The sequence below is a fragment of the Bacillus sp. FSL K6-3431 genome (assembly GCF_038002605.1).
Classification (GTDB): Bacteria; Bacillota; Bacilli; order Bacillales; family Bacillaceae_C; genus Lederbergia.
Window position 1 is genome coordinate 1,613,207 of sequence record NZ_JBBOCT010000001.1, and the last position, 56,795, is coordinate 1,670,001.

General features: G+C 39.0%; 71 protein-coding genes and 2 pseudogenes (2 of these 73 running past the window's edge). 9 read left to right on the forward strand and 64 right to left on the reverse strand.

The features are described 5' to 3' along the window. From addA to MHB53_RS08165, 4 genes are all read right to left on the reverse strand, one after another. Positions 1–1,629 carry the start of a helicase-exonuclease AddAB subunit AddA gene (gene addA, locus MHB53_RS08150; RefSeq protein WP_340917055.1) on the reverse strand. Its footprint begins 2,136 nt before the window's first position, so 1,629 of the gene's 3,765 nt are visible here — the first part of the coding sequence; the start codon lies at positions 1,627–1,629; its stop codon lies off the left edge, out of view. After that, on the reverse strand, positions 1,607–5,119 hold the full coding sequence (addB, locus tag MHB53_RS08155) for a helicase-exonuclease AddAB subunit AddB (protein WP_340917057.1): 3,513 nt from the start codon (positions 5,117–5,119) through the stop codon (positions 1,607–1,609). Before addB ends, addA begins: the two co-directional genes overlap by 23 nt. A gap of 134 nt (positions 5,120–5,253) precedes the next feature. Next, a complete protein-coding gene (locus MHB53_RS08160; RefSeq protein ID WP_340917059.1) occupies positions 5,254–5,868 on the reverse strand; it encodes a TVP38/TMEM64 family protein in 615 nt (204 codons plus the stop codon). 453 nt (positions 5,869–6,321) lie between these two features. Beyond that, complete coding sequence (locus MHB53_RS08165; protein ID WP_340917061.1) at positions 6,322–8,298, reverse strand: S9 family peptidase; 1,977 nt, start codon at positions 8,296–8,298, stop codon at positions 6,322–6,324. Between the two features lie 336 nt (positions 8,299–8,634). On the opposite strand from MHB53_RS08165, the gene MHB53_RS08170 reads away from it, so the two are divergent. Continuing rightward, positions 8,635–9,018, forward strand: a complete 384-nt coding sequence (locus tag MHB53_RS08170) for a hypothetical protein (protein WP_340917063.1) — start codon at positions 8,635–8,637, stop codon at positions 9,016–9,018. Between the two features lie 95 nt (positions 9,019–9,113). Here the strand turns inward: MHB53_RS08170 and MHB53_RS26300 are convergent, their stop codons facing one another. Then, a complete protein-coding gene (locus MHB53_RS26300; RefSeq protein ID WP_445661506.1) occupies positions 9,114–9,512 on the reverse strand; it encodes a competence protein ComK in 399 nt (132 codons plus the stop codon). Between the two features lie 158 nt (positions 9,513–9,670). Further along, positions 9,671–10,078, reverse strand: coding sequence for a hypothetical protein (locus MHB53_RS08175; RefSeq protein WP_340917065.1), 408 nt, complete (start codon positions 10,076–10,078; stop codon positions 9,671–9,673). 184 nt (positions 10,079–10,262) lie between these two features. On the opposite strand from MHB53_RS08175, the gene MHB53_RS08180 reads away from it, so the two are divergent. Further along, entirely contained in the window at positions 10,263–10,460 is a 198-nt protein-coding gene (locus MHB53_RS08180; protein ID WP_340917067.1) for a helix-turn-helix transcriptional regulator, read from the forward strand. Positions 10,461–10,483: 23 nt separating this feature from the next. Here the strand turns inward: MHB53_RS08180 and MHB53_RS08185 are convergent, their stop codons facing one another. The 3 genes from MHB53_RS08185 to MHB53_RS08190 are packed head-to-tail and all read right to left on the reverse strand — an operon-like array spanning position 10,484 to position 11,275. Beyond that, complete coding sequence (locus MHB53_RS08185) at positions 10,484–10,819, reverse strand: YolD-like family protein (RefSeq protein WP_340917069.1); 336 nt, start codon at positions 10,817–10,819, stop codon at positions 10,484–10,486. Positions 10,820–10,833: 14 nt separating this feature from the next. Beyond that, positions 10,834–11,064: a LexA family protein gene (locus tag MHB53_RS26305; protein WP_445661410.1), complete on the reverse strand. Its 231-nt coding sequence runs from the start codon at positions 11,062–11,064 to the stop codon at positions 10,834–10,836. Further along, on the reverse strand, positions 11,057–11,275 hold the full coding sequence (locus tag MHB53_RS08190; RefSeq protein ID WP_340917071.1) for a WYL domain-containing protein: 219 nt from the start codon (positions 11,273–11,275) through the stop codon (positions 11,057–11,059). The genes MHB53_RS26305 and MHB53_RS08190 overlap by 8 nt, the downstream gene beginning before the upstream one ends. A 109-nt stretch (positions 11,276–11,384) precedes the next feature. Between MHB53_RS08190 and MHB53_RS08195 the strand changes: the two genes are divergently transcribed. After that, positions 11,385–11,750, forward strand: a complete 366-nt coding sequence (locus tag MHB53_RS08195) for a hypothetical protein (RefSeq protein ID WP_340917074.1) — start codon at positions 11,385–11,387, stop codon at positions 11,748–11,750. 214 nt (positions 11,751–11,964) lie between these two features. On the opposite strand, the gene MHB53_RS08200 is transcribed toward MHB53_RS08195, so the two are convergent. The 47 genes from MHB53_RS08200 to MHB53_RS08435 all read right to left on the reverse strand — a co-directional run bounded on the left by MHB53_RS08200 (position 11,965) and on the right by MHB53_RS08435 (position 46,896). After that, complete coding sequence (locus MHB53_RS08200; protein ID WP_340917076.1) at positions 11,965–13,086, reverse strand: N-acetylmuramoyl-L-alanine amidase; 1,122 nt, start codon at positions 13,084–13,086, stop codon at positions 11,965–11,967. 41 nt (positions 13,087–13,127) lie between these two features. Continuing rightward, positions 13,128–13,349: a phage holin gene (locus MHB53_RS08205; protein ID WP_340917078.1), complete on the reverse strand. Its 222-nt coding sequence runs from the start codon at positions 13,347–13,349 to the stop codon at positions 13,128–13,130. Positions 13,350–13,355: 6 nt separating this feature from the next. Next, positions 13,356–13,634, reverse strand: a complete 279-nt coding sequence (locus MHB53_RS08210) for a hypothetical protein (RefSeq protein ID WP_340917080.1) — start codon at positions 13,632–13,634, stop codon at positions 13,356–13,358. A gap of 35 nt (positions 13,635–13,669) precedes the next feature. After that, a complete protein-coding gene (locus MHB53_RS08215; protein ID WP_340917082.1) occupies positions 13,670–13,894 on the reverse strand; it encodes a hypothetical protein in 225 nt (74 codons plus the stop codon). Next, the gene (locus MHB53_RS08220; RefSeq protein ID WP_340917085.1) at positions 13,881–14,333 is read right to left on the reverse strand and encodes a hypothetical protein; all 453 of its coding nucleotides are present in this window, start codon (positions 14,331–14,333) and stop codon (positions 13,881–13,883) included. Before MHB53_RS08220 ends, MHB53_RS08215 begins: the two co-directional genes overlap by 14 nt. Positions 14,334–14,335: 2 nt before the next feature. Next, positions 14,336–19,075, reverse strand: coding sequence for a phage tail spike protein (locus MHB53_RS08225; protein ID WP_340917087.1), 4,740 nt, complete (start codon positions 19,073–19,075; stop codon positions 14,336–14,338). A gap of 60 nt (positions 19,076–19,135) precedes the next feature. Continuing rightward, positions 19,136–19,396 (reverse strand): hypothetical protein, encoded by a 261-nt coding sequence (locus tag MHB53_RS08230; RefSeq protein ID WP_340917089.1) that lies wholly within the window; start codon positions 19,394–19,396, stop codon positions 19,136–19,138. Between the two features lie 12 nt (positions 19,397–19,408). Then, positions 19,409–20,107, reverse strand: a complete 699-nt coding sequence (locus MHB53_RS08235) for a distal tail protein Dit (protein WP_340917091.1) — start codon at positions 20,105–20,107, stop codon at positions 19,409–19,411. Then, positions 20,104–22,929, reverse strand: a complete 2,826-nt coding sequence (locus MHB53_RS08240) for a tape measure protein (RefSeq protein WP_340917092.1) — start codon at positions 22,927–22,929, stop codon at positions 20,104–20,106. The genes MHB53_RS08235 and MHB53_RS08240 overlap by 4 nt, the downstream gene beginning before the upstream one ends. A 4-nt stretch (positions 22,930–22,933) precedes the next feature. Next, the gene (locus tag MHB53_RS08245) at positions 22,934–23,311 is read right to left on the reverse strand and encodes a phenylalanine racemase (RefSeq protein WP_340917093.1); all 378 of its coding nucleotides are present in this window, start codon (positions 23,309–23,311) and stop codon (positions 22,934–22,936) included. 65 nt (positions 23,312–23,376) lie between these two features. Beyond that, a complete protein-coding gene (locus MHB53_RS08250) occupies positions 23,377–23,685 on the reverse strand; it encodes a segregation and condensation protein B (RefSeq protein WP_340917096.1) in 309 nt (102 codons plus the stop codon). 38 nt (positions 23,686–23,723) lie between these two features. Beyond that, positions 23,724–24,230, reverse strand: coding sequence for a phage major tail protein, TP901-1 family (locus MHB53_RS08255; RefSeq protein ID WP_340917098.1), 507 nt, complete (start codon positions 24,228–24,230; stop codon positions 23,724–23,726). Positions 24,231–24,241: 11 nt separating this feature from the next. Then, positions 24,242–24,655 (reverse strand): DUF5072 family protein, encoded by a 414-nt coding sequence (locus tag MHB53_RS08260; RefSeq protein WP_340917101.1) that lies wholly within the window; start codon positions 24,653–24,655, stop codon positions 24,242–24,244. Between the two features lie 4 nt (positions 24,656–24,659). After that, positions 24,660–25,019 (reverse strand): hypothetical protein, encoded by a 360-nt coding sequence (locus MHB53_RS08265; protein WP_340917104.1) that lies wholly within the window; start codon positions 25,017–25,019, stop codon positions 24,660–24,662. Beyond that, positions 25,016–25,324 (reverse strand): hypothetical protein, encoded by a 309-nt coding sequence (locus MHB53_RS08270; protein ID WP_340917105.1) that lies wholly within the window; start codon positions 25,322–25,324, stop codon positions 25,016–25,018. Before MHB53_RS08270 ends, MHB53_RS08265 begins: the two co-directional genes overlap by 4 nt. Further along, complete coding sequence (locus MHB53_RS08275) at positions 25,321–25,653, reverse strand: phage head-tail connector protein (protein WP_340917107.1); 333 nt, start codon at positions 25,651–25,653, stop codon at positions 25,321–25,323. Before MHB53_RS08275 ends, MHB53_RS08270 begins: the two co-directional genes overlap by 4 nt. Before the next feature lie 21 nt (positions 25,654–25,674). After that, the gene (locus MHB53_RS08280; RefSeq protein WP_340917109.1) at positions 25,675–26,019 is read right to left on the reverse strand and encodes a hypothetical protein; all 345 of its coding nucleotides are present in this window, start codon (positions 26,017–26,019) and stop codon (positions 25,675–25,677) included. Positions 26,020–26,037: 18 nt separating this feature from the next. Next, positions 26,038–26,955, reverse strand: coding sequence for a hypothetical protein (locus MHB53_RS08285; protein ID WP_340917112.1), 918 nt, complete (start codon positions 26,953–26,955; stop codon positions 26,038–26,040). A gap of 28 nt (positions 26,956–26,983) precedes the next feature. Further along, entirely contained in the window at positions 26,984–27,637 is a 654-nt protein-coding gene (locus tag MHB53_RS08290) for a DUF4355 domain-containing protein (protein ID WP_340917114.1), read from the reverse strand. A gap of 125 nt (positions 27,638–27,762) precedes the next feature. Continuing rightward, a complete protein-coding gene (locus tag MHB53_RS08295; protein WP_340917116.1) occupies positions 27,763–28,137 on the reverse strand; it encodes a hypothetical protein in 375 nt (124 codons plus the stop codon). Between the two features lie 9 nt (positions 28,138–28,146). Next, a complete protein-coding gene (locus tag MHB53_RS08300) occupies positions 28,147–28,302 on the reverse strand; it encodes a hypothetical protein (RefSeq protein ID WP_340917118.1) in 156 nt (51 codons plus the stop codon). A gap of 14 nt (positions 28,303–28,316) precedes the next feature. Further along, the gene (locus MHB53_RS08305) at positions 28,317–29,228 is read right to left on the reverse strand and encodes a minor capsid protein (RefSeq protein ID WP_340917120.1); all 912 of its coding nucleotides are present in this window, start codon (positions 29,226–29,228) and stop codon (positions 28,317–28,319) included. Beyond that, on the reverse strand, positions 29,212–30,561 hold the full coding sequence (locus tag MHB53_RS08310; RefSeq protein WP_340917122.1) for a phage portal protein: 1,350 nt from the start codon (positions 30,559–30,561) through the stop codon (positions 29,212–29,214). The genes MHB53_RS08305 and MHB53_RS08310 overlap by 17 nt, the downstream gene beginning before the upstream one ends. After that, entirely contained in the window at positions 30,562–31,848 is a 1,287-nt protein-coding gene (terL, locus tag MHB53_RS08315; RefSeq protein WP_340917124.1) for a phage terminase large subunit, read from the reverse strand. Positions 31,849–32,184: 336 nt separating this feature from the next. Next, a complete protein-coding gene (locus MHB53_RS08320) occupies positions 32,185–32,703 on the reverse strand; it encodes a helix-turn-helix domain-containing protein (RefSeq protein WP_340917126.1) in 519 nt (172 codons plus the stop codon). A gap of 69 nt (positions 32,704–32,772) precedes the next feature. Then, a complete protein-coding gene (locus tag MHB53_RS08325; protein ID WP_340917128.1) occupies positions 32,773–33,441 on the reverse strand; it encodes a DUF5067 domain-containing protein in 669 nt (222 codons plus the stop codon). Positions 33,442–33,600: 159 nt separating this feature from the next. Continuing rightward, complete coding sequence (locus MHB53_RS08330) at positions 33,601–34,134, reverse strand: hypothetical protein (RefSeq protein ID WP_340917130.1); 534 nt, start codon at positions 34,132–34,134, stop codon at positions 33,601–33,603. Beyond that, positions 34,128–35,492, reverse strand: a complete 1,365-nt coding sequence (locus MHB53_RS08335; RefSeq protein ID WP_340917132.1) for a DEAD/DEAH box helicase — start codon at positions 35,490–35,492, stop codon at positions 34,128–34,130. Before MHB53_RS08335 ends, MHB53_RS08330 begins: the two co-directional genes overlap by 7 nt. Then, the gene (locus MHB53_RS08340) at positions 35,440–35,754 is read right to left on the reverse strand and encodes a VRR-NUC domain-containing protein (RefSeq protein WP_340917134.1); all 315 of its coding nucleotides are present in this window, start codon (positions 35,752–35,754) and stop codon (positions 35,440–35,442) included. Before MHB53_RS08340 ends, MHB53_RS08335 begins: the two co-directional genes overlap by 53 nt. A 335-nt stretch (positions 35,755–36,089) precedes the next feature. Next, positions 36,090–38,570 carry a VapE domain-containing protein gene (locus tag MHB53_RS08345; protein ID WP_340917137.1) on the reverse strand — a complete coding sequence of 827 codons (2,481 nt, stop codon included), beginning with the start codon at positions 38,568–38,570 and terminating at the stop codon, positions 36,090–36,092. A 27-nt stretch (positions 38,571–38,597) separates the two neighbouring features. Next, positions 38,598–38,798: a hypothetical protein gene (locus tag MHB53_RS08350; protein WP_340917139.1), complete on the reverse strand. Its 201-nt coding sequence runs from the start codon at positions 38,796–38,798 to the stop codon at positions 38,598–38,600. Further along, positions 38,795–39,151 (reverse strand): hypothetical protein, encoded by a 357-nt coding sequence (locus tag MHB53_RS08355; protein ID WP_340917141.1) that lies wholly within the window; start codon positions 39,149–39,151, stop codon positions 38,795–38,797. The genes MHB53_RS08350 and MHB53_RS08355 overlap by 4 nt, the downstream gene beginning before the upstream one ends. Further along, positions 39,144–39,317: a hypothetical protein gene (locus MHB53_RS08360; protein WP_340917143.1), complete on the reverse strand. Its 174-nt coding sequence runs from the start codon at positions 39,315–39,317 to the stop codon at positions 39,144–39,146. The genes MHB53_RS08355 and MHB53_RS08360 overlap by 8 nt, the downstream gene beginning before the upstream one ends. A 235-nt stretch (positions 39,318–39,552) precedes the next feature. Further along, the gene (locus MHB53_RS08365) at positions 39,553–39,840 is read right to left on the reverse strand and encodes a hypothetical protein (RefSeq protein WP_340917145.1); all 288 of its coding nucleotides are present in this window, start codon (positions 39,838–39,840) and stop codon (positions 39,553–39,555) included. Positions 39,841–39,855: 15 nt separating this feature from the next. After that, positions 39,856–40,197: a hypothetical protein gene (locus MHB53_RS08370; RefSeq protein ID WP_340917147.1), complete on the reverse strand. Its 342-nt coding sequence runs from the start codon at positions 40,195–40,197 to the stop codon at positions 39,856–39,858. Continuing rightward, positions 40,187–40,603: a hypothetical protein gene (locus MHB53_RS08375; RefSeq protein ID WP_340917149.1), complete on the reverse strand. Its 417-nt coding sequence runs from the start codon at positions 40,601–40,603 to the stop codon at positions 40,187–40,189. The genes MHB53_RS08370 and MHB53_RS08375 overlap by 11 nt, the downstream gene beginning before the upstream one ends. An 11-nt stretch (positions 40,604–40,614) precedes the next feature. Beyond that, positions 40,615–42,561: a DNA polymerase gene (locus MHB53_RS08380; protein WP_340917151.1), complete on the reverse strand. Its 1,947-nt coding sequence runs from the start codon at positions 42,559–42,561 to the stop codon at positions 40,615–40,617. Between the two features lie 59 nt (positions 42,562–42,620). Beyond that, on the reverse strand, positions 42,621–43,199 hold the full coding sequence (locus MHB53_RS08385) for a DUF2815 family protein (RefSeq protein ID WP_340917153.1): 579 nt from the start codon (positions 43,197–43,199) through the stop codon (positions 42,621–42,623). 52 nt (positions 43,200–43,251) lie between these two features. Next, on the reverse strand, positions 43,252–43,515 hold the full coding sequence (locus tag MHB53_RS08390; protein WP_340917156.1) for a hypothetical protein: 264 nt from the start codon (positions 43,513–43,515) through the stop codon (positions 43,252–43,254). 16 nt (positions 43,516–43,531) lie between these two features. Continuing rightward, positions 43,532–44,722, reverse strand: a complete 1,191-nt coding sequence (locus tag MHB53_RS08395; RefSeq protein ID WP_340917159.1) for a DUF2800 domain-containing protein — start codon at positions 44,720–44,722, stop codon at positions 43,532–43,534. Next, positions 44,719–45,177: a hypothetical protein gene (locus MHB53_RS08400; RefSeq protein ID WP_340917161.1), complete on the reverse strand. Its 459-nt coding sequence runs from the start codon at positions 45,175–45,177 to the stop codon at positions 44,719–44,721. The genes MHB53_RS08395 and MHB53_RS08400 overlap by 4 nt, the downstream gene beginning before the upstream one ends. Positions 45,178–45,209: 32 nt before the next feature. Next, the gene (locus tag MHB53_RS08405) at positions 45,210–45,626 is read right to left on the reverse strand and encodes a hypothetical protein (protein WP_340917163.1); all 417 of its coding nucleotides are present in this window, start codon (positions 45,624–45,626) and stop codon (positions 45,210–45,212) included. A gap of 61 nt (positions 45,627–45,687) precedes the next feature. Next, complete coding sequence (locus tag MHB53_RS08410; protein WP_340917166.1) at positions 45,688–45,822, reverse strand: hypothetical protein; 135 nt, start codon at positions 45,820–45,822, stop codon at positions 45,688–45,690. Between the two features lie 161 nt (positions 45,823–45,983). Further along, positions 45,984–46,187, reverse strand: coding sequence for a YqaI family protein (locus MHB53_RS08420; RefSeq protein WP_340917169.1), 204 nt, complete (start codon positions 46,185–46,187; stop codon positions 45,984–45,986). Between the two features lie 5 nt (positions 46,188–46,192). After that, entirely contained in the window at positions 46,193–46,519 is a 327-nt protein-coding gene (locus MHB53_RS08425) for a hypothetical protein (protein WP_340917171.1), read from the reverse strand. Further along, positions 46,509–46,631 (reverse strand): hypothetical protein, encoded by a 123-nt coding sequence (locus tag MHB53_RS08430; protein WP_340917174.1) that lies wholly within the window; start codon positions 46,629–46,631, stop codon positions 46,509–46,511. The genes MHB53_RS08425 and MHB53_RS08430 overlap by 11 nt, the downstream gene beginning before the upstream one ends. 55 nt (positions 46,632–46,686) lie before the next feature. Next, positions 46,687–46,896: a helix-turn-helix domain-containing protein gene (locus MHB53_RS08435; RefSeq protein ID WP_340917177.1), complete on the reverse strand. Its 210-nt coding sequence runs from the start codon at positions 46,894–46,896 to the stop codon at positions 46,687–46,689. 147 nt (positions 46,897–47,043) lie between these two features. Here MHB53_RS08435 and MHB53_RS08440 point away from each other — a divergent pair, with 147 nt between their 5' ends. Both MHB53_RS08440 and MHB53_RS08445 read left to right on the forward strand, forming a co-directional pair. Further along, complete coding sequence (locus MHB53_RS08440; RefSeq protein WP_340917180.1) at positions 47,044–47,688, forward strand: LexA family protein; 645 nt, start codon at positions 47,044–47,046, stop codon at positions 47,686–47,688. 26 nt (positions 47,689–47,714) lie between these two features. Beyond that, the gene (locus MHB53_RS08445; RefSeq protein ID WP_340917184.1) at positions 47,715–49,175 is read left to right on the forward strand and encodes a recombinase family protein; all 1,461 of its coding nucleotides are present in this window, start codon (positions 47,715–47,717) and stop codon (positions 49,173–49,175) included. On the opposite strand, the gene MHB53_RS08450 is transcribed toward MHB53_RS08445, so the two are convergent. Further along, positions 49,168–49,395 carry a competence protein ComK gene (locus MHB53_RS08450; RefSeq protein WP_340917186.1) on the reverse strand — a complete coding sequence of 76 codons (228 nt, stop codon included), beginning with the start codon at positions 49,393–49,395 and terminating at the stop codon, positions 49,168–49,170. The genes MHB53_RS08445 and MHB53_RS08450 overlap by 8 nt on opposite strands. A 199-nt stretch (positions 49,396–49,594) precedes the next feature. Between MHB53_RS08450 and MHB53_RS08455 the strand changes: the two genes are divergently transcribed. Continuing rightward, positions 49,595–49,822: an IDEAL domain-containing protein gene (locus MHB53_RS08455; RefSeq protein ID WP_340917188.1), complete on the forward strand. Its 228-nt coding sequence runs from the start codon at positions 49,595–49,597 to the stop codon at positions 49,820–49,822. 80 nt (positions 49,823–49,902) lie between these two features. On the opposite strand, the gene MHB53_RS08460 is transcribed toward MHB53_RS08455, so the two are convergent. After that, a complete protein-coding gene (locus MHB53_RS08460) occupies positions 49,903–51,168 on the reverse strand; it encodes a M48 family metallopeptidase (RefSeq protein WP_340917190.1) in 1,266 nt (421 codons plus the stop codon). Between the two features lie 237 nt (positions 51,169–51,405). On the opposite strand from MHB53_RS08460, the gene mgrA reads away from it, so the two are divergent. Next, a complete protein-coding gene (gene mgrA, locus MHB53_RS08465; protein WP_340917192.1) occupies positions 51,406–52,410 on the forward strand; it encodes an L-glyceraldehyde 3-phosphate reductase in 1,005 nt (334 codons plus the stop codon). A 47-nt stretch (positions 52,411–52,457) separates the two neighbouring features. On the opposite strand, the pseudogene MHB53_RS08470 reads toward mgrA, so the two are convergent. From MHB53_RS08470 to MHB53_RS08495, 6 genes and pseudogenes are all read right to left on the reverse strand, one after another. Beyond that, positions 52,458–52,767, reverse strand: a pseudogene (locus MHB53_RS08470) (AzlD domain-containing protein). A gap of 98 nt (positions 52,768–52,865) precedes the next feature. Continuing rightward, entirely contained in the window at positions 52,866–53,048 is a 183-nt protein-coding gene (locus MHB53_RS08475) for a hypothetical protein (protein WP_340925019.1), read from the reverse strand. Between the two features lie 49 nt (positions 53,049–53,097). Continuing rightward, positions 53,098–53,214, reverse strand: a pseudogene (locus MHB53_RS08480) (AzlC family ABC transporter permease); the annotation flags it as partial. Then, a complete protein-coding gene (locus MHB53_RS08485; RefSeq protein WP_340925021.1) occupies positions 53,187–53,546 on the reverse strand; it encodes a hypothetical protein in 360 nt (119 codons plus the stop codon). The gene MHB53_RS08485 and the pseudogene MHB53_RS08480, both read right to left, overlap by 28 nt. Positions 53,547–53,849: 303 nt before the next feature. After that, positions 53,850–54,839, reverse strand: coding sequence for a lipoate--protein ligase (locus tag MHB53_RS08490; protein ID WP_340924557.1), 990 nt, complete (start codon positions 54,837–54,839; stop codon positions 53,850–53,852). Between the two features lie 19 nt (positions 54,840–54,858). Continuing rightward, entirely contained in the window at positions 54,859–55,593 is a 735-nt protein-coding gene (locus tag MHB53_RS08495; protein WP_340917194.1) for an MBL fold metallo-hydrolase, read from the reverse strand. Positions 55,594–55,845: 252 nt separating this feature from the next. Here MHB53_RS08495 and yhfH point away from each other — a divergent pair, with 252 nt between their 5' ends. Together yhfH and MHB53_RS26310 are read left to right on the forward strand one after the other, a co-directional pair. Continuing rightward, a complete protein-coding gene (gene yhfH / locus MHB53_RS08500) occupies positions 55,846–55,971 on the forward strand; it encodes a protein YhfH (RefSeq protein ID WP_340917195.1) in 126 nt (41 codons plus the stop codon). 547 nt (positions 55,972–56,518) lie between these two features. After that, positions 56,519–56,795, forward strand: the 5' portion of a protein-coding gene (locus tag MHB53_RS26310) for a DUF3231 family protein (RefSeq protein WP_445661411.1). 101 nt of this gene lie beyond the right edge of the window; only the first 277 of its 378 coding nucleotides appear in the window; its start codon is at positions 56,519–56,521; its stop codon lies off the right edge, out of view.

The window sequence follows — 56,795 nt, forward strand, 5'->3', positions numbered from 1 at the left end:
TGACTCATCGGATTGATCAATAATCGCGACTTCAACAGGAAATGTATTGGCATCAGGATATCCTGACCCTTTAACAAGTTCAGCGTCTTTGTTATACTCAATTTCTCCGACTGTTGTACCCATTATTTGTTTAAAAGTATAATTGACCGCATCTAGTACCTCGGTTCTACTACGAAAATTGCGGGATAAATCAATCTTCAAACCTGTATCTTCACCATTTGATGTAAATCGCAAATACTTACTAAGAAATAAATTCGGCTCGGCAAGGCGGAATCGATAAATAGATTGTTTAACGTCACCAACCATGAATAAATTGCCGTCATATTCTCCATCCAATGAAACAAGTCGAAGTATTGTTTCCTGCACCATATTGGTGTCCTGATATTCATCAACAAGTATTTCCTTGAATTGGTTTCGATAATTAAGTGCTATTTCCGAAGGGATAAGTTCTAATGGCTCAGCCTCTTTTGTAACAAGTACTTCAAGACAAAGATGCTCCAAATCCGAAAAATCCACCAGCCCTTTTTCTGCCTTTTTCAGGGCAAATTTATCGGTAAATACTTTTACAATTTCAGTTAAACTTAAAATAATCGGCTTCATTTCTTGCATATCCTTTAGAAAGCTTTCTGCCGATCGAGAAAATAGTTCTTTGGACAATTTTTCGAGCATGCTTTTCGCTGCTTTTCGAAAATCATCGGCCTCTTTAACAAGATTCTTATCATATTCGTCGCCTCTGCAAGCTTTCGCTCTCCCAAAACTCCAACCACCATTGATCAAGTAATATAGTTCATTCCATCCTTTTACCCCTGCCTCTTCCATTCGCTCAATCACTTGAAGGTCAGCTATATAATTTTCAGCTCGCGGCGCGGGACCACCTGGAAGTTTCGTAATAGCCAATGCTTCTTCCAATAAATCTTTAGCACCTGAAATTTGAAGATCAACATCAAACTTCAACGCCTCCATGAATGGTAAGCTTTCTATTTCCGTTGATTCTGTCACGTCATACATCGTAACCAGTTGTTCAAGCCACAAATAAGGATTAGGATGTGAACGAGAAAAATCAAATAATTTTAAAATAAGGCCCTGTAATGCATCATCATTTCGATCATTAGTAAATGTATCGACTAGCTGGAAAAAAGATTCATTATCTTCTTTTCCATACTCTTCTTCAAATAAATCATCGAGTACTTCATCACGCAGAAGATCCGCTTCCGTTTGATCAGCTATGCGAAAACCTGGATCGATATCAACCATATAATAATGCTTTTTCACAACTTCCAGGCAAAAAGAATGCAGGGTCGAAATGGATGCACTATTCAATAGGCTTAGCTGTCTGCGTAAATGGGTGGAAGTCGGTTCCACATCAATTGCTTTTTGAAGCGCCTCACCAATCCGATGGCGCATCTCTGCGGCAGAGGCATTAGTAAAAGTGACAACAAGCAACTGGTCAACATCTAGTGAATCCTGTTCAGACAAGACTTTTTGAATGATACGCTCCACAAGAACGGCTGTTTTCCCTGAGCCAGCGGCGGCTGCAACTAAAATATCTTGGTCTTTCGCTATGATCGCTTTCCACTGATCATCTGTCCAATTCACATGATCTGGTTTATTCGGAATAACTGTTTTCATCATTTTCCTCCTCTCTCATTTTTGCTAATGCTTCAGATGATTTTTGCGGATGAATGATTCGGAACTTATTATTCTCTAATGACTGGTCGAATTGACAAATAGAACGATACGAACAAAACTGACATGGTGTCCGGTCTTGTAGTTTGTATGGATCAATACCTACATCCCCTGAAACGATTCTGTTACCTGAGTCCTCATATAGTTTCCGTACATAACGCTTTATTATATTAAAATCTTCTGGACTAGCCGCCTCTTCTTTAGATCTAGAAGATAACCTGCCATCTTTGTTAATACTAGCGCTAATAATATCGGAGCTTCCCGTTTCTAAGGACGTATCCATTAGTCTCATTAAGTCGGGATCACCTACAAGTAATCCTTTCATTTTAAATTTCTTCAAAATTTCTTTTTCAATATCGTCAAGTGTTAATATTTTATTGCTATCAATGATTGGATTATGCAAATGGAAATATAGTACACCTGCTGGTGAAGCTTTTACCCCAATCAATGCTGCTGAATGTGTGATGATAATGTCTAAATATGTGAGCATTTGCAAGGCCAATCCATGGTATACTTCATTCAAATCAAGGCCTCTAGAACTAGACTTATAATCAATTACTCGCAAATATACGCCGTTTTCATCTTCTGCTTTATCTACCCTATCTATCCTGCCTTGTAGTTGCATTTTTGCACCATTTTTCAACGTAAAAGTAAATGGTGGCAATTCTTTATTTGGGCCAAAAGCAAGTTCAATTCCAACTGGTGCAAACCCACTTGATTTGGCATGGCTACTTAACACATATGAAGCTCTTCCAATAACCTGCTCTAACTTTCTTTTAATATAAAAATAACGATTAGAGCTTAATAGAATTTGATTTTGCAGTTTTGGTGCAAGATATGCGACAGCTTCCTGTGCCAACCAATCACATTGCTCCTTTGTCAAATTAGCCCATGATAAATTTCTATTATTCACTTCGTCTGCAATCCATTTCAATGCTCCATGAAATAAATCCCCAATATGTGGCGCTTCAAGCCGAAATATTTCACGTTCGCGAAGCTTTAAACCGTGAGAAATAAAATGGGAAAAAGAACACCCCTGAAATAGTTCCATCCTTGACACACTCGCCACGATCTCATTTCCATATAATTCTTCACTCGTTTGTTCAGTAAGCTCCTGCGTTTCGTTTTGAAAAAATAAACTAGAAAGAATTCGCTGTGTTTTTATTCTCCATTTAGGTGATTCCATGTAAAAATTGTACACATCCCACCAAAAATCAGCTATCGGGTAATTTCTTTTTCTCAACTGCATTTGGGTTGTTAAATAGGCAATCGCCGTGTTGGGATGTGAGATATAATCAAGTTGTTTCGCCTCGATAAGCTCTCCAGGTTCATTCTCATTTGTATTTTCCGATATTTTTGGAAACATACCTCTAATTCTCTTTAAATAAGGAGATTCAAGAAGCGCCTTACCTTCGTCATTTGCGATTGGCCAAGAAAAATACAACCTCTCAGCAGCTACCGTCATCGCTCTATAAGCAATAAATTCTTCATCAAGTAATCTCTTCTTTCCACCTGGAGCGATTTCGAGACCGCCTGTAATTAATTTGGAACGATCTTCATCAGAAAAAACTCCATCATTCCCTTGTTTCATTGGAATAACACCATCATTTAATCCAATAACAAAAGCTGCTTTAACATGAGAGAGTCGTGATAATTCCAAATCAGCAATGAATACTTGATCAATAGCAGGTGGAATCAAGGAAAACTTCATGGCTTCCAGCCCAGAATCGAGAATCGTAATAAACTTTTGCACAGTGATTTGTTCATCACCAAGAATTTCTACAAATTGATCCAATAGTTCTATCACTGCATTCCATGCTTGGTCATGTTGACGAGAAATAACTAGCTGCCCTTTCTCTTCAGCGACATTGCTCCGTTCTTCTAATTTCCGTGGAATATCAAGCTCCTCGAGCAAAAGATAGATGGCCTCGCAAAACTCCCGACCTGTTTGTGCTTTTTTCAAGCGTTTAGACAACTTTAACAATGGCGTTGCAATGATATTTCTCGCTTTATTAATATCTCCCTCTATCTCTCTTTCAACATTGGTTTGCACAGTACTAGTTAGTTCTAGCCCTTGATATCGACGATAGGTCCATGTTTGTGTGTCTGTCCATTTTTTTCCTTTTACACCATGTGCCAAAACATAGTTTTCGAGCCTGTCCATTTGTTCCCGCAAATGTTCTGGATTCGTTTCTGTAGGGAAGAGAAGATCTGTTTTCACCGCGCGAAAAACTGGTTCATACCTCCAATTACTGCTGATCGTTTCGAGAGAAGAGCGAACGAGTTCAATTAGTGGGTGATTAAGCATCGATTGTTTTTGATCGATAAAATACGGAATATCATAATCAAGAAAAACCGTTTCAAGTGTTTCCTGATAGTCCTCTCCATTTCTCATTAATACTGCTATATCTTGATATCTGTACCCATATTCCTTAACGAGCCGGCGAATTTCTCGCGCGGTACCTTCCATTTCAGCACGTCGGTTTGCTGCCTTTTGAATTGCAATCACCGGTTGATCATCAAATACTTTAAGCGGGCGCCTATCAAAGTATCCCTCAAGATGCCGTAAGCTTTTATTTTTAAACCGTGATGCGGTTGCTAAGAACCGATCATCCTCAATCGTTATACCGCTTTGCCGAGCTATTTCATATAGAGTGGAATACGTTTCTCCTGTCAGGCGAAATAAATGTAAATCATCAGGCATCGCACCATGTTTAAAAGGACGATCAAGTACGAGTGCGATCGAAACTCGTCTACACTTTTTCATCAACTGTTCAATCACCATATACTCCTGTGGCGCAAAGCTATGATATCCGTCGATATATATTTCAGCGTTTTGTAAGTAGTCGGATATCTCAATTGACTCCGCTAATAGTTTTAAATAATCATTTGAATCGATATATTTATCAAAAAGTGCCTCTTCAAATTTATGATAAATCAGCCCTAAATCATGTAATTTATCAGCAAGCGCCCGAGTTGAAACAGCAAACGTGAGCTCTTTTCGTTTAAGAATAAGATCTTCAGGTTCAATACAATAATGCTTAAATTCTGTTAGCATCGCCTCTACTTGCTGGATAAAACCTGATTTATCCGCAGCCTTTTTAAAGAGCTTGAGATCTTCTTTATTCTCTTCAATAATTTTCCTAATAAGCATACTAAGTCCTGTACTTGACACATGTGTCCGACTCATTCCGCCTGTCTCCTGCAAAATCCGCCAAGCAAGACGAGTAAAGCTATATACCTGTGTACGGATCGTCCCGTTTATCCCCGGTGTGTTGATCAACTGATATTCAGATAAAAACGTCATTTGCTCAGGTACAATATATAAAACTGGTGGACCTTGTGGCTTTTCCAGTAATCTATCTTTTATTTCATTCATTAACATTGTTGTTTTTCCAGAGCCAGATCGACCGATCACGAAGCGTAATGACATCTTTTCACTCCTTTATTTTAACGATTTAATAAGTTATTTGCTTTATAATATTATAACATAAAATAAACATGATACGAACACATATTCCTATAAAAACAAAAAAGTTGCATTGAGTAAGTAGCAACTTTTTTATATCATCCCTGCTTTTGTTTTTGCGCTTTTTCCTTCAATTTGCTTTCAATATGTTTTCCAACATACCAAAGTATCGCAATAATTCCAAGAGCAATTCCTGTCCTTATTGGTTGTTTTATTAATGAAACCACATCATATCCTATAAAACTCATAATGAAAATCATTACGGCTTTCCCTGCCAAAACAGCGAGCATATATTGATAGATGCTGATCCGCGAAATTCCGGCCACAATATTAACAATTGCTGAAGGTGTAAATGGAAAACATAGCAAAAGAAATAAAGGCCCAAATCCGTGTTTTTCCACCCATGTCATTAAACTTTGTACCTTTTCCTTCCTTTGTAAAAATCGAAAAAAGCGGGTATCACCATATCTTCGGACAAGTATAAACACAAACAAAGCACCGGTTGAAGCGCCAATCCATGAAAATAAGAACCCCCAGCCCAAACCGAATGCATTCGCACTCGCCATGACAAATAAAAACAGTGGTAAAAATGGTAGGAAGGCTTCTAACATCGGTAATAAAATGCTCGGTAGTGGGCCGAATGAACGGTATTTTTCGATCAGTTCCATTACATTTTCAATTGTAAACCATTCTCTAAGTGAATAAAAATCCATGCGCATTCCTCAATTCAGCGTAGATAAAGTCAAAATTTCTTAAATTATATCATATCTAGTTATGGATAAGCTTTATCCTAATAATACCCTTTTCCTAACAACCTCAACCCTTCAATTATAATATCTAGACGTCTTCCTTTTCTGCCTAAGTAATTCCATACAATCCCTGAAAGTTTTAGACCAGACTTCTGCAAAACACCCATCCTTGATCATTATGATAGCGTTGGGTTCTAGTTGGGTTCTATCCAAATACTTTAGCCTTACTGGACCAGGTGCGCCATTACTGGTAAACAAACCGAAAACACACTAGACATGTTTCACGGATTCAGAGCTCGAATGAGTCAAGAACAGTATTACATTGCAGTTCTTCTACAATCAATGATAACGGTATATTTTCCGTCTGTTTTTTTGCAGTACAGAAAAAATGCAACTGATATCAGCTGCATTTTTTTGTTATACATATGTCAAAAACCAATCTCTTATATAATCGAGGCGATTGATTCGTAATGTTGGTTTGCCACTTCTCGACAATTCGTGATTAGACTCTGGGAAACGAACAAATTTCGTTTCTTTTTTATGATGTTTTAATGCGATAAATAACTGTTCAGCTTGTTCGATGGGACAACGAAAGTCTTTTTCCCCGTGCAAGATTAGTAATGGTGTTTCAATATTGCCCACATATTTAAGTGGTGAGTGACTCCATAACTTCTCGATATCGCTCAAATCGGCATGTATTTGCCAGTCGGTGAAATAGTAACCAATATCACTAACTCCACGGAAACTTATCCAGTTGGAAATCGAGCGTTGAGTGACTGCCGCTTTAAAGCGTTTCGTATGACCGATTATCCAATTTGTCATAAATCCACCATAACTTCCGCCAGTCACTCCAAGTCGATCTCGGTCGATAAATACGAATTCCTCCAGTACATAATCAACAGCAGCCATCAAGTCGCGATAATCATTGCCGCCATAGTCACCACGTACCGCATCTACGAAGGTCTGACTGTAGCCGTGACTCCCTCTTGGATTGACATAAAGAACTGCGAACCCTTCCGCTGCAAGAATTTGGAACTCGTTGAAATATGTGTTAGCAAACATCGCATGCGGTCCACCGTGAATTTCTAATATGAGAGGGTACTTTTTACCTTCTTCAAATCCAATTGGCTTCATGATCCAGCCCGAAATACCCCAGCCATCCGCCCCTTCAAATTGAATTGCTTCCGGGACAGATAGCTCTTTTATTTTCAATAACTTTTCATTCACTTTGGTTAGGCGTTGCTTTTCCCCAGTCGATAAAGTTACGAAATAAAGATCACCTGGCTCAATAGGATTACTTATGCAAACAACCGCCTTATCATTTTTCGGATCAAGCGAGAAGCCATATATGTACTGATTATCATTGATCGCTGGATACAATTCACCAGATAAATTACCGAAGTAAATGGACGTATTTCCTTGGTCTGTTACCTGGAAGTAAAAACTTCGACTATCCTCCAACCATTGTACTTTCGGTGTTGTAACTCCTTGTAAAAAATCACCAACAACAAAGTCGCCAACAGGCGCATCGAAATCACTTGTCATACAAGTACGAATATCTTTCTCCAAATCATAGACAAAGAGCTTTGCATGTGTCGCGTTCTCATATTCTTTCTCGCTTCCTACAAACGCAAGATAACGACTATTTGGCGCCCAAGATGTTTGATAGAACATCCCTGTGCTATCTGTCAACTTGCAAGTTTGCTTTGTTTTCACTTCATGCAAGTAAATGTCGCTTACGAATGAAAAGTCTGTATCCTGTGATAGATCAGCAGTATATGCGATATATCTTCCATCAGGCGACCATGAATCAAGTTGGTGGTGATGTTCCCCTACAGTTATTTGCTCAAATACTTCTGTTTCTAAATTCACAATCGCAATCTGCAAAAATTTATCCATATCCACAAATCCAGCTGCATCTGATTTATGCTTCATTTTATCAATAACAATTGGTTTTAGTTCGTTAGCTTCTTTTTTAGTTTCAACATCATCAATCGTTTCACCTTTTCCAACTTCTACTGAAAAAGCAAGTTTTCTTCCGCATGGTGACCAAACTGGCATGGAGACGCCATTTTTACACTTTGTAACTTGCCTCGCTTCTCCGCCGCCTTTTTGCAAAACGTAAATTTGCGGCTTACCAACCCTAGTAGAAATAAACGCGAGCATGCTTCCGTCTGGTGACCAGACAGGTGAACTTGTTTTGTGATTACCAAATGTCCATTGCACGGGAGTCTTTTCCTGTATGTTTATGTAAAATAAATTAGAGATATAATCATTTTCCCCTTTATTAATATGGGTCTGAATATAGACTGCTTCCGTCCCGTCCGGAGACAACCGCGGATCTACGACAGACCTTAGCTCATATAAATCCTCTGGTCTAATTCCGTTTTTCACTATAACACTCACCCTTCACAGTATCATTTTCTTCATCTTCTAAAACCTATTTCGACACCCGCAGTATTTTTCCTTCTCCGTATGTGAAAATTACATTTGATTAAGGTTATCATTAACATTTTAAGTATATATTGTGTTCATTATAGCCAGTATATAAGTGTCTCGAGATCACAGTCAATCTAATACAGGTGGATGTGAACCTGGCGTGATTGCATTTATCGGGCTATTCCATGTAATTCGCTTTTTTATTGTCAATATTTACTTCTTGCTATTTTGATTTCTTCTTAGTAAAATATTTTAGAACACACGTTCCTTTTTTACGAAGGAGGACTATAAATGACGAGAATTCCTACACATGACCGTGATTTGATTGAACAAGCTATTTATTTACCGATGCTTCTTACCGTATTAAATCGGGATTTGATTGTAGTAGAGAAAAGCCCCTTTAAATTTAGAATGCCTTATGTTCAGCTAATTGAATCAACGATGAGGCTTATCCGAAAAGAACTCGCGGAAGTTAAACAATACTTATACAAAAATAATATTAAAGTCGAACGCCTGAAATCCGATGACGCCTTCACCATGTATGTATTTTTATACAAAGGCTATGAGGAACATCATAATTATTTTAATCCAAGGCTTAAAAACAGAGTGGAGGAATTGCTACCATATTATTTCCTAAAACAGTTTAAACAAGGACAGAAGGAAAAGGAAGCGTGAATTACGCTTCCTTAGACTGTCGGGAAGGTCCCTCTTTATTTTGCCACGATACTTTTACTGGATATCGACAAGCTGAAAGTGTGAAACCCACTTTCTTATTCTTCTGTGTAATCTTTCTTCTTCTTTTCAGTTGCCATGAAATATAACTTTTTCGATGCAGATTCTGCAACAATCTCCATCCTCTTAACATTATTACTGTATTGAATACGTAACCTAGCCGTTCGGCTTACCTGGTTTCCAAATGATGCCAAAGACATGGGAATTTCATGCGTTTGATTATTACGAAAAGTAACAAGGGTTGTGTATGGATCCTTTTTTTTATAAGAAATAATGTGATCAGAAGCAACCCACATGCAATGAGGCTTTAACGGCGATGATGTTGGAAATAAATAAATTGGTGTGTGGGGATCAACGATGATAGGTGCTTTTATAGTTACATTAGTTAGTTCCTTAGTACCGTCTCTTCTCCCTTCATGAGTAATGGGAGTACAAATTTAAAAAGAGGTTTAATATGAGGGGATATCACAGTATTTTCAACATGGCAAAGATAATACTACAAATAGCTATCAGGTAAAACTTATCTTTCCAAGACGTCTTTGTCTGAACTAAATAAGTGCCATAGCTTCCTTTCACTTTTACCAATCGAATCTCTCTAACTGATTCGGATCTTAATTCCTCCTCCTGGCTGAATCTCCCTAATTCGTCTCTCGTTCTCTCGTTGACGTCTAAGTTCCTCCGAACTTTCTTTTTGCTGCTCTCTCCCAAGATCTCCGTTATCATTCTTATCTTTTCTTCCTTTGACACTGACGTCACCCTCCTTCTCTTCCAATCTCGGGTTCTGGTCTCTCCACAGTTCCGCTTGATCTAAGCCCCATTTGGAGGAGGGGAGAGGGACGTCACCTCTTTTATTCTTCTCCATCAGCTTTAGAAATTCTGGTGAATGTGCTGCAGCGAAAAGAGCAGCGCGAATGATTTGATTCCGATCTAAATGTGTAGCGAAGAAAATAGCATCCACGTAATCCTTATACACGTCGTGGTACCTTACGGTTGGTCTATACATATATATAAATACCTCCATTTTTGATATGACGTCACCGTGGCGCCCTGTGGTGTCTCTCTGACGTCTTAATATATCTATATGGCATTGAGTGTAAATAATACCTGTTTAATTGTGCGCTTTATCAACTTTATATTATGAAAGGTTTTCCAAACAAGTTGTCGAATTATTAAACTAGGTGATGTAAATGGAACTGAAAAGTAATATTGGAAAATTATTAGACGAATCCCCCTTTAAACGCGAGTATATTATGAAGCGATTTGATAAGCATCGGAATACTGTTTCAAATTGGTGTACTGGTAAAAGCTACCCTTCTGTTCCCGAGATGTTCGAACTCGCGGAATTGCTAGGATGTAAAGTAGATGATTTATACACAAAAAAATAAACCCCTCTCGCATGAGGAGGGTTTTAATCCGTTACAAAGTCTACATTAGTTATGCTATCGTATTTAATCTTGTGTAAATCGTTCATCCTGTCCCTGATCCACACTGATTTATTGATTTCATCAACCCTTTCGATCCTGCCTTCTATCTCTTCGAAAAATCCATCAAACCAAAGTTTAAATGATAAAGGCATGTGAAACTCCATTGCAGTGTGAATCTTCTCGTCTATCTCCTCTAGCTGATATTCATCAAGCGAAGGCTTACCAGTTTTATAGTAGTCGTAATTCATTTCTTTTAACATGGCCACATGCTCAGGCAACATCAAACCCGCCCATTTCTTGTTTCCACGATCTCTTAACATAACGTGACCTTCCTTCAAATAAGGCTTTTGTTTATTGCAATAGACCTCGGCGAACCGGGGATATAGGAAACATATCCTTTCCTTTTTAGGTTATTTAAATGTGTAGATACTGAGGAAGTAGATTTTATTCCTGTTATTACTGATAACTCTCTGAAGGTTGGAGAGTGTCCATTATCTTCTATATAACCGATGATTGCATTAAACACATCTCTTTGTCTGTTTGTTATTTTTAGCAATTTATGCACCCCTTCTTAGTTGTTTTACAGGTCCGACAGATAAGATGTTTTCTAACTTAAACGTACGAAATTCTCTCTTGTTATGGCAATAAGCTTTGATTGTTAGATCATCGGCACTTAGTACCTTAATGATCCTTTGTGTAATAGTTCCTTTATTAGATATATAAATCATTTCAAGCATATCTTTATTAGCTGCAGCACGATTAAGTAATCCGTTCATGTCGAACCTCCCGAAACATTTGTTCTCATTATATTACGAACGTTCGTTCTTGTCAAAGGTAGATATTTCATTTAAAATAAAGGAATCATAATAATCAGGAGGAGTTTTCATGACTCGAATCCCAACAAAAGATAGGGATATCATTGAGCAAGCCATGTATTTACCTATGCTCTTAACTGTTTTGAATAGAGATTTAGAAGTCGTTGAGAAAAGCCCATTTAAAATTAAAGGTCCTTATCTCGCATTAATAGAATCTACAATGAAAGCCGTTCAAAAAGATCTTGCTTCAGTAAAGAGTTATTTGTATAAAAATAATATTAAAGTGGAACGTGTGAAATCAGATGATACGTTCACGATGTATATATTTTTATACAAGGGTTATGAAGAAGAACATAATTATTTTAATCCGAGATTGCGTAATCGAGTGGAAGAGTTGTTGAGGGAATATATGAATGGTGGACAAAACGAGAAATAAAAATGCCCCCTCAGTTATGAGGAGGTTATTGCAAATGTGGTCACGAAGGATTACATCTATTATTGCTTATACTATTTTTCTTATACCTATCTTGGCTGTTTTTATGAATAAAAAAAGCTCCTCAATTAAGAGGAGGCGTAAATGGGTACGAAGGTTATATGGTTACATTTATTAATACGCATAATATTTTTTCTTATGACTCTTTAATAGATGATTATACATCAGATGTTTTCACCCACGAATAAATCTCTTTAAGTAAAACTCTATCCGATTTAACCTGCTGGATCGTGTACGTCTTATTCTTAATAGATACAGGAATCCTTTGTCCTGTCGCATATTTTGATGCACTCGACTTTAACTTTACACGTTGGCCAACTTTAAAAGCCTTTGGCTTAGCTACTTGGCTCGTGCCACTTTGTAACTTATTTAAGAGTGTTTTATTTTGAGTAGCCGTCCCTGTATAATTTTTGATACCATATTGTGAAGCTAACTTTTTACGGTTAGCAAAACCGGAATTCATGCCTTTACTGTTCATGTAGTCAACGATACTACCTGTTTTGACAACCACAGGGTTTGTAACTGGTTTATCCACTGGCTTATTGACAACACCCCCGCCTTTCAGTATATTCAACAACTCAGTATTTTGATCCGCAGATCCACTGTAGTTCTCAATGTCGTACTTTTTAGCAAGTTTTGCACGATTAGCATAGTTTGAATCCATCTTATTATTATTCATCCAATCTACGATGCTGTGACCTTTATTTGGTGTGGACGGCTTACCTGCTGATGGTTTATTTTGCACTGGACCAGTTTCGGTCTTAGGTGGCGTAACGCCTACAGGCTTATTCTCTACCGGCTGCTTTAGTTCAATTAATTTCATAAATCCTAGCCAGTTAATCCCCTTCGATCCATTACGTAAATTTGTAGGACAATTTTTTCCGCTCCATCGATTGTGCTGAACCACATTAGTAAGTGGTATATTATGTTTTTTCATTAAGTGTTTAACTAATTCAGCTGCATTTGCAACAGCCTTTTTAAAGTCGCTATCTGGATTAACACAAATCTCAATGCCAATGGATTCCATATTACCTTTGCCGCCACCATCTCCTGCATGCCAGCACCGTACGCTATCTGGATAGGATTGTATAATTTCTTTATCATCCACTTGGTATTGCCAAGAAGCCGAATAGCCATTTGATTGTAAATTAGCGTGTGTTTGAGCACCAGCGCCCTTATCTTCGTTTCCTGTCTCATGAATCGTGATGAAATTGCAGGGGTTTCCTCCGCCTGACGTGATTGTCCGACTTGATACTAATTGCTTTTTGATTGCTACCATTATTTATCCTCCTCAAAATTTAAAATAAAAAAGAGCAAAGCTTATTTAAGCCCTGCTCGTTCCAATTGTGCTTTTTGTTTTTCACCTTTTCGGCTGATGTAGTTATTTTTCCACGCTGCGTAAATCATGATTGCTCCTGATACTACCGCCACTAAGTCATTTGTCAATTCATCTGAAATAGTTTGATAGCCCAGTAGATTTAACACTGAGTTAATCACCGCCACAATCAACACTATAAATCTTGCAATACTCATTTTATCCATTACCAATCATTCCTTTCCAGTCATAGAATCTATTCTTTTATGTGCTGATTTTGCGCTCTCATCTACACGGATAATTTGCTCCGACAATTTTTCGAAACGCTTATCGTTAACTTTCATATCGACTCTAATTGACTCGACACCAGAGCCAATGTGATCGAGTTTTGTATTAGTTATCGCGGTCGCTGCTGCATCATTTTTGACATCTTTATCCCGATTACGCATAAAGCTGATATAACTGATTAAAAAACCTACTAGCGCGCCAATAACGCCAACTTCTATCTGCATACTTGCACCTCCTATTTAGATAAAACAAAAAGCCCTCACTCAGTAGGGCTTTCTACATTGCCATCCATGATTTCATCAATGACTTTATTCTTTACTGCTGTTTCCATTTTCTCTGATTGTAAAAATGGTTTAAATTCCTCTGCTGTTAATGTGATAGGACCGTTAAAATTAATGCTGCCAATCTTACCCGTGAAATAAATCGTTAAGCCTGTCATAACTCCGTTTTCGTATTTAGGTGTCATTTGATTAGTTTGCATCATTTTTACCCTCTCCTTCGTTAGTTTCTTCTTCATTATCGATATCGAATTGATCTGCAAGATAATCGTAAATCTCACTAGATTCACCCTCGTACTCTATATCCTCGAGCTTTTTGAGCACTACCTTAATCGTACGGATCATCTCACGATTATCGCCCCCTTCAATGACTAATTTTTCTTGATTAAGCTCTTTTAGATCATTAGAAAAAGCAACCATGTCTTTGACGTCATATTGACCGTCATTTATGATTGCTTCACCGTTTCCATCTTTATGAGAATGATCTTTGAGAAGTTCTTTTCGATCTTCCTCTACTACCGTTAGTCGATCATTTAACTTTTCAATAAGATACCTTCTAAATCTTGATTGCTTCCTCACCAGTTTAACATCGTACATAAAGTTAATTGCTGCTGCTAATTTACCGTTTTCGATTTCTATTTTCATTATTAAGCCACTCCTTCTAATTGTTGTACTTTGTGTTCGAGTTCTTTTCTTTTCCCGATTTCTTGATCTAATCGTTGTTCTAAAAACTGGATTTTTAAATCATGAATGCTGACCTTTTTATCAATGTTATATACTTTTGTATCCACCTCTTGAAGCGCCCGCGTGTTAAGACTCGTCACCTTGTACAAATTAACAGACGATAGATCAGACGTAGCAATCTCTCTATTGTGCTCTGCAATAAATCCGACTTGTCGATTGTCATAAACCCCATTAGCTAAATCGTCTTTCAAATCGTACTCAACAATATGCAGACGATTTATGACTGCGAGCGCACTCTCTTTCAAATCTTCAATATTTGTTTTGTACTGGATTGAAGACGATGTTCTAAATTCAATGGCTTTAATTGGTCTGTAAATAACAGTGTTTCCATTATTGTAGCCTGCGCCATTTGTTACTCGTACTTCGTCATCGACACCCAAATAAAGCGCGCTAGATGATGATCGCACACCATCAGCAATAAATGGATTGTTACCGTAAAGTAAAGTACCACCACCAGAGCCATTGAAATAAACGTCCTGACTACCATCACGTTTAGTTATACGATTTGCCCGGACGATACCGGCATCAAGCGTTGCATTACCTCCACGAGCACCATTTCCATCTGTTACTGCAACGGTCATATTGGATTCAGCTTTACTAAATCTAAGACCTGCACCATATCCACCAACATCGGATCCGTAAAAAAGAATACCATCTGTTGCTGCTGAATTGCTTTCATCAACCACTGTCATAGCAAATGTGTTATTACCGGGTCTCAAATCTTTATAAGGCCTGAAATAAAGAGCTGCTTGTCTACTTTCGATGTTCGCGCTTGTGTAAGCATCGACAAAAACCCGATTTTTGAACGATTTAATTCCTGCAATACCGAGTTGACTGGCAAGCGTTATTCCGTGTGTAGTTGATTCGAATTCCTCTGAAAAGAATTCAAGCATTCCCGAACTTGTCCCATCCCCGTATCCATCAGCAAATGTTGATAGTCCAAAAGGTGTCATAAAGATGGAACGTGAGTCCGTCCAGTTGGCGACTCGAAAGTTACCATTAGCAAGATATAAGCTAGCATCAATCGTTTTAGATTTGTTATGCCAACGCATGTTGTACCGACCCCGTGATTCAAGGCGTGATCCATCGATTAACATATAGTCGATACTTGAGCCGCCACGTATGGTGATCTTGCTAGTATCCATTTCCCCAGCCTTTAATTTAGACACTGAGATATTAGCGATCTTGGCATCGTCTACAGCAAGGTTTCCGATCTTCCCATTCACCACGGATAAATTCTGCATTTGCGCTGTACCTACCGATAGTAAACCTAGTTTTGCATTGGTGACGGAAAGATTCGCCATGGCTGCCGTTCCAATTACCGCATCATCAATAAGAGTCTGACCTGTCAGGTGTATCTGTTTACCATCGATTCGGACACCCTCAGTGGATAGGTTTATACTAGCCAAGATTCGGTTGTTGCTTACTTGATCTTCGGGAGCAGGCGACCAATCAGTTGCTTTAGTACCCTTTTCAAGTTTGTAATTAGATAGCCTAATAGAATTGCCTGCTGTTTGACCACTTCTTCCAGCGTATACCAGTAGGTTGTAATTAGCTCTGCTATCTGTTTTAAACGTGGTCACTATTTTTCCGTTAATAATCTCTGGATGATTACTATTGGGCATGCTTGTCCCAGACACTAAATACGGGTAAACTGTTACTTCAGTCACGTTTCCTGCTAGCACCTCTACATTAGAACTAAATGTATAGGTTGCGTTTTTTTCTAACCCTCGGTAAATAATGTAATAATTGCTATTATTGACCGTGGCTGCAAGCGTATATGGTGTAGCACTTCCTGATATTAAATTCGTTCCACCGATTTCTAACGCATTAATTCCATTTGTCACCCGCAAATCTATCTCGTTCGGCAATACATTAATCCTTGATTCAGCACTATCCATCCGACCAGCAATACTATCAACACTTGTCTGTGATGCTTTTAGCTCAACTTGTCCTGCTAGAGTCGAGATGCTTCCCTCTGCTGATGTGAATCGTGCGTCTGTATCTTCGGGAGCAGGCGACCAACTAGTAACTATATTCCCTTCTTCAAGCTGTACATTGTCTATAGAACCAGTTCCATTTCTGCGGTAGTTTATTCTGAAATTTGATCTAACTGTTCCCATTGGTGTTTTAAATGTAATATGGCTTCTCCTGTAAATGTAGGGCTGTACTTTTTCTACGTTCAAATCTATATACCCTATTTGTACACCTGATGAATTAAAATGTGTTATTCTAGCAAAGAAACCAAGATCGTTAACTGAATCGCCTAGTGAGTTATACCAGAAAGAAAACGTGTAAGTTGCATTTTCCTTTATATTATCTACTGCCTGCCATAATCCAGGGAAATTATTCGTTGTACCCCCACTTTGTGATATAGAAACAGCCTTCTTACCACTATTAACTCTACTGGTAATTGTGGTTACCGTAACTACATTTGATGTATGAGTCCATCCCTCTAAATCTTCTTCAAACGAGCCGTTTCTAAGTAGGTTTGTTCCACCAATTTTCAAATTATCAAAATCAGCACGAACCTCGGACACACGTATATCGACTTGATCTGCACGAACATCTAAACTAGCAACCTGACTTAACGCTGAGCTAACATCACCAGTCAAACCATTAACGGTTGCTTCAGTGTTAGATACTCTCCCAGAGATTCCGCTAATCGACACGTCCAACTGTCCCATTTTATTGTTGTAAACAGTGGTATCAATCTTTGAGCCAAGCTTAGTGTTAACGTCAGCCCGGGTATAGACTTCGCTTTTTTCAGCCTTTGCAGAAATTAATCCTGCATGCTGTTGTAAAGTCGTTTCCTGAGCACTTACCACACCATCTAGGTTTGTTAATTGTGTTATTGTCGTTAATAACTTACCCTCTATGTCATCAACTTCTTGATTAATAGATGTGATTGTACCTTCAATTCCTTTAGTTCGATCTAGCAAGCTACTAATTGACGCATTGACATCACCAATTTCACTATTAAGTTGGGATAGCAATCTATCTTCTGTAGCTGCTATTTCCTGCTGAGTGTACACAATCTCTTGCATTGGTCCTTCGTTAATTCTATCAATCGTGTTTTGGGTGAGTTTGTCGGCAATGTCTAATCCATCTTTAAAATGATCTGCGATAAGTTCTCCGAAAAGAATATCGTCTGACATTACTCTGTAAGTACTAGCTGATACCCGTTGACTAAACGAACTTGCAGTTCCACGAGTATTTACAGCTCTAAGATAGTAGTACCATGTTTGATCTGTGCCGACTGTGTGGACAAAAGTACTTACTCGACCTCGCCATAGTAAATGTTGACTATCCGGTACAAAGTCAGCTACCTGTGATCCATAGACTTCATAATGACTGATATAGACTTCCGAATCGTATTCCCAATAAAGTTGAATCGCACCCATTGCTGCATCTGTAACAATGTTAACCGGAATGCCTGGAACAATATCTGGAAAGCTTTCATCTGTGATTGGTTTCGTTGGTCTTGGTTTAGTGACTTCATTTTTCAAATCCTCGATGTCACGATAGATATCATCATCGCCTAAATTTAAAAACTGACCCATTTCAACGACCGCTGTACCCTCGATGTCTAGTAAGTCGTACTCGATAGCAATAACCCTAGTCTGTATTTCTATTGGTCTAGCAAATTGTCGATCAATAGCTACAGCGCCATCACCAAGGCTCACATCTTTGTCTAGCAAGTCAACGGACAGTTTGTAATTAACCACAGGCTCTTTGTTATCTTGGAGATTATTCCATGTTGCCCACAGTAATTCTTCTGGATCTTCGTAATCTTGATTGCTAAATTCAGAAAATCGATGTAAGAGTTGACCATCATGTTTACGACCATATTTAAGCAAAGCATCAGGATCTCCAACCCACTTTTGACCTTTCGGCTTATCGACCGGATCACCTTTAGCTTTACTCAATACAACATCCGCAAAATCGATATATCGAGTGTGACCACCACCCTCTGTTTCTAGCGATGCGCCCCAACCATACATAGCTGTTTTCGGATAACTTAATACAGTACGTTGGATTTCTTCGATATTATGGTCAATCTCGAATCTTGCACCATTATCAGCACCAAGTCGTTGCAACAGTAAGATTTTTCGAGTAGTGATTTTATTACCGGTAAACTCTACGACATCCTTAAATTCTCCTCCCCATACGCTGATGATCTTCCAGATGCTATCAACGCTCGATAGGCGGTAAAAGTTTGTGGATGCTAGTCCAAGACTAACTTCAACTTCACCAATATAACGTGTACCGGCTAAGGCATCATTTAAAGCTAGTTGCGCTTCCTTGTCGGTATAGCGTTTATCCAAGACGTAGTTCTCACTTAACTCATCCAGCCATGCAGGGAGACAAGTTGCCATCGTTTGTGGACCCTCGTTATTGTCGATATCATCAAGCTCTTTAATGACCATCTCACGAAAAAAGCCATCTTTATCTTTAAAGACGACTCGGTTTTCTTCTTTTACGTGTTTGGCTCGTTCCACATCAGCATCAACGGTAAATACAAAGGTCTCATCGGACACACTGTTCTTTTCGTCTCGAAAAGGTGCGCTAATAAGCCCTGTTGCTTCAGTTAATATCGTTAACAGTTCGTCATCTTGACTAAAGATATAAATCTCTGACATTGGTTTCCTCCTTTCTTGCAGGATTACCCCTCATTTTCAAATCAAGAACAGGTTCGATTTTTAATTTTCCTTGTATGTGCTAATACCAAAATCGCTATTGTAAACCGACTTAGCTATTCTTTTACCATCCATTACAACAGAAACGGACAGCTCCTTCTCTTCCAATTTTTCAAGGATGCTGTCCACTTTCTTTTCTATCTCGCTAATCTTATAGTTCGAATGCATCAAATCTGCTTTTGTATCAACTTTAGCTTTTAAAATTGCTAGTTCTCCTGTTAATTGACTTACTGCCACTTCCAAACTACTAATTTTCCCTTCCATCCTTACCGCCTCCTAATAAAATCTCTCACTATATTTCATTTCAGTTGCATGACTAGCTTTCAACTGCACACTACCTACTGGCAACTCAAACCACACCGTTTCTAACTGCACCGATACCGCCAAATCCTTGCCGTTTAAAAAAACATCGCGGGTTCGATAGTCTATCTTCAAAACATCACCTGCAATAAAATCATATTTTAGGATGATCTTTCCTACATTGCTTTCAAGCGTGTAACTTGATTGTGGTACGGTAAATCTTGTGTAGCTTGTCCATGATGTGGATTCTTGGCCACCGATGATAAAGGTTTGATCGGTTGTGATTATATTTAAAGTTTTGTATGTGCCAAACCGAAAAGGATCTTGGCAAATGAAGGTAATGATACCTTTCATCACTCGATCGCTATAATCTTGCCACTCTATGCCTGATAAGCGCGCCAGATAATAATAGTCGGGGAAAAAATTAAACACTAACTTTTTATCCCCTTCTTGAAATAACCACTCATTTAGTTCGACTTTCATCACGTCTAATGTTTTTAAGCCAGGATACACATTGACCGGAACGGGGATGTAGAGTTCTTTGAATTTCGTTTTGGCTATCCTCGAACCGTATTTCTGCCTTGGCCTTACTATATGCTCGATTTCAGAACGTGCCGGTAAAGTAAAATCATTAGAAACCGACACGTTTTCTTTTTCAACACCGTTAAATATCATGTCAACACACCTCGAGGTAATCGCTCTCGTCGTTTAGCGCTTCGTTTTTGTAACTTCGTGATATCGTCAACAGACGCCCTTGCGATTTCACGACCATCCAAAATGACCGGTATTTCAGCCGGGATTGGTTGGTGAGAATCCTTATTATCGAACGATCGTACCATATCAGCTTTACGCGCATTCGCTTGCCCTGCTTCTCTTGCATATTTCATGCTCACATCATGAGGAATAACCTGTGATCCAGACGGCAACATAACCATCTCACCGCGTCCGCCCTCATTCATTCTCGCAAATCCGCCCATCCAATCATCGGTTCCACGCTGTAACTGTGGAATTCTAGAAATATTAACACCTGGTATTTTATTGATTAATCCGATTGCTGTATTAATACCGCCGATAACGCCATTAACGAATCCTTTTACCCGATTTACAAGTGTTTGCATGTTGTCACCTATTCCAGAAAAAACACTAGAAACAAACGTTTTTAAACCTGTCCACGATGTGGTGATAGCCGTAAACACTGCTTGGATTTTAGATGATACTCTGGACATAACACTTGATACCGAAGACCAGATACTATTAAAAACTCCGGAAACTGTGCCACTCAATTTAGCTATAGTGTTCGCGCTAGCTTGAATCGAACTAGCTATAAACTGCGCGATACTCCGAAAAACTCCGGAAATAATAGTGAAAACGGTAGTAAAGACTCCCGACACAAATGTAGCAATCGGTCTAATAACGTTAAAGATCGAAGCTATAATACCTGCTATGAAAGTGACGATCGGTGCAATGATAGAAATGATAGATGTTATTACTCCCGCTACAATCGCAATGATCGGCATGATTGCAGCTATGATATTTGCCATCACGTTTATGACCGTTGTTAGCACCGCCATGACTACAGGCATAATTGCTTGGAAGATCGCTATGACCGCCCCGATGATCACTATTAAAGCCGGCGCGACAGCTTGGACGATGTTTAAAATTACATCAACTAGCATCATAAGCACCGGAACAAGCGCATCAATGACAACTGATACCAAAGGTAGCAATTGCGAGACAAGTCCCATGACCGTTGATACAAGAGACATAACAACTGGAACTATCTGCATAAACAAGCTAATTAACACCGGTAACACAGCCAAGACAATTTCCATTAGCGATGTTCCTAGAGTAATAATGATCGGGATAAGTGATGCAACAACATTCATCACCATTGGGATAACAGCAGCAGCTAATTGACCCAATGTTTCACCTAACATAACTAACATCGGCATGGCCATAGAAGCAATCTCGCTGAATCCTGCCGCGATCTGTGGTCCGAATTGAGTTAAAACCAACATAGCCATTTTTAGAATTGGGTTGAATCCTAGAAATAATGTAGAAAGCGTATTAACTTGACCACCCGCACCTTGAAATCCACTTATAATACTAGATACGAATTGACCAACAACATCAACCACTGTCATGAGTACACTTTTTACTGTTTCAAAAACTCCTAGCAATTTGCCGCCGATCCCATCGGCAAAAGAGTTAACTCCTTCAATGCCGCCAGACCACATATTTTTGAGAATGGGTAGTAAGGTAGACGCTACGTCCTGCACAACGCCTTTTACCAACTCGAAGGCACTCATTACCACATTTCTAAATTCTTCACTTTTAACCATCGCAATTCCAAAGGCGACACCTAATGCAGCTATTCCAATCACAATTAAGCCGACAGGACTAATTAACAGTGACACCACACTTGCCAAAGTACCGAATCCAGTCATTAAAGATCCTATGATTTTTAACGCTGGACCAATTCCAATAGCAATAGCTGCACCGATAGCAGCAGTCTTTAAAATCACACCTTGCATCGATGGGGATAGCCCATCAAACCTTGCTTTTAATTCGGCTGCCTTATCTAAAAAGCCGTTGAAAACTTCACCGAATTTTACACCTAAAACAGCCGCCTTCTCTTCCACAACCCCTAAAGAATTATTGAAGTCAGTAAGTAAAGGTTTTACAGTAGAAAAGAATCCCCCGGCTTGACCGCCTGCATCTAGAAAATTTGCTCCTATTCTTGATACGGAAGCCCAAATATTAGATACCGCCGCAGTAAATGAAGATTCTCCCATTGTTTTAGCAGCACCGCCGATATTCTTCTCAATAGCCTTTAGGAACATTTCGGATGAAATCTTTCCATCAGAAGCCATGTCCTTGACATCGGCGGCTGCGACACCGGCTTCTTTAGCTAACCATTGATAGATTGGTATTCCTCTATCTGCTAATTGGTTTAAGTTGTCGGTGTAGGCTACTTGCGACGTTTGAACCTTATTGATGGCTGATCCCATCTCAGACATAGATACGCCTGCAATAGCTGCTGTATCTGCTGTAAGTGATAGATACCTAGTCAACTCTTTACCTGGCTTAATTCCTGCGGCTACGGCTCCTGCTGCTGTTGTTGCTGCTGCATCCATTCCGTACGATGTGCCTTTTACAGCTTCAAGCGCTGAGGTCATGATTTTCTCTACGCCTTTTGCGTCATGACCAAGACCTTTTAGCTTTGCTTTCGCATCATCAATACCAGTTAGCCGATTAAACCCTTTTACGAGTGTTAATCCAGCTAATGCGCCTGTTGCTACAAGCGCAGGCTTAGTTATGCTATTTGTTAACTTATCACCTGCACTGCTAAGCGACTTCCCAATTGATTCGAATTTTTTGCCGGCATTACTAACAGTGCGTTGGACATTCGCTAAAGATTCTTGGGCCTTGTCGAAACCTTTAATAAAACCATGTGCATCAGCCATAAGTTTGGCTGTTAACGTGTAATCTGCCATTCAGTCAGCCCCCTTTCTTGGCTGGACGTTTACGACCGATTCCGGCATATAATTTATCCACCCATGATTTTCCTTCCTTCTTCTCGACGTCGATAATTGTGGACACCGCATCTTTGTTGTATTCCACGTCAGCTTTTTTCTGTTTAGGCTTGAACATTTCGATGAATTTCTTATTCTTTTTACGATTAGCATTTATGAGCGCATTATATTGAGCATCTCGGGCATACGTCGTATCGTTTATGAGTTTTGTCTCGTAAGCCTTATAAATAAAAGCTTTTTCCAACTCAGTCAACTCGCCGTAATCTCGCTTTGAATACCCGAAATTGACAACAAAAAAAGCGAAGTCTCGCGCACTCGCGTAATCCTTCGCTTCTTCATTCAATTCTTTTTCTTTGGTTGTTAATTCTCTTTCTACACCCGGGCTTGTATCAAAATACTCGTATTCAATTAGTTCCCTCGGAACAAAAAACCCATATCATCCTGCAGCTTACTGACGATCACTGCGTTAAGTGTGGCATAACCCTGTTCTTGCATGAGGGAGTTATAAATATCTATCGCTTTTTGACCCTTAACGTTCTGTTCTTGCGTCGTATTATAAAGAGCCACTGAAAATAGCCCCTCCATCAGATGAAAGGAAAGCATCCCTCTATTGCGGCTCAGTTCAGCCATAAGTGAGATACCGTACATATTTTCAAGTGTTTTCACCTTTTGCATATTAAAACGTAATTCTAAAACATCATTTTCTACTTCAAACATTTTTCATTCCTCCTAATTGATTTGAGTATTTTAATGAATTAAGCGCCTGCCGGTGCTGGTTCTCCTGGCATCTGTCCATCTACTTGGTCTGATAAATCTACAAGCGCACCGTTACCTTCAAGACTGATAGAGTATGTCATCGCATCGTCGTAAGGCGCTTCGAGAGGGTAGTCGGACAAGATCGCCAACCCGCCAAACATACTCTTTTTAGTTTTCTGATTGATGACTTTAAGACAAATTAATTCATCATCATTGAATGCCTTAGTAAGTGCCTTGTGAGATCCGTGGTTGGCGATGTATAAACCATCGTTATCAATGGACCACTCTTTCATGCCACCAATTTTCGACTTCCAACCTCCTACCGTATCTTTTGACGTAACCTCAATCGAATCTTTCGTACGGTTGATCGTTAGACCTTGCTGTCCGGCAACCGCTAAAAGGTCAGCACCTGTTGAATCAAAAATCGCTAGAATAATATCCTTACCCGCGACAGCTTGTGCTGCACCTTGCGTAAAATCACAATATAAATTTTCTTCAAATGCCATTTTCTTCACTCCTATATTTTAATTTTAAAACCATAAGATATTTTAAAAACGAAGCCTAGCACTGCATGGCGCTCGTTTGTCTCTTTTTCAATATAATTACTAACAAGCCCTGAACTTCCTTGACCAAACAGCTCAAAGCCTTCTGGCAATGCTAGATATTCAGTTAAAGCTTCTTGAACGGCTTGTATATTTTGGTAATGCGGAATACTCGAATCAGCAGGCGCCGATAAAATATGGACATGAATGGTAAACTCGTCAACATACATTGTCTTAGTGTTTTTCTCTACCATTCCAACAATCTCCAAGAAGGTGAAAGGTGACACCTCGTTTAATTTGACATGATCCACACAACGTAAATCCGTTCCTGTTTCAATCCGATTTTTAATGGCCACATGCATATCAAGTATTGATAGTTTTTTTAGCACTCTATCACCCTCTCATCTTGTCCGTTAGATCTTGCCGGAATATTGGTTTTTGAATATTAACGTTTGACCGCAAATAATATTGACCAGGGACATAACCGCCATTTGTTGTACGATGCCCAAACTCAACGTGTGGGGCGTAATCTTTCGTATAGCCGAATGAAGATCCATCTGGACTAACGGAAGCGCCCATGCGTAATTCTGAACTGTCTACCGGGGTACCTCCACTTGAAGGACTTGAAGACCTAACAGCCCGGTTACGTAATTCGAGCACATTCTTTCTTTCCACTTTTCGAAAGTCTGTTTCACTCTTTTTTCGCAAAGCTTCAGCTAGCTGTTCAGTGCCCCAAAATTCATATCGAATCACTGGAAATAATCCTTTACCTGGCATATTCGCCATCTGATAAAATCGCTTTTAATATCAACGACAGAATAATTACGACCATCAATCTTAACAATCTCAGCTTGTCGGATTATATTTATTGGGGCATCCGTCATTAACTTACGCTGAGTACGAGTGATTTCTCGATCAAGCAGCGCTATTTCTTCTACAGTCCATTGAGTGATCTTCCCTTGATAAACGCCAATAAGGACAGGTTGAGTTATGGGATTACCCAATTCATCCTGTCCTATTTCTTGATTATTGTATAATTCAACTTTTTCAAATCTCATATGAATCGGATCTTTTCGCGAGATTCATCTTTTTCGTTTTCTAGCATCCTACGATATTCATCAAGTTCTGGATCGTATTGTTTTAATAGATCATTAACAAACTTCATCGAGAATACGTCTACGTTCTCATTCTCAACGCCTTCATGCTTCATCTGATGTTTGTTATACATTGCCGTTACAATCTCCACACAGATCGATTCTAGCTCAGCAGGAAACAATGTTTGCTTTAACCCTACTCGTAACAAGATTCGATCTTTAGCTGTCTTGATTAATTCGTTAGCAACGGCAATATCTATATCAGGTATACGAACTTTTAATCTTTCAATCATGGTATATCACCACGCTTTTTATTATTTCAAAGCTTCTTCTGCTTCATTAGCTTTTTCTTTACCCTTTACTTTTTCACCATTGGACAATTCATAATAACCGCCTCCGGTATGTTTCGGGAAAGATTTTTCTTGATCTTTAGGTTCATCCGGCTCTGGATCTTCTGGACTAAACGGTTTAGGTGCTTCTTTCACCAGAACCTCAACTATGAGCTTTTCATTTCTTGCATTATCACCAGAAGATAGAGCATCAGCCCTATCCTCATTTAACTCAGCACCCTCACGGGGATAAAATTTCCCCGCCCCGTAAATGTGCCGATTATCTTCTAAATCTGCAAATGCTTTTAAAACTACAAATTTTCTAGTCAATTAAATTCACCCTTTCTATTAAACGCCTTCCGGTGCAGGTGCCGTAATCGTTCCAACTACAACGCCATCCAAACGTTCAGCAAATAGCACGATACCGTAAGCTGTGATTGTTTCAGCTTGTAGGCGTTGCTTGTTAATGTCGTGTGTAACACCGATCAAGCCTGTTTCATCAGTAGTAAAATCGAATGCTTGACCAATCGCACCGCCACTCATTAATGCATGAGCTGCAACAAGGTTTTGGTCTGCTGTTGAATAAACTGTTCCTTTCGGGATATCGCCATGTAAAAATACTACTCGGTTATTTAAGAAATCTTCGATATACGTCATTCCAAAAGCGCTTTGCGTTGTAATGTTCGCGCTACCTAAGTAATCAGCCACATCAAACGGGTTCATGAAAGAGATGATTTGCACATCGTCTTCACCGAATTTAGTTGTAACTGCTGCCCAGTTCTGTGCCATTGTTTGTTGCAGCCCTTCACCGGTAGCTGTTCCTGTGCCCGTAGCTAATTGCGCTAAAAGTTTAGAACGAATACCTTTTTGAATTTCACCGATCAACTTGGAATCTGTCAAAGATACGGCACGATCGAATCCATATTTCTGAATATCTTCCATCGTTACGGCTTTACGTTTTTTATCCCATGTCAATTCTTGGGTCGGACCATCTTCTAATTTTACTTTTGACAAAGGAATAACATCACCAGGTGCGACTGCTGTTCCGTCCAAAGTGACACTTGAAGTGTACGTTTTAAGAACTGTACCACTAGCCATTGGAAGGACGCGCTCTACACCTAGCAACTCGTATAAAGATTTGAAGCGTTGACCAAAACGTTCGGCAAAGTCGATAGATAGAGCCGTTCCAAGCTCTGTTGTTAAATTTGCTTCTGCTGCAAAGAATTGAATATCAAGATTTAATGGAAATTGTTTTTTTACTGTCATGTTGAAATGACCTCCTGTTTTCTAAGTTTTATTTAAATAGGTGAGGATTATCTTGAATTGCTTTAATGCGTTCAGCACTATCCTTAATTGCAAGAATGGTTTGCTTGGTAGTAGATCCTGCTGCTCCTGTTTGTTTCTTGGGTGAATTACCTTTCAGCTTTTCTTTCACACCTTCATCAACCTTTGCAGCTACCAAGGCACTAAAAGCTTGTACAGCTTGTTTAGTCGTTTCAGCATTTTCACGGACCACGAATTCAAGCAGATCATCATCTGCAACAATTCCGGACCCTGCTAGCATCTTAGTGGCTTCTTTGCCAAGAGAAAATTTATTTTGTGCAGCCTTCAACTCTTCATTTTCACGTTGAAGCTTTTTAAAATCATAATCTTTCTTTTCTTCAGCGTTCATTTTCGCTAGTTTCTTAGCTTCGTCAATTGCATCCTGCTTATCCTTTTCCGCGCGAGCAACACGGTTCCTTACGATTTCATCCAGTTCTTCCTGAGTAAAGGTCTTGGTGTCTTTAGCATCCGATTTCTTATCGTCTGTCTTTTCGTCGTCTGTCTTTTTGTCGTCTAGTTTTTGGTCGTCTGTTTTCTTATCATCTGCTGTTGTATCTGCTCCACCCATACCGCCTGTATCAGCAGAAAAGAATTGCAAGTTTAACATCATTTTTAAAAAGTCCATTTGAATTTCTCCTTTTTATACTCTTGTTTGAGTTTAGTTTGAATCCTTGCAAAGTTTTTAGCGTCATTCGCATGTTCTGGACATAAAAAATAGCACTTTATCGTTAGTGCAATACGAGATATGGATCACTTCCTTTCTGCTTGTATTAAGCCAAAAGCGATACTTTCTATAGCTTGCTCTTCAAAAGTGTTATATACAGCCTTATTCTCACTAAAATGCTCACTGATTGGCGCAAGGTGCAAATGGAGTAATTCATGCACTAGATCATTTTCCATATCCCTATCACCCATGCAATCGTCTGGGTAGTCAATTGGATCAAGAATGTAAATGGTCGCCATTTTCTTACTTAAATTCCAATTCACTTGCGCTACATATTCTGCATTCATTTCTCTAGCCCTGGCTATTCTTGCTGTGAGAATCCAATCTTGCAATCTTAACTTTTCTTGCCAATAAACTAGCTTCTCTTGCAACTGCTCTTGTGTTAAAAGTATTTCAGCCATTTAATCACCTCATATCCAAATTAAAGTAATGAGAAAGCTTATTATCGATGCAATCGCTATTGATGTGAATTGTATCTTTATTCCTTTGTCTATATTAGCTGCAAATAGTGCTACTACCGTCAAAAATAAAACAAGCAACATCATTATTTGAAATGCTATAACCAAATAAATCACTCCTCCTATTCTAGTAAACCATCTAAGACACCTATAAAAGTGGATCTGCACCAGGTATGCATCGGCGGGAAATTAAGCCCGACTTCTGCTTCATCAAACCTAAAGCGTTCACCATCTAAATTCCGGCAGATCCGGCTAGTTTTGCTGTCCATAACAGCACTGAACTCGTATTCGGTAACTCCTGCTTCGGTATAGGCTTTAATGTGTGATTGATTGAATACAAAAGCCGATTCTGTAGCAACTAACCTTTTGGCTTCATGAGTACCTACGTCAAAGCGCCTTGCCATGATTCGAGCTACATTATCGTAACTGTCACCTCGAGCAATCGCATCCCTGAAATCTGTTTGCATATACCGGTACATCTTCTCTTTGTTGTTCCAGATACGATCGGAGAAGTTTTCACCGTTTACCCAATTTGTATAGATCGTGTTCATCATCATTTCATTATTGACAGCAACGAATGTCTGGCCTAAACCAAGTTCGCCCATTAAGGCGGCGTATTGATCTCCGTACGTTTTCAGCAGGTGCTTTTCTAAAGTGTCTTGTTCAAACGCTCCAAGCTCAAGCAATTTCATGTTCATTGAATAATGCAGCCCCTGCATTCTATTAAGCTTGTAGATGCTTTCTCGTACAGGCATTAAATGGGCGTATTTTGGGTACTTCCTCGCAAAATCTTCTATCGACTGAAAAAGCAACTTCCTGTCGTTATCATCAAGAGATAGCATTAAATTTCTAAACTCGATCACATTGTCCTTTCCATATCGATGGAAATAAACTGCGATATCCTTTTCTAGATCTTTAGAGAGTTGCTTATATTTCATTTCAAGCTTTCTTACTGCTTTGTCGTCAAGCTTGTCCTGGTTATCCCACCATTGCTTTTGGCGACCTTCCCAGTAGGTTTTATTCTTCTTGGCCATCAGTTACCACTTCATTTCTGAAAGGTGTATTCACATCTCGATTGAATGAATTAAGAGCCTGTTCATCTCTCTCGCGTTCTAACTCGTCCAATTCGTCCTGAACGTTATCAACGACAGAAAGCATACCCAATTGAGTTCGTTTAGGAATAACGCCCGTTAACTTAGATGCAGCATCTGCTTCTTCAAGAATGTTATTAGGAATATTACGAGTGAATATATAATCAATATCAAGATAACTTTCCTTGTCCGCACCAAAATTAGTGGGTATGGTGAACATCATTTTAAATCGCTGCATCATTCCTGCATTGAATTTACGCTCTTTCATCAGTGCCACGTTCTCCATTGGCTGCAATTTATATTTAAGTGAGATCCCGGAGGAAGCGCCGAAGTTCTCGTCTGATATATTCGCTACCATTGCAATTTGAAAGATTAAATCTTGTAATCTATTAATCAGATTTTCTTGTGTAGAATCTGCATTAGGCTTGTCCAGGAACTCGACCACAATGTTATTTGTATCACCATTTTTCATGTTCATGATGCGATTGTCTCGGACTTTTTTGATTGTGTCCTCATCAAGCTCAACACCTAATATTAATAAATAAGCATCGGCAAAATAATCAACATCATTCGCCTTTTCAGATAGCGCCTTGTTGAAGGCGTTTATCAAAGAAATGACACTCTCAAAAGCTGACTGCCTTTCCTCGTTCTCAATGTATTCAATCAACGGGACATCTCCAAAATAATGTTCTTTGGCTTTACTCTCTATAACGAGTTCGCCTTTATCATTTTCATTGAAGTTCTGTTCATATGTTTTGGAGTAGATCGTTCCTGATAGCTTACCTTCTTTGTCATAGATCAATCTGACACCGAATAAAGGTCGTTGTCCAATCGTATTATCGTAGATAACAAAAGCTTCTTGCGGTCTAATGTACGTTACTCTGGTGTCGGCTTCTTCGTCCTGATAAACAAATTCATAAGCATGGCCATATATGCTGCACATTTTGGATAGCTCGGCATTATTATCGTTTTGGCTGTTTCGCTTGGCAATCAGTTTCATTTTGTCAGCAACTGTCTTTTCTGGATGGACCGTTTTAATTGGGTTACCAACAAAATAACCGTTTAGCGTATCAACTATGTATTTTGCAAAGTTGACGACTAAACGGTTATCGGGTTTGCCCATTTCCTTTTGATCCATACCTAAGATCTCATGATTACCTCGATACATATTATCTAGCAAATCGTATCGGGGTATTCTTGTTTTATGTTCCTCGATAAATTCTTTTAGTTTCTCAGCTGTTAAATCCTCTTCCGGATCCATCGTAAAAATCGCCATCTACAACCCTCCTTTGAAAAGATTTACTTTCGTTTGATTCTGCATCGTTTCCGCGATACCTGTTAAAGCGTCTGGCGCATCATCGTGAGCGTTCTTACCTTCTTTTTGATACGTAGTTAAAGCAGTGTGAAGCTCTGGCCACTTATGCCGCCAATTAGACGGGAAATAGACATGATCCATAACCCAAGTTGCGTTTGATAGAATCCTAGCCACTTTGTTTTTTGATTGGTGGAATAGATCAAACGTTGTTTTGTTGCTACCGTATTTTTCTTTTAAGATTCGTTCAACGCTGCGCCCAAACCCTCGACCACCGTTATTAGATTCAATCCTTGCCATATTAGCTCCGTTTTCATAAAGCTTTTTAGCGAGTAAAGGCTCCGTGATCTCCATACCATCTTTCGTATAGATGATGTCAACGATATAAGCTTCTTTATCTTTCGTTTCGTCATAAATATAAGTGGACAAGTAATCCGATCCTGTATCAGCCGTATCTGTATAAGAAGATCTCCTAACAACATTCTCTGGTAAATCATCATAGGTTTTAAACTTAGAATATAAACGGCCTTTAATATCCATCGGCTCTTGCTGATAGTTTGCACTAGCAATCTCTGGACTCATAGCACTTGATTTTTGCTTATATTCCCTTGCGCTAAGAATATCGTCGCATAGCATTGACTCATTATCTTGGACGGCTTTCATGTTAATATGCCTAACTTTATAATCTAGCTCTGGAAGCTGACTCAACGCCCTACCTGCAAGATCATTAGAATGCCATCTAGTCATGATGATAATGATTTTGCCACCAGACTCTAGCCTGGAAAGCATCGTATTTACAAACCAATTCCAATGCTTTTCAAGGACAGCAGCGTTAAATGCTTCTTCAGCACTTTTGATTAAATCGTCAATCATCAGGAGACTTGCCCCGAACCCTGTAGCCGTTCCGGTCGGTGAAGTTGCTAGATAGTTATTATATTGACCTTCCAAGCTCCATAGATTCATAGCAGCATCGCCTTGCTGAATTTGCGTATTCGGAAAAATATCGCTATAAACAATCTGATCTTCTTGGGCTTTTCCTTCTTGAATAGAGTTTCGGACTTGCTTAGAGAAAACAGTGGACAAGGTTTCGTTATACGAGCCTGTCATGATCTTTTCGTTAGGGTTGATACCAAATATCCATTGCGCTAAATGACCGGCTGTAAAAGACTTCCCGTGCCTTGGAGGTACATTCAAAACAAGTACATCATCATCGCTAAAATAAAAATCCTGCAAGCCTTGGCAAAGTTCCACCAGGAACGTTCTCTCACGTTTATAGAATTTAGGTGACAAAGCATTGCAAAAATAAAAGAACTCACGTCTAGCGAGTTCAATTTTTGCGCCTTGTATTATGTTTCTATTAATTTGCACTTCATCACCCTCTTTCTTTTATGCAAGTTTCTTGGGAAATAAATTATCAATCAATTCGGCAAACCTTTGATTTATCAGCGATGTATAAAACCTTGTATATTCGTTGAAAATAAGCACTTCACAAACGTTGATATATCAAACCTTAAAAATATTGCAACTTCCTTAAATGGTAATTATGTTAACTAGATTTGTATTCATCATGCATTTTTTTGCATAATTTTATTCTTTAATTAACTTTTTCAAATCCTCTGTAGTAAGTTCCTGGAAGGGATTGTTTACGTTCATATTTCCGCTATGCTCTATATCTCGCTTGTCTCTCCACTCAGCCGGCTTCCTGTTTTTCAACCAGAATATTTGAGCCGTAGTATCTGGTGCTACTTCTTTAGTGACTTTTTTTGTTACATCAAGCACGTGAGTCACCCTATTACCTTCGCTATCCTCGAAAGGCTTAACCGCAACCGGCTCATATGTTACTTCATCAAACTTATAACCTAACGCTCTTTTAAGCAGCGCATTTTCTACTTGACGGTCAATAACTTCCTTGCCACGCTTTAAGGTGTCGGAAATCTCGGGGAATTTTTTGATCCAAGTATACAAAGTATCTGGATTTATCCCAATGTTGTGCGATATTTGCTCATTGGTCAAACCATCCCTTGCCCAGCCTTCAAGCTTGATCAAACCTTCTTTTGTTAGCCAATCATGATATTTCCCTTTTCTGCCTCCTTTTTTCTTTGCCATCACATATCACCATCCCCTTATGCTAATCGCTTAATAAATTTAAACGTGAAAAAAGCACCCATGCGGATGCTAGTTAATATCAACAGTTATTTCTTGACTATCTTCGTCAATCAATTTATTTAAAGGCTTGAATTTAATGATTAACGGGCTTTCCTTATCCGCAAGCTCGTATGTCAAGGTTACACTGATCTCACCATTTTCAGCGTTCGGAAAATATACCCTGCTGCTGCTTTTATTTTTTACATCCCACGCACCAGAAGTTTCTTCAAGTACGCTGTCCCCTTGTAAAACACTCAACAACGACATTGACATGAACATTTTCTTCCCGTCACCGGCTTGATTTAACCAATCAAAACGGATTTCTGCAAATTCTTTGTCGTTCTCTTCGTAAACTCGGATCTGTTTCATGTTGACTGTAAATTCGCCAAATGAAAGTTCATCCTCAACTTTGATGATCTCACCGTTCTTCTTTGCTTCTTGTGCAGCTTTTTCTTTTTTAACCTGTTCAGCCTCTTTTTTGGCTATTTCTTCATCAGCCTTCTTCTGTTCTTTTTCCTCTGCTTTTTGTTTTGCTTTTTCTTCCTTTTTCTCAATTCTTTGTTGTTCAGCTATTTCAGCTTTTTCTTTTTCTGCATTTTCCATTGCCGCACCTATGAAATAAAACACGGTCATTACGGCTATCAAAACGATCCACCATCTTTTCTTTTTATATAATGGCTTCTTTACCTTTTCACTCATTTTATATTCCCCCTACACACGTATAAGTAGGTTAATATTACCATAAATCATTAAAAAGCGCCCGATCTAATTTAGATAGGCGCTTTTGATATTTATATCACACTACCATTATAACCCCTTGAAAATGAAGAAACAATGAACACTTACTGCAATGGGCTGTCATTTATGGAATCTCACCCCATCAAGACCAAAAACCAATACTGACAAGTCTTTGCACGCCTTTTCTATGTCTAAAAAAATGGTTCTAACTGCGACAGACTGCAATGCACTAATTTCTTCTGCCGTCTTTTTGTCCTCTGAAATGTACATATGGTGTATTGCTGCATACCTTCTGGCATCCTCCGGCTTACCTGTCATTTCACTCATAATTTTATAGACAGCTAACATTTTGTCAATATAATTAACCATAACTAACGTTTTTTCCTTGCTTCGCTTAATGGATTCTAGTTTAAACTCTTCTGAATCTAGCAGCGTCCATTCTATTTCGTTTTCGATATCTTTCAGTTCTAGTTTAATATTCTTGCAATGTTTAACGAATGATCGGTAATTCCTAAGAAGCAATTTAACGTTTCTTAATCTGCGGTCATGTTTTCTTTTTTCTTGTTGTAATTTTTCTTTTTCTAGAAATTCTAATGCAGTCTGAACTGCTGTTTTCGTAATTGCATCTATATGTTTATCATTCAATGTTAGCATGTTATTTCCTCCATTCTTGCTTTGACAGCATCCATCAATGCATCCTGTCCTTGTTCTTTTCCCTGTAAAACTTTCAACACCTGTTCATCTACGGAATCCTCCACAAGAAGATGGTGGACGATAACACTGTTCTTTTGTCCTTGCCTGTCAAGTCTTGCATTAGCTTGCTGATACAATTCTAGACTCCATGTAAGCCCAAACCATACGATGATGTGCCCACCGTCCTGTAAATTAAGTCCGTGCCCTGCTGAAGCAGGATGTGCAATTAAAAGTGGAATTTCACCTTTATTCCATCGCTCAATAGAATCGTCTTGGTCTAATTCTTCTGCAAATTTAAACTGCTTCCGGATCCGATCTCTATCGTGCTTAAAACTGTAAAACAATAGAATCGGTTGACCTTGGCTTTCCTCGATGATCTCTTCTAGGGCATCTAACTTCCGGTCATGGATATGTACCGTGTTCCCTTCATCGTCGTAAACTTCACCGTTTGAGAGTTGAAGGAGCTTGCCCATTAATCCCGCGGCATTATTCGCTATCACGTCTTGTTCTTCAAATTCAAGCAGCTTATCTTTTTCTAGCTTTTTATAGACCTCACGTTCTTTCGCATTCAGTTGAACGCTGATAACGTTATCGACTCGTTCAGGAAGCTGTAGGTAGTCTTTCGCCTTCATGCTGATGCAGATATCGCTAATCTTGTTGTGTATTTCATTTTCGGCACCGTCTTTAGGCTCCCAAGTATAAACGATAAACTTTGACGGATCCCGACGTCCTGGATTGAAATACATATTTCTGAATCCTGTGATCGTCGTACCTAGTCGCTCGCCACGATCAAGCAAATAAAGCTGTGGCCACAAATCTATCAAGCTATTCGGTGCTGGTGTTCCAGTCAATCCGATGATCCGGTTAATCAATGGACGAACTTTCCGTAGCTGCTTAAATCGTTTGGCTGATGGAGACTTGAAACTGGAAAGCTCGTCGATCACCACCATATCGAATGGCCACTTCTTTCCGTAATGCTGCACTAACCAATCTACGTTTTCGCGATTAATGACATATAAGTCTGCTTTTGCTTCAAGGGCTGCCAATCGAGTTTTAACAGGTCCTAACACTTTCGACACTCTCAGATATTTTGTATGTTCCCATTTTTCCGTTTCTCGGGACCAAGTATCTTCTGCAACTCGTTTTGGTGCAATAACTAAAACTTTATGGACGCTGAAATAGTCATGTAGCAGATCGGTAATAGCCGTTAGTGTTGTAACAGTCTTACCAAGTCCCATGTCTAGGAAGAGTCCAACAGCCGGTTTCTCAATCACTTCGTTGATCGCATAAGCCTGATAACTGTGTGGTACGAATTCCATGACATACCTCCTCAATCCTTGGGATGGAATCTACAACTTCAACCAAGAAACCCAATGCTTCTAAATCCTTTTTACGTTTCAACTGTAAAGGCCTTAATTTCTCTCCTGGCTTTTTCAGTTCTGCAAATATAACTTTTCCTCCTGGTAACAGGACTAACCTATCTGGTACTCCTGCCATCCCCGGGCTTGTAAATTTTAATGCTTGCCCACCAATATTTTTAATAGCTTTCGCGAATTTTCTCTCGAGATAACTTTCCAACATTAAGATCACTTCTCTTCTCTGAAAATAAAGGGTGTCAACAATGTCAACGAATTTTTCCTTATATCCCTACACGTATACGGATATAAGGATATTAAGAATATATATACGTGTATATGGGTGTGTATTTTCTTATTTCTTATATTTACTACTTTAATAGAATATATTGTTGACATTGTTGACAGTAGCCCTTAACCCTTTGCCCCTATTGACTTCAAGCCGTCAACAATAGGTGTCAACAAACTATTTTAAATGGTTGACATTGTTGACGCTCACTCGTTTAGGTGTCAACAAACTTTTTAAATGGTTGACACCTAAAACAGACTTTGTTGACGCTATTAATCTAAGAAACTTAACTCTTCAACTTCCTTTTCTTCGACTCTTATATATGCTCTTTGAGTGCCTATTTCAGGACCAAAACGAAGGTGCCCTGCTTTGTTTCCGTCATGCTGTTTCCAACCAGGCATCCTTCTTAAAATCGAATTTATTTCGCGTCTATCCATCATTGGGAACTTCTCGGGACGTCCGTTTAAAAGCTCCATCCATATTTCAAGAGCACATACTCGATCCCGTTTAGCAGCTCCATCTGATCCCATGTCAAAAGCATCATCGAAAAAGCTTTTACGTTCATCTATAGGCAAATCATTAAAATTTGAAGGTACTAATCTATCAAGGTGCTCTTGAATCATCCCAGTTAGAGGGCTTTCTTCTGAGTGCCCTTTCTGAATTTCCCACATTTCCTTTTCCAGTTCATTTGATAGGTATAGCTGCTCCCCATCTTTAAAACACTGAACAGCTTCAGCCCATATCTGCCCTATCTCTTCTTTCATTAATGAGTGCCAGGGCTTTTTCACTTCCTGTTTACCTACTGGCATAACCCAAAACCTTCTATTACCTGTCTGATCCCTTAAAAACTCTACGTCATTTGTCGTTCCTATGAACACGCATTGACGGGGAAAATCAGTAACGTGGCGACCATATGCCACCCTGAAACGGTCCACTCTCTTAGTTAAAAAGTGTTTAATCGATTCTACATCAGCTTTACGGGTAGCCGACAGCTCCCCCATCTCCACGATCCAAGCGCCTTGCAACTGTTCATAAGCTTCTTTACCTGTCACACTCGTTAGCGAATCACTAAACCATTCATTGCCCATACGACCGAACAAGGAGGATTTACCAAGACCCTGTGCACCGACTAGCGTTAACATGTAGTCCATTTTGCAACCGGGATTAAAAACTCTAGCAACGGCTGCAGTAAACGTCTTTCTCGTCACAGTACGATTCAGAACATTATCTTCCGCACCCAACGTGTCAATCAATAACGAGTCCAATCGTTCCACACCATCCCAAGACAAACTGTTCAGGTAATCACGAACGGGATGGAATTTATGCGCATGGAATACTTGGGCCATTGCGTCCTGAGTTTTTAAAACAGAAGATAACTTATAAACATTTTCTAAATAATTCCGCAAACCGGCTTCATCAAAATCATTAAAGAAGTCGTTAGAACCAACGGCTTTCCTCCAAGGAAGATCATCTTTTACCAAAGCGCGCTGCGCGAACTCGTTCAAAGCAAACTTACCTTTTAAGTTCGGATCATTCTCCAAAATAAGAAGAAGGTTTGTCCTGGTATCTTCAAAACCACCATCTTTTTTTATCGTGAGTTTCTGCATCCATTTGGTATCTTTTTTCTCAGTGCCTTCTATAGAAGGAGTTTCTACCTCATCGCCAAAATCAAACTCTGCTTCTGCCAATCGATTCTCGACAAGCATCTGTTTAACAAGACCGTCATTTTGAGCCATCTTAGACATAGCTAGTGTGGAAGGCATACGAGATATAGGCGTTCCTTCTTTCGCTTCATCGTCTAAGGCATTAAATTTATGCAGCCGAACCAAGTCAAAACTATTAACCAATAATCCACTGCATGGATCCGTACCATGATGGGAGTAAGCGAACTTACCATCTTCGTATAAAACCAATCCACCGGCTGTACTTCCTTCATTAAATGAATAGCGCCCATCTGAATGAACAGAATACCGATCAGATAGAAATTCCTCAATTGCTGATTCTACGGAATATGCCCGACAGAAAGCTCCTATCATCCCAGGCTTACCATGTGGATCTCCTTGCCTGTCAGCCATACGTTTCTGCACTTGTTTCTGCCTAGATGATTCTGGCCACTCTAGAGGATCCCGCCAATCAACGTAACGAGCTAGGATATCATCGGGATTTAACCATTCCGAATCTTGCACATGAAACATATATTCAGCGTCACTTGCAGTTGATGGCCAATACATTAAACGGTGCGGCTCATAGGTTGTATCATCGAACATATCAATGCCAAGATCGGCTGCTAACCGTTTTGCGATAGCCACATATTCTTCAGCAGAAACAGATCGATTTAACGGAATAACCAGGCGAATCTTTTGTCGATCAGGTTTATGCGAATGAGTGGAATAAACAAGACAAGCATTGTCGAACATCATTTCAACGATGGGCCAGAAATCACCTTTAACGAAATCCGCATCTAACGTAACCACTTGACGCCAGCCAACGGAATCTGCTTTCCGGCGACCACCTTTTAATGATCCACCAACGAAACCACCGACATCCTTTACAGCGCCTTGTTCTTTCTTGGACATCTTTTGATAATCTGCATATGATTCCGGCGTCCGAGTTGTTTGCATCAGTTTCCGGACGAAATCGGACCATAGCACTTCCGTGTTCTTCCAAGACAAGGAAGTCCGGCTGTTCGCAACCGAGATCACGAACGAGCCGTCATGTTGAATATTTAAAGTTTGTATTTTCTCCGGTTTCACCACGTGAACCTCTCCTTCGCCGGACAATCACTCCGATCTATTGTTGCTTTCTTCCTTTTCTACCTCTACTTCAATTCTATCAACATATTTTTTTGATTTCGATAAGCCCCATCCAGTAAAATCCATACATTTCTTAACAGCTTTAAGTTTGCCCTCAGTTACTAAAACTCTTTTAACTTCTCGTTTTCTCATGATTACTTTAATTTCCACTAAACCCCAAAAATTCATCCCTCTACCTCCAATGCTTGACGTGCTATCTTAGCTTCCGCTGAGCTATAAATTTCCTTGCTAGCAATGTCTGTTCCATGTGTACCAACATGAACTATACCTTTTAAAGCTTCACGTAATTGGGCGTTTTCTTCTTGAAGTGATTCAAATTCCTTCGTTTGTTTTGCAAATAATTCGACCATAACTTTTAACGAGATTTTAAGTTCTTCTATTTCCTTCTGCTGTTGTTCAATCAGCTTTTGTGCTGATAACAATTGTTCAGATAAGCTATCAGCCAAATCTATTATTTCTCCTGCTTCTAAGTCACTGCCCATGATATCCCTTATACGGCCATCTCTATCGTAGTTATCCATCAACCTCTACCTCCAACTCAAAATCAGATTGATCAAGCACATACGCTTCTACATAACAATTGCAATTAACACATGTCCAATCTCCACCGTTTTCTAAATCCTTAATAACCGAATCTGTTACTCTATGTCCACATCTTGGACAGAAATTTATTAGCAGATCATTCATTTTGGATCACCCTCTTTCAAAAAACATCGCACTTTACAAATATCGGAATATTTTATATAATTACCCTGTAACAAAATGCGAGACTGGGTTCCCCTTAAGTCTAAATGACATAAGTGGAAATCCTACCCACTCTAAAGGGTGAACTGCCATGGAAATCCTGATAAAAATCAAGGTTTCCAGTGGATTGCTTTCCTTCTTAGGAGGGCTAGCAACTCTACTGGCAGCATTACTCAGCTCATAAGAGCTGAGTTTTTGCTTTTTCTTCTAGCACTTGTTCCGCGATCGCCACGGCTACGGCTGCCACTTGAATTAGTTCTTCATAAAGATTGTCCTGGTCTGAATCTTTACTCCACTTTTTACCTTTCTGCATAGCCTGAGCAACTTCCCCGACTTCTTCCATGAGGATCATTAACCAAACACCGTATGAATGACGCTGTAAGCCCCATTTTTTAAGCTGTAGATATCGCTCATCGTAGACAGCATCAAGGACTTCATTATTGAGTTTTAATTTTTGTATATCCATTGCTTAATCAACTCCTTATTTGTCGTAAAAACCTAAAACTTCCAACAAGCTATAAAAAGCAGGCTGCCCCATTTTTAAGGCCTTCTGTAAAACTCGCCTATTAATCTCACATTCCAGAAGAAAAGTAACTTCACTTAAAGACATATCTGGACCTTTACATAGAATGCTTTGAATCTTTACATCGTTTGGGATATCTAGCACGGCACTTAAATCGCGTAATTCTTCAAATACAGAACAGCCACTACAATTCCTCACCTGTTCAGTCAAAGATCTGCTGACTGTCTCGTATTTGGGGCACCCTTTACATTTATCTAGAAGATCACCTATCTGTATACGAGCAGCCTTTTTATCCACCATATCGATCAATCTCTGCAACGGGGATGTGCTGAAAGCCTTGAAAATGTATAGTCAGATCTTCAAACTCCAAGCACCCTCCTGTTTTGGGTCCTGTTTGATATTCAAGGCATAAAACTCCATCCCGAAAACTGACTTTCGCATCAAGTTTCCTGAGCTTCTTTACAAAAGATTGATAAGCTTTAAAGTTAATAATCACACCTTCAATCTTTACCGGTAGAACCCTCGAAACCTTAAACATTTTTTGGATATCTTCTAATCGATCAAGCATTTTGTTTACCGCAACAGGTCTGTCATGAACCCTCTTATGCGCTGCCTTAATCGTGCTAGCTTTTTTCGCATAAGATTTGCTTGCTGACTTCATTTCATCTTTTAACTTTTCAAAGTCACCTTCTATAATTTTCAACATGAGGATCACTCCTAATCTTTCATGTAATATTCTGTTTCAAATCCATCTGCATTCAAGGGCAAACCCTCTGCCCACTCAATCGGCTGAGACATGATCTCTTCCACCTCTACCAAACTACCGAAACCATAAGGTACATCAAGCACCACTTCATCATGAACGTGCATGACAGTGTTATAGCCTGCTTCGTCCAAGCGAATCATAGAAACACCTAGGCAATCACGCGCCGTTGCTTGTACGATGTTCTCCACCAATTTACCGCCATACGTCTCCACTGGACCCCATTTATTAGCAGCATTCAACCCATCAAATTCGATGGAAGGTTGTCCAAACTTACCTGTGATGATTCTAGGTTTCACGTATGCTAGTTTTCGACCACTCGGTAAAGTAATGTAAAGAATCCCTCTAAGGCATTGGAAAACAATTCCATGCGTTTTAGCCGTAGTTCTACCTTTAATCGCTTCAATGGCTGCTGTATTACAGGCATACCAGAATTGAACGATTCGGGGATTAGCTGCACGCCAAGCATCAACCAATCCCTGTAATTCACTTTTTTCTAGCCCCATATCAAGAGCACCCATAGTTTCAAGCGCATAAGGCCCACCTTGATATCCAAGAGCCAATTCAGCAACTTTTCCTTTTTGCCTTAGTGAACTTCCTTTATCAATCGTCTCGATCGGCACATTGAACATCTCGGCTGCTGAAGCTTCATAAATTTTTCCATGTGTTTGGAAAACGTTCAAACGCCATTTTTCTTGAGCAAACCAAGCAATGACTCTTGCTTCAATAGCGCTGAAATCTGACACGATAAGTCGATTACCTTCTGATGCGACAAGCGCCGTACGAACGAGCTGTGATAAGATGTCGTTTCTACTCTCGTCAAACAGAAGATCGATTGCATCAAAAGCTCCTGCTTTAACGAGCTTGCTTGCATTTTCGATATCATGAATATAGTTTTTAGTAAGGTTCTGAACCTGGACCAATCTTCCGGCCCATCTTCCGGTTCTGCCCGCCCCGTAGAATTGAAGGAGACCCTTCACCCTGCCATCGGAACAAACAGCCCGTTCCATTGCTTTATATTTAGAAACGGAAGCCCTGGACAGATCTTGACGGTTTTCAAGTACTTTGCGAACGTCTGAGTTTATATCTTCGCCAAGCATCCGTTCCACATCAGCTTTTTGAAGCGTCTCCGTTTCAACGCCTTGCCCTTTCAACCAAACGAGAAGTTGGTTCCGACTGTTCGGGTTAATAAGTCCTGTAATGAACCAAGATTCTTTTTTTAGTTTTTCGGCAAATTCCTCATTACAGGCGATTGCTTGGTTGACTAGCTGCATATCCAATTTGACTCCTCTATCATTAATCCGTTGGTCTAGCGACCAGAGATCTTGCTCAAACTGGCTTACATGCAAAGCAGGATCAATCTTTTCACGAATAGCCATTTCTACTTCAACATCACGTTTGTTATAGTCTTTGTATTGTTGCCATTTTTCGGGATCATGTTCCGGTAGATTACGAGTACGACCACCGTTAACCTTTGACGGTTTACAAGGTAAAGAGAAGTAACGAATTAAGGCTTTACCTGCCGAATCTTTTTGGATATCAAGCTTTAAAGCATCTGCAACACCTGCCAAGTAACCAGGTAAGCCTAATCTTGAAGCATCGACTGCTGTACACTTCCAATCTTCAGGAAGTAGTTTAATACCAAAATGTGCCGCGATACAGGTTCTTTCAAAGTTTGCGTTATAAGCTATCTTCGTTACGTCCGGATCCGTTAGAGCTTCTTGAATTTCAACAGGTATGCCGAAACCTAGTGTCAAGTCAACAACGACCACCGGACCACCATCAATCGAATAGGCGAAAAGTAATATTTCAAAGTCGGGAGAATCTGCATAAGCATAAACACCGGACTTTAATAGATCCACGCTACTGTAGGTTTCAATATCTATATTTAAAGTTTTCAACAAACACCCTCCTTCTTGGTATAAAAAGAGAGGGCACGAATGCCCTCTATGCAGTTTTATTAATCCAAGAAGTTGGACTCTCCATCGTCTTCGTACTCGTCAGCAAAATCATCTTCCGCAGCAGCTTTCCCTGCAAAAGCTTCCCCGTCTCTAGTTTTGAGTAGGTTATTCAGCCCTGCTGAAACGCCTTTATTTCCTTGGGCGTTATAAGCGAAAAAGTTGATAACGGCTTTACCGTAGCATCCAGAATAAAACTCAGATTCATCTTCGATCTTTTCGAACTTAACACTGCTACCCGGCGCTGCCACTTTTATTACACCAGGCTTCGTTTTAGATGAACAGTTAAGGAAATAATGACCTACATAAGCTTCATCGTCCGGCTTTTCCTCATCGCCATCACGGAAAGTCGTTTTCAACTTTGCTGGGACTTTTCCACCAAATTTGGCTTTCCCTTCTTCTGCTGCAGTAGCAATTGCCTGTTCAATAAAATCGATTGTCTCAGTGTCTGTTTTTGGGATAAGAAGCGCGATTGAATACTTTTCATCAGTTGATCCTTCCATTGCTTTTGGTTCGAAAACCTGTGCGTAAGACATGCGTACCTCGTTAGTAGTTACTTTCGTTCCGTTGATTTTAGCCATTTTAAAATTCCTCCAATAGGTTTATAGTTTTGTATTTTTGTCGAACTCTGAATTAAAGTTCATTTATTTTTACGATTAAATCCCTTGCGTTTTTATCGAAGTAATCATGTACATAAAATTCAGCGTCGTAAATCAGTCGGTCTTTTACTGCGTCGTAAACATGTAAGTTTTCATAGTCATTCCCTTTATCTTCAACCGACCATTTCTCTACATAGTTTTTTACTTCTTGAATTTTGTTTGTCTTGAGGACACAATCCTCCATTCCGCCTCCAGGATAGTAATGACTGAAGCCGAAAATTAAATATTTGAATGGCATTTTTAAACCCCTTTCGTCATAGAACATCTGCAAAATCAGCAGCAGCCGATTCCGCTGAATTTAATTCCGAGCGCTTGTCCGATTCCGGAACAAGAGCAGGTTTGCCTGGTGGTTTTACAATCAAGTCACCCAGGACTTCGACGAATACTTTTTTACCAAGGACCTTTTCAAGCGCTGTAATTGTTTTGATTTCCTTCGGTTTATAGATATCATCCGGCTTGAACTCTTTTTCCAGTAACAGATCGGCAACAGCTTCTGAATCCGAATACTTCCGATTACTGCGACCTTCAACCAATTTATAACCGGGGAACTTAACCCCGTGGCTCTCAGCTTGAACCAATGCATATTCTGATACGTCTTTCGCCCACTTTTGCAATTCATCGGCTTTTTCTAGGATGCTGGCAATCTCTTCATGTGATAGTAGAAACGGATCTGCAAAATCATATTCTGCCATTTTCAGATTTTCATCTGCACGCGCCCTACATGAAGCAGACACTTTACAGAAACGGCAATGATCTCCTGGAACAAATTCCCCTTCTCCATTCCAAGCCATATCTGCTTTTGGCTTTACTTCACTTTCAGCCCATTCAAGCAGATCATCAGCCGATAAAGTTTCACTGGAAACACTGTCAAGCCTAGGCTGTACTATCGTCATTCGAACCCGGTCAATGTCATACAACATGCTGTACCTATCAAAAGCACCAAGACCGTACAAGCGCATTTGTGGATTGTCTTCCGCACTAACCGGAACACCTTTACCGTATTTCAAATCGACCACTTCAAGCTGACCATCTGCAATGATAAGTACGTCACCAGTTCCAAACCCTTCGGGCACCCATTCGCTAAAGTCGAGCCTTTGTTCCACCATCACTAGCGCATCAGCAGTTGATGCCCTGGCTTCATTGATACGTTCCGTGACCACATCAACGTATGATTGCACGTAATCTTCCATCGATTGAGAGTAATGTTCGTTTTCCTTCTTAAACTTGTTCAGTCGTATAGTTCTAGCCCTCTTACTAATCTCACCAATTTCATGCTTTAAGAATATTTCCGATAGTTCGTGTGCTGCTGTACCTTCTTCGGCAAAGATGGAAGAAGAATCCGGTAAATCCTTTTCAAGTGCTGCGGATGGCGTGCAAGCCATCCACCTAGAAGAACCAGAAGCACTTAGCTTCGCATGTGCCCTTTCACTGTGAGGTACCGTCATACCGACAGCCCTACAAGTTCGAGAAGTTCTTTATAATCCTCCGGTTTAACATCCGTTAGCTTCTTCACACCGAAACGGCTGAGAGCTTCCATCACTTCCACTTGCTGTGCTTTACCTTGCGATGAAAAATCTGCTAGTTTACTGCGAACAATATCAAGTGAAATGGTAGTAGGCTTAGGTTCATCTTTCTCAACCGCAACCTTTTCTGCTTTCTCAGCAGCGATACGTGCCGCTTTTTCTTCTGCTTCTTTTTTCGCTTTTTCAGCAGCCGCAACTTTAACTTTCTCGGGATCAACTTCAGTTTTTGTTTCTTCTTTCTTCTTTTCAATCTTTGCAATTTTAGGCTCTTCAACTTCTGTAACAGGAACGAGTGGGATTCCTCCTGACATAGCAACTGCTAGTGCAGATATTGCATCTGCCAATTCCGGTGCATTTACATTAATTGTGATATTCATAGTTTCATTTCCTCCTAGTTTTGTTTTCAGATTTACAGTGCGCGAGCACCTAATAGATCCATGTCAGACTTTTTAGCTTTACGAGCCTTTAATACTTGTTCAGATTCTTCGTTTATATATTTTTTCAATGCTTCAGATGATGTTTTCTTTCCTTCAACTAATTCAGCTACACCGATCAGATTCAATTCACCCGATGGTACACCGGTATCATTTGCCAACTGCGATTTATCAAATCTTTTGGTATATTTATTTTTCACACTCAAGATATGAGGTACATCATTTTTATAAGCAAGCACGTTCCCTTGTTGTAAAATATGGCTGATGATGGTTTCTGTTTTCTTATCCATCTGCTCTTTCAGATTGGCACGTTGCTTTTTCAACTGTTCAATTTCGTTAAATAAGCCGTTAATTTCCGACTGTTTATAATTGACCGATACATTTACATCCATTGTTCATTGCTCCTATTCGTGTTATATTGGTTTTATAAAATGTTTTTTCTATGGGTCCTCTTCAGTTGCCGCTGTCGAGGTCTCTTTTTACTGCTAACTTCACAGACAAAGGTAAGGATTTAACAAGCCCAACAAATATTGCGATTGATCTTTCTGATTTACTCATTGCCAACCATTCACCTGGTACGATCTTCATTTGGTTTCGCCTCCTTTCAACTTCCGAACTTCAAACCGCCATTTATTCGCATCTTTTCCAATTAAAGAGCGCTTTCCATGCTTTTGTTTTCGATGGTTCACTTATTCCGAAACAAAATTTTCGGGACCAAGTGCTGTATATGCCGTACATGCTGCACCTTCCTATTCCGCCACAATCTCTTCAAACCCATACTTTTCTTTTAGATAATCGACTAGATCTTCTTTCATAATAATTTCATCCAGTCCAGGATCATGAATAACTTCATCACCTTTTAATACTTCATTTCCTTTCCAGTCCGATCCACAGTGCTTTTCATCGTCTTTCCAATATTGATCAAGCACGATCAGATTTTCTACTGGTGGCATTAATTTCACCTCCCTTCGAGATCCTCCTCGTCCCAACTAATAACGAGATCGCGGACGTTGTATTTCCCTATCCAGCCTTCACCTGTCTTGGTTTCAATTTCACAATAATATCCGGCTTCTTTCAGGGCATTCACGATTACCTCTAACTCCCTCATATCATCACTGGAACTGATTCTGTGACGATAACCGGTGTACCCTTCCAGTGCTGCTTCTTCGATGTTTAGGACAGTTTTTCTAAACAGTGGACCTTCAAGCACATCTTTCTCAAAACTTCTAACTCCTTCATTCGACATCTCAGCTAAAAACTTTGGAGATGGAATATCAATTTTCATTTCTTACTTCCTCCTTTCTCTTTTCACGTTCTTCGGCTAAACGCCTTGGTACAGATGTACGCATGAAAAACTCTAGTATTTTAATTTTTGTTTCGTCGCTAGGCTGCTTCACGAAGAGATCCCCTTTCTCTTACTGCACTTAAAGTGTAGTATATTTGTAAAAAAAATCACTTTAGGATCGGGATGCGAAGAAAGTCAGCGTCCATTTGAAAAACATAAGCCATTGCGTATATGACCATAGGTTTAATTTCAGCTTCGCCGTTTTCCCAGTTCACTAGAGCCCTTTTGGACACTCCCAATTTTTCAGCTAAAGCTTCTTGCGTAAAACCTTTCTCAACTCGGGCCGCTTTCAGGCTTATATCATGCTGTTGATACATGGTATTTATCCCCTTTCTTTTGTCGATATATAAAGGATACTACACTAAAAGTGTACTGTCAACGCATAAAGTGTAGTTTTTTTGGAAATAATGGTTGCATACACTGCACTAATTGTGTAGAATTAAGTTGAAAAGAGGGGATATATAATGAAGCAGAAAATTACAGTCGACCACCAAAGAAGAATTTTAGCTGAAAATATTAAATATTATTTGAACAATAAAAAGGTCACACAAACAGAAATGGCAAGAGATTTGAAGCTAGCTGAGACGACAGTATCTAGTTGGGTGAAAGGTGATCGTTATCCGAGAATAGACAAAATCCAACTCATGGCTGATTACTTTAACATTCGGCGCTCCGATCTAACAGAGGAACGGAAACCTACCAATCTGATAAATGTGTCACAACAAACAGTCAGAATTCCGATATTAGGACAGATTGCTTGTGGAGATCCGATTTTAGTCGAAGAAAATTATGAAGACTATCGCACTGTATTAGCAGAAGGATTACCAACAGGTAAATTAGTTTATTTGGAAGCTAAAGGTGATTCAATGCACCCTACAATCCCTAATGGTTCCATGGTCATGGTGCGTGAACAACCTGATGTTGAGACCGGAGAAATTGCGGCGGTAATGGTTAACGGGAACACAGAAGCGACACTGAAAAGAGTTAAAAAACAAGGAGATATCATAATCCTAATGCCTGATAATCCTGATCATGCACCGATTATTATTACGTCTGATACTCCAGTTAAAATTATTGGAAAAGCAGTCAGATCAGAGCAAGCACTTTAAACTGATAGTATAAGGAGGAGTAAACAATGAATAAGGATAAAGCTACAATAGAAAAAGTTGGCATCTATATAAGGGTCAGTACAGAAGAACAAGCAAAAGAAGGGTACTCCATCTCAGCCCAGAAGCACAAACTTAAATCATTCTGCATTGCTCAGGATTGGAATGTGGCCGGCATATATGCAGATGAAGGTATTTCTGCAAAAGACATGGAAAGACCCGAATTAAAGCGAATGGTGAAGGATATACAATCAGGTATTATCGATTGTGTTTTAGTATATCGACTTGACAGACTTACCCGATCCGTATTTGATCTTTATAAATTGCTTGAAGTATTCGATGCTCACGATTGCAAGTTTAAATCAGCCACTGAGGTATATGACACGACAACAGCTATGGGTAGAATGTTTATTACAATAGTTGCAGCCTTAGCTCAGTGGGAACGAGAAAATATGGGAGAGCGTCTTAGCTTCGGCTATGCAGAAAAAGTCAGGAAAGGTAAATACGCTTTAAATTTCCGTCCTTTTGGCTATAATTTGGATTTGAAAACAAGTAAACTTAATGTAAAAGAGGATGAAGCTAAAACAGTAAAAATTATGTATCAAAAATACGTCGATGGATTCAGCTCCAATAAATTGTGTAGGTATCTAAATGGCAAAGGTATCACCACACGGGACGGGAACACTTGGAACGACAAAACAGTAATGGACATATTAAAAAATCCTCTTTACATAGGGTCAATCCGTTGGCGTGATTTCGTTGTGGAAGATACACATGAAGCGATCATAACAAAAGATCAATTTAAATTAGTCCAACATACAATCGAGGAGAGAAGAGGATTAGAACCTCAGCGTGTTTCTAGTCGCTATATTTTTTCGGGGAAAATCAAATGCCCTAGCTGTGGAAGTCCTATGACGGGTTGCTATACAAACCCTAAAATGGCATCTGGAGAAAAGAAAAAATACCTATACTATAGATGCAGAAAAAAGAGTGCGGGTACTTGTGATGGTACTAGATCAATCTCCGAATTTACGTTGGAAGATGCCTTTATAAAATACATCGACAAGATAGAATTTGAAGCTTTAACTGAACGAGTGTCCGCTTCCCATGAGCTGTTACAAGAAGATGAGCCTGAAAAGATTGACAAGGAAGCACTCGAAAAGGAATTAGATAAAATAGTGAGAAGAAAAAAGAAATGGCAATACGCATGGACTGATGATGTCATGACATACGAGGATTTTAAGAAAAGAACAGATGAAGCTAACAAAGAAGAATCTCTAATTAAGGAACAACTAGAAGTATTTGAAGCAGTTGTTGAGGTTGAAATTTTTAATAAGCATGAGATAGAAGCCATGCTGAAGCAAGTAAAAGAGAATTGGTATTCGTTAGAAAGTGAAGAAAAGAAAAATCTAGTAAATACGGTTATAGATCAAATCTATGTTGCGCATGATCAAGATCGTGTATTCGTTGAGAGTATTGACTTCAAGTAAGCTTTATCCTCTTTTGTACTCCCATTACCTTCGAGCCTTTAAATGAAGAGCCAAAATAGTCGCAACCTTTTTTAACTATGTCTAATGGAGTGGCAGAGGCAATGTATTCCTCATCCAAATCATACACCATCGAGTATGATTGGCCCTTGGGCTTGATCAGTACAGTAAAAGGGCTGATTTCGTATTCCTGAATAAATTTCTTGTTTTGGATCGTTTCCATGTTCTCAATCTCCTTTTTGTATGTATATTTACCTACTCACAAAGAACTATATCATAACAATTTACTCTTGTCACCATCTTTATTCAAAATTATCCGAAACTTCCCTCTAAATAATTTCATTTGAAAATTCAAACTCTTTTGATTGATTTTTTTTTATGTTGCATGTATAATTAAAAAAAGGTATCAGGGGTGATCATCGATGGAGAAGAAGAAATCCTATCAGGAATTGCTGAAAGAGTATACGATGACCCAGATTCAAAAAGAAACATCTGAATTGGAAACACAAATTGATTTATTTTTAAAAGGGATATTGAAGAAGAGACAAGAGAAAAAACTTCGTTTAGACATTGACAGAGCACTTGACAGCAAGGACAAAGAATCCTTTTGTTCGCTTTCCAAAGAATTATCAATCTTATTAAGTGAATAACCGCAAATAAAAACATCCCCTTTATTATAAACGGGATGTCTTTTTATGGAAGTAAATATGTGGATGATTACTGTGCATATTCACTTTTCTTTTATTTGATATTCTTCGATCATTTGAATTCGCTCGAGCATAGTAGGATGGCCATAACGAAAAAGCTTTACTAAGGATGGTGGGTTTACCTGGCTAAGCCCAGCTTTTGTCAAACTTTGAAATGTCTTTACACCGGCTTCTTTGTCCTCAGTCATCTCGATAGCATATATGTCAGCTCTTGTCTCTTGGTAGCGCGACACCCAGTTCGTCAGCGGACTTGCTACAAATAGGAGAACCGATGTGACTAAAAGGAATGCAGGCAAGGAACTTATATTCATCACACTTTTAACCTTCCATGACTTTCCTCGCCGAGCAATCCACCACTCCATTATCTTAGCAGTGAGCCAGAGACCAACCAATGATAATAGCACATAGCCTGCAATACCAATATAAATATGCTTTTCTACGTAATGCCCCATTTCATGAGCCATAATGAACAAGATTTCCTCATCTGTCAGCCGTTCAAGCGTCGTATCCCAAAGTACAATTCGTGAATTCGAGCCAACACCTGTCACATAGGCGTTTAAAGAATTTGTTTTACTCGACATATCGACTTCATATACATGTTGAGCGGGAATATTCGCCTCATCTGCCATTGCTAATATTTTTGTTTCAAGTTCTTTATCCTTCAAAGGATAAAAGTCGTTATACAAAGGATCAATAAGCACGGGCTGGATAAACATCATAAAAATGGAAAATGGGATCGACAGCACCCAAGCTGCAAGCCACCAGCGCTTTTTGAACTTTCTCATCAACGCGTACAACACAGTAATGATGAGAAGCATTGTTCCGTATTCCACCCAAAATCCAATGAACTTATCCTTCATCCATGACGAAAATATTTGCGTGGAAATATTGTATGACTTTGAAATCATGAAAGAAAGATAACTCAATGGAAACATAATAATAAAAGATATAAGTGAAAGCCAAAATAAATAAATGGAAATTTTGATTACAAAAAATTTGGATGTGTTATCTGCCCAGCGTTCAAATGCGGAGGAGATGCCAAAGATCAAAAGGAAAAAATAAAAGAGCCATTCATATGGCGTCGCTAAAAAAAAGAGCAAATTACGAATTTGTGAAAATTCCTCACTCAACATTAGTTCTCGACTATTGAGAAATGTCGCTGGATCCACCTTTGTTCCTTGAAGCGCCTCAGGGATGGAAGTATCCACCATATAAAATAAATAAGCATACATTACAATACCAAATAAAACATAAGCCAAGATTGCTCTAAGCGCCCATTTTCTAATCATAATTCAAACCTCCTGTCCATCTCTTATTATATGTAGAAAAAATAACTTCAATTAGAACTAGCTATTTATTATTTTTTATCTAGTATTCGGAGATCTCGCTATGCGATTAAAGGTTATCAAATTTTAGAATATAATGCATTATGCCATATAAAGAATTAAAAAATCATATATTTAAATGCTTATCAACAGTATAATTAAGATGATTTTAACTTTAAAGTAGAAAGGTTGGTATTTTATATGACTTATCAAGCAAGTGAAAGCCGATACAATGAAATGACTTATAATCGTTGTGGAAAGAGTGGCCTTAGATTACCAGCGATCTCATTAGGTTTATGGCAAAATTTCGGAGGTAATATGCCTTTAGAAAACTCTCGTGAGATGATTTTACGTTCTTTTGATTTGGGAATCACTCATTTTGATTTAGCTAATAATTATGGCCCCCCTGCTGGCTCAGCTGAGGAAACGTTTGGACAAATTTACAAGCAGGATTTAGCAGTATATAGAGATGAGCTTCTCATATCGACAAAAGCTGGGTATCATATGTGGCCAGGCCCGTATGGCGAATGGGGTTCAAGAAAAAATCTATTATCTAGTCTTGACCGGAGCTTACAGCGTATGGGTCTTGATTATGTTGATATTTTCTATTCCCATAGACCTGATCCTGATACACCATTAGAAGAAACAATGGGGGCATTGGATCACGCTGTTCGTTCGGGAAAAGCTCTCTACGTTGGTTTATCCAATTATGGCCCAGAACAAACACAGCAAGCAATTGAAATTTTACATAAACTCGGGACACCTTGTCTTATTCATCAGCCAAATTATTCGATGCTAAACCGCTGGATTGAAGATGATTTAACTGATGTTTTAACTGAAAGCGGTGTAGGGTCCATTGCCTATTGTCCGCTAGGTCGAGGGCAGTTAACACATAAATATGTAGATAAAATAGATGCCGAATCGCGTTCTTCATCTAGCACACTGAAGCCTGAAACGTTCACTACAGAGCGCATAGAAAGCTTTCGTCAACTAGAAAAAATGGCAATAAAACGCGGGCAAACCTTGTCTCAAATGGCACTTAGTTGGGTTCTTAGAGAAGCTGGTGTAACTTCCGCATTAATTGGAGCAAGTCGCGTCAGCCAGATTGAAGAAAACGTACAAGCGTTAAATCAAGGTGATTTTTCTGAAGAAGAATTGAAGGAAATTGATCTAATCTTGGAAAACATCAAAAATGTTCCTTGGTGAGACAAATGAATGCCATCGCTTATACACGATGGCATTTTTAAGCTAAGTTATAGTATCCAAGAATAGGCACTCAAAATGGCAATAGCCCCAAGTACAACTACTATTACATTTGCACCAAGAAAAGCGATAAGGAAGCAGCTGCCATTCCTACAATTCCGAACATCATCTCGCCTTCTTGAATAAAAAAAACAGCAGGGAATATTAGCGCTCCAAGTGTTGCATACGGGACATTTTTAGTACTCCTTGTACAAAAGGAGAAAGCTCTTTGCCTCTAAACATAATAAATGGAATCATTCGCGGCAAATAGGTGACAACCGCCATGCCGATAATCGTAATGATAATAACCGAGCTACTCATGGCGCGGCTGTCTCCTTTCTTCGATCGTTTCGCATACTTCTATAAGTACCGCTGACAATATTGTTGCGGCTATAATCCCCCAGCCTTTACTCATCATTTCAGAAAAAAACAAAAATACTATTGAACGATGCCGCTAGTAATGCAAGATATGCTACTTTTGCACTCTTTCTCATAGACGGAACAAGTAAGCCAACAAACATCGCATATAAGGCGATTGCCATGCTTTCTTGCAATACCTGAGGTAAGCTCGCTCCAATAACAAATCCAATTCGAACAAACACACCAGCTTAAATAAGCAATCAAGTTGAGACCGAATAAATACCCAGTAGACACGGTTCCTGATTTTGTTGCAGCAACTGAGAAGGTCTCGTCCGTAACACCAAATGCGTATATCGCCTTTTTCCAAGGAACCTCATCTTCTACTTTTTCATTGAGAGAGGTCGACATAGATAAAGGTGGTTAAAATCATCTCTACTACACCAGTACCAAACGCAAACATATTTAGTGCAATATACTTCATTTGTCATATCCATAATCATTCTATTTTTATACTCACAAAAGGAAACACCGGAATTGGGCATTCCCCAACCGAAACGTGTATCTTTCTGGCAATAATCTAGCACATAAAAAACAGCCAGATCGGCAATTGTTGACAAATGAAGATTAGAGGATAACTCCGGAAATATATCAGCAAGAAAACGATCAGTCATGTCCCTGATTTGCTCTTTCGTCATCGTTTCCTCCAGGGGATCCTCTTCTAAATCATATTCAGCATACATTCGTAATTGCCCATCCTCAGTTAGCCCAATTTCTCTAGCAAGCTCGCCAGTAATCAGCGTCTTTTCTCCTTTTAAAATAAGGCTGTAATTTCTTGATTATCGCTTCCATTGCAATCTTCTTTTGTACTTATCTACATTTATATAGTGTCAGAAATTTGTTAGTTCTGTTTATTAGTGATTGCTTACGATACTAGGTATTTTATTATTTTCACTTTACTGCAAAAAAGCGCCCACATTCTATCGGCATTTCAAAAAAAGGATAGAACGCGTCGCCTTGACCAGCATTCTATCCTTCAGATTGATTTAATAGATCAATTCAACAATTTCATCATTAGTAACATTTCCGAAGTAATGTGGAATCTCGATATCTGCTAACGCTCTAGCAATATCAGACCGCTCATAACGAATTCCTGTCAGGCGCTTTTCAATTTCACTTACATCACCAACACCAAAAAAGTCACCAAATATTTTGCAATTCGTAATTTGACCTTTATGAATATCCAGGCGGAATTCAATATGGCCTACGGGAAAGCGATGTGAATGCTGAATATTAAAGTTTGGTGATTTTCCATAGTTCCAATCCCAGTTTTGATAACGTTTTTTTGAAATTTCATGAATTTTTTCCCAATCCTTATCTGTAAGCTTATATTCGGGGATTGGGTCAACGTTTTCAAAAATATTGTGTAGTAGTACTTCTTTAAATTGTTCAATCGTTAATTTTTCTTCCAGAAATTCAGATATATTCGCAACTCGGCTCCTGATCGATTTAATTCCTTTAGACTCTATTTTATCTTTCCGAACGTTTAAGGCAGAAACAACATTTTCAATTTCAGAATCAAACATAAGTGTACCGTGACTAAACATTCTACCTCTAGTTGAAAATTGAGCATTACCCGAAATTTTCCGCTCACCAACAAGAATGTCATTACGTCCCTTCATTTCCGCATCAACACCAAGTTTCTTCAATGCTTGAACAACTGGTTCAGTAAACTTTTTGAAGTTAAGAAAACTTTCTCCATCATCTTTTGTAATGAAACTGAAATTCAAATTGCCATGATCGTGATAGACAGCACCACCACCAGATAATCTACGAACAACATGTAACTTGTTTTTCTCTACATAATCTGTGTTGATTTCTTCAATTGTGTTTTGATTTTTCCCAATAATAATCGAAGGCTCATTAATATAAAATAATAAATAAGACTTGTTTACATCTAAGTTTTTCAAAGCATATTCCTCAATCGCCAGGTTTATTCGTGGATCAGTAATCCCTTGGTTATCAATAAATAACAACTTCATCTTCTCCTTTTTTTCAAACGGTAATTTTCAAACTTCGTGAAGCAAGGCAAACCTCGCCTGTAAAATTTTCTTTGGCTTCTATTACTAATTGCTGTAGGTCACCAAAATGCGGTAAATGTGTAAGAACAAGTTTTTTTACATTTGATTTGGAAGCGAGTAGTCCCGCTTCTTCACTAGTCATATGTCCCGCTGCCGCAGCATCCATGCCTTTATAAAAGTTCGATTCACAAAGAAGAACATCCGCCTCGCTAGCAAAATCGATTAACTCTTCAAAATAACCTGAATCCGCAGTATATACAAGAGTTTTCCCACCAGCAGAAATTCTCATCGCGAAGCATATTGCTGAATGCTTCGTCTGTAAAAATTCAACCGTATAAGGACCAATATGGAAACTTTTATCCTGCTCATAGGCTATCCCTTTTGTAATATCCTTATAGGTTAAAGTTGCAAATGCCATTTTGTCTTGCTGATGACCATATATAGGTACATTTTGATTCGTTCCACTCATATATTTATCAATTAAAAGTGCATGCTGAAGTACACCAATATCTGCAATATGATCAGCATGATAATGCGAAAGTACAACTGCATCCAGCTCTTCTGGCTTTATATACACTTGTAGCTGTGATAAAACTGCACTTCCACAATCCATTAAAAGTTTAAACCCGTCATGTTCTAACAAATATCCAGAGCTCGCTTCCCCTACTTTGGGATAACCGCCCCAATGACCGATCACTGTGATCTCCATCTTCAACACTCCTTCGAACGACATTCATTCCTCTTTTACTATACTTTATTTCATCCAATTCATCTATTTTTTCACTTTTTAATAAAAACACCAGCGAAACTAGATACAGAAATGCATTATTAAAGTGGAATCTCTGAGAAAATTATATTTTCTAATATTTAAAAAATACTGTTGACACTCACATAACTGTTATAATACAATGTGAATAACAAAGGACAGTACTACTACAAAAACAACAGGAGAGTGAAGATAATGATTCAAAATGTAGTCGACTTTTTCAAAAACTTGCCTCCAAAGATATGTACTAATTGCGGAGATCAAGTTGCAGAACAACATGAATGCTATGGTACTACTTGCGATAAATGTACAAAACTTTAATAAAAAGCAACAACCCCCAATACTAAAAAGGGGTGTTGTTTTTTCTGTTATGGAACAGTTGGAGAGTGAATTTGTTTTAACTATTATATAACACGTTTAAAAGTTAAAATTTAGATGACGATAAATTATTCACCTTTTAGATACCCCACATCATTCATTTATCATAGTATTCACAAGATCAGATAGCCATTTTGCTAATAAAAACACCATCGCATTTCTCTAACACTAGAATTATAATATTCTCATTTACAACCAACAATATTTTCTCCTCTATTGAAAACAGATTTAGATTGTACATATCACGATATAGATCTCCCTCTCCTAAACTTAACGGATATAGTATAAATACGTTAAAGACCACAAACTATCCTTCAGTACGAATGTACAAACGGTTGCTAAAGGATGACTGGAGGTACCACCGAAATTGGATGGTTGATTTCTTATCGATTCTGTCGAAAACGAGCCATCCAATTTAATGCTCCCACATAAAATCTGGAGGGGATATAAATGAAATTATTGGAGGGGTTAACATGATTATCAAGCCAAATTGACTTCAGCGGAAATCTCTAATCTATGGACAACTTATCAAGCTAGCACCATGATTATTTGTGGTGTAAAGTACTTTTTAGCAACCGTTGAAAATGAAAATATTTGTGAACTCCTAAAGTATGCGTTGGACTATTCTCAAAAACGCGTTCAAACCATCACACATATGCATGGAACAATACCCAATTCCAGTCGGCCAAACCAGGTGCTTACGGAAGCACCTCGTTTGTTTTCCGATACAATGATACTACTTTACATGTTGAATATGTGTAGCTTTG

Bases quoted from the DNA above. Each gene is read 5' to 3' on its own strand.
- MHB53_RS08460 (WP_340917190.1), bottom strand. From the start codon at position 51,168: ATGATTAGAAAATGGGCGCTTAGAGCAATCTTGGCTTATGTTTTATTT.
- MHB53_RS08240 (WP_340917092.1), bottom strand. From the start codon at position 22,929: ATGGCAGATTACACGTTAACAGCCAAACTTATGGCTGATGCACATGGT.
- yhfH (WP_340917195.1), top strand. From the start codon at position 55,846: ATGATTCAAAATGTAGTCGACTTTTTCAAAAACTTGCCTCCAAAGATA.
- MHB53_RS08360 (WP_340917143.1), bottom strand. From the start codon at position 39,317: ATGAATGATCTGCTAATAAATTTCTGTCCAAGATGTGGACATAGAGTA.
- MHB53_RS08215 (WP_340917082.1), bottom strand. From the start codon at position 13,894: ATGATGCAAACTAATCAAATGACACCTAAATACGAAAACGGAGTTATG.
- MHB53_RS08450 (WP_340917186.1), bottom strand. From the start codon at position 49,395: ATGGAAACGATCCAAAACAAGAAATTTATTCAGGAATACGAAATCAGC.
- MHB53_RS08495 (WP_340917194.1), bottom strand. From the start codon at position 55,593: ATGGAGATCACAGTGATCGGTCATTGGGGCGGTTATCCCAAAGTAGGG.
- MHB53_RS08220 (WP_340917085.1), bottom strand. From the start codon at position 14,333: ATGAAAATAGAAATCGAAAACGGTAAATTAGCAGCAGCAATTAACTTT.
- MHB53_RS08365 (WP_340917145.1), bottom strand. From the start codon at position 39,840: ATGGATATACAAAAATTAAAACTCAATAATGAAGTCCTTGATGCTGTC.
- MHB53_RS08290 (WP_340917114.1), bottom strand. From the start codon at position 27,637: ATGGACTTTTTAAAAATGATGTTAAACTTGCAATTCTTTTCTGCTGAT.
- MHB53_RS08195 (WP_340917074.1), top strand. From the start codon at position 11,385: ATGACTCGAATCCCAACAAAAGATAGGGATATCATTGAGCAAGCCATG.
- MHB53_RS08160 (WP_340917059.1), bottom strand. From the start codon at position 5,868: ATGGATTTTTATTCACTTAGAGAATGGTTTACAATTGAAAATGTAATG.
- MHB53_RS08395 (WP_340917159.1), bottom strand. From the start codon at position 44,722: ATGACGGTACCTCACAGTGAAAGGGCACATGCGAAGCTAAGTGCTTCT.
- MHB53_RS08420 (WP_340917169.1), bottom strand. From the start codon at position 46,187: ATGCCACCAGTAGAAAATCTGATCGTGCTTGATCAATATTGGAAAGAC.
- MHB53_RS08340 (WP_340917134.1), bottom strand. From the start codon at position 35,754: ATGTTGGAAAGTTATCTCGAGAGAAAATTCGCGAAAGCTATTAAAAAT.
- MHB53_RS08205 (WP_340917078.1), bottom strand. From the start codon at position 13,349: ATGGATAAAATGAGTATTGCAAGATTTATAGTGTTGATTGTGGCGGTG.
- MHB53_RS08235 (WP_340917091.1), bottom strand. From the start codon at position 20,107: ATGATATTTAACGGTGTTGAAAAAGAAAACGTGTCGGTTTCTAATGAT.
- MHB53_RS08440 (WP_340917180.1), top strand. From the start codon at position 47,044: ATGAAGCAGAAAATTACAGTCGACCACCAAAGAAGAATTTTAGCTGAA.
- MHB53_RS08370 (WP_340917147.1), bottom strand. From the start codon at position 40,197: ATGGTGGATAAAAAGGCTGCTCGTATACAGATAGGTGATCTTCTAGAT.
- MHB53_RS08285 (WP_340917112.1), bottom strand. From the start codon at position 26,955: ATGACAGTAAAAAAACAATTTCCATTAAATCTTGATATTCAATTCTTT.
- MHB53_RS08455 (WP_340917188.1), top strand. From the start codon at position 49,595: ATGGAGAAGAAGAAATCCTATCAGGAATTGCTGAAAGAGTATACGATG.
- MHB53_RS08390 (WP_340917156.1), bottom strand. From the start codon at position 43,515: ATGCCATTCAAATATTTAATTTTCGGCTTCAGTCATTACTATCCTGGA.
- addB (WP_340917057.1), bottom strand. From the start codon at position 5,119: ATGTCATTACGCTTCGTGATCGGTCGATCTGGCTCTGGAAAAACAACA.
- MHB53_RS08180 (WP_340917067.1), top strand. From the start codon at position 10,263: ATGGAACTGAAAAGTAATATTGGAAAATTATTAGACGAATCCCCCTTT.
- MHB53_RS08405 (WP_340917163.1), bottom strand. From the start codon at position 45,626: ATGGATGTAAATGTATCGGTCAATTATAAACAGTCGGAAATTAACGGC.
- MHB53_RS08355 (WP_340917141.1), bottom strand. From the start codon at position 39,151: ATGGATAACTACGATAGAGATGGCCGTATAAGGGATATCATGGGCAGT.
- MHB53_RS08385 (WP_340917153.1), bottom strand. From the start codon at position 43,199: ATGGCTAAAATCAACGGAACGAAAGTAACTACTAACGAGGTACGCATG.
- mgrA (WP_340917192.1), top strand. From the start codon at position 51,406: ATGACTTATCAAGCAAGTGAAAGCCGATACAATGAAATGACTTATAAT.
- MHB53_RS08435 (WP_340917177.1), bottom strand. From the start codon at position 46,896: ATGTATCAACAGCATGATATAAGCCTGAAAGCGGCCCGAGTTGAGAAA.
- MHB53_RS08410 (WP_340917166.1), bottom strand. From the start codon at position 45,822: ATGAAGATCGTACCAGGTGAATGGTTGGCAATGAGTAAATCAGAAAGA.
- MHB53_RS08170 (WP_340917063.1), top strand. From the start codon at position 8,635: ATGACGAGAATTCCTACACATGACCGTGATTTGATTGAACAAGCTATT.
- MHB53_RS08335 (WP_340917132.1), bottom strand. From the start codon at position 35,492: ATGGAATTCGTACCACACAGTTATCAGGCTTATGCGATCAACGAAGTG.
- MHB53_RS08400 (WP_340917161.1), bottom strand. From the start codon at position 45,177: ATGAATATCACAATTAATGTAAATGCACCGGAATTGGCAGATGCAATA.
- MHB53_RS08310 (WP_340917122.1), bottom strand. From the start codon at position 30,561: ATGGCGATTTTTACGATGGATCCGGAAGAGGATTTAACAGCTGAGAAA.
- MHB53_RS08185 (WP_340917069.1), bottom strand. From the start codon at position 10,819: ATGTTAAGAGATCGTGGAAACAAGAAATGGGCGGGTTTGATGTTGCCT.
- MHB53_RS08230 (WP_340917089.1), bottom strand. From the start codon at position 19,396: ATGGAAGGGAAAATTAGTAGTTTGGAAGTGGCAGTAAGTCAATTAACA.
- MHB53_RS08330 (WP_340917130.1), bottom strand. From the start codon at position 34,134: ATGCTAACATTGAATGATAAACATATAGATGCAATTACGAAAACAGCA.
- MHB53_RS08425 (WP_340917171.1), bottom strand. From the start codon at position 46,519: ATGAAAATTGATATTCCATCTCCAAAGTTTTTAGCTGAGATGTCGAAT.
- MHB53_RS08485 (WP_340925021.1), bottom strand. From the start codon at position 53,546: ATGTATGCTGAATATGATTTAGAAGAGGATCCCCTGGAGGAAACGATG.
- MHB53_RS08320 (WP_340917126.1), bottom strand. From the start codon at position 32,703: ATGGCAAAGAAAAAAGGAGGCAGAAAAGGGAAATATCATGATTGGCTA.
- MHB53_RS08255 (WP_340917098.1), bottom strand. From the start codon at position 24,230: ATGGCATTTGAAGAAAATTTATATTGTGATTTTACGCAAGGTGCAGCA.
- MHB53_RS08225 (WP_340917087.1), bottom strand. From the start codon at position 19,075: ATGTCAGAGATTTATATCTTTAGTCAAGATGACGAACTGTTAACGATA.
- MHB53_RS08210 (WP_340917080.1), bottom strand. From the start codon at position 13,634: ATGCAGATAGAAGTTGGCGTTATTGGCGCGCTAGTAGGTTTTTTAATC.
- MHB53_RS08250 (WP_340917096.1), bottom strand. From the start codon at position 23,685: ATGTTTGAAGTAGAAAATGATGTTTTAGAATTACGTTTTAATATGCAA.
- MHB53_RS08190 (WP_340917071.1), bottom strand. From the start codon at position 11,275: ATGAACGGATTACTTAATCGTGCTGCAGCTAATAAAGATATGCTTGAA.
- MHB53_RS08200 (WP_340917076.1), bottom strand. From the start codon at position 13,086: ATGGTAGCAATCAAAAAGCAATTAGTATCAAGTCGGACAATCACGTCA.
- MHB53_RS08175 (WP_340917065.1), bottom strand. From the start codon at position 10,078: ATGTATAGACCAACCGTAAGGTACCACGACGTGTATAAGGATTACGTG.
- MHB53_RS08375 (WP_340917149.1), bottom strand. From the start codon at position 40,603: ATGTTGAAAATTATAGAAGGTGACTTTGAAAAGTTAAAAGATGAAATG.
- MHB53_RS08270 (WP_340917105.1), bottom strand. From the start codon at position 25,324: ATGAGATTTGAAAAAGTTGAATTATACAATAATCAAGAAATAGGACAG.
- MHB53_RS08445 (WP_340917184.1), top strand. From the start codon at position 47,715: ATGAATAAGGATAAAGCTACAATAGAAAAAGTTGGCATCTATATAAGG.
- MHB53_RS08325 (WP_340917128.1), bottom strand. From the start codon at position 33,441: ATGAGTGAAAAGGTAAAGAAGCCATTATATAAAAAGAAAAGATGGTGG.
- MHB53_RS08350 (WP_340917139.1), bottom strand. From the start codon at position 38,798: ATGAATTTTTGGGGTTTAGTGGAAATTAAAGTAATCATGAGAAAACGA.
- MHB53_RS08295 (WP_340917116.1), bottom strand. From the start codon at position 28,137: ATGGCTGAAATACTTTTAACACAAGAGCAGTTGCAAGAGAAGCTAGTT.
- MHB53_RS08305 (WP_340917120.1), bottom strand. From the start codon at position 29,228: ATGGCCAAGAAGAATAAAACCTACTGGGAAGGTCGCCAAAAGCAATGG.
- MHB53_RS08275 (WP_340917107.1), bottom strand. From the start codon at position 25,653: ATGATTGAAAGATTAAAAGTTCGTATACCTGATATAGATATTGCCGTT.